This is a genomic window from Arthrobacter glacialis, from assembly GCF_002909445.1.
In the GTDB taxonomy this organism is placed as follows: domain Bacteria; phylum Actinomycetota; class Actinomycetes; order Actinomycetales; family Micrococcaceae; genus Specibacter; species Specibacter glacialis.
The window spans coordinates 345,786-389,590 of sequence record NZ_PPXC01000004.1; the positions used below are offsets into that span (position 1 = coordinate 345,786).

Genomic DNA, 43,805 nt, shown 5'->3' on the forward strand with positions numbered 1-43,805 from the left:
CGTGACCATGGCCTTGCGCCCGGCCTGGGCAATGATCTGCGCCTCCACACTGTCATTGCGGGCGTTGAGGATCTGGGCGTCAACCCCGCGCCCTGCCAAGTTGGCCGCGAACCGCTCCGAGGTGGCAACGTCATGGGTGCCGATGAGGACTGGTTGGCCGGCGGCATGGGCCATTGTTGCGGCCTCGATGACAGCGGCATCGCGCTGGGCCGCCGTGGCGTAGATCTGTTCCGGACGGTCATCGCGAATGCATGGCTTGTGGGACCGAATGCGGCCCGCATCCAACTCGTAGTTGTTGCGCAGGTACTCCGAAACCGCCACGGCCGTGCCGCTCATTCCGGTGACACTGGCAAAACTCTTGATCAAATCCCGCACCAGCAGTTGATCGAGGACCTCGCCCCGTTCGGTTTTGTGCAAGCCTTCCTTTGTCTCCACGGCCGCCTGCAGACCGTCCGGCCAGCGCTGCAGATGCGCCACCCGTCCGCGCGAATCGGAAACAATTTCCGCCTTGCCGTCACGCACAATGTAATCAACGTCGCGCTGCAACAGCACCTGAGCATGCAGCGCCACGTTGATGGATGAAAACAGCGGGGTTCCTGCCGCTGAATAAAGCTCGACGTCGGGCCACCGGCCCTCAACGCGGTGCAGGCCGGCATCGGTCAGGGAAACATTGCGTTTGTCTGCTTCAACCGTGTAATCAACCTCGGGCCGCAGGGCACTGACAAAGCTGGCCACGTCAACGCTTTCCAGTTCCGCCCTGGCCGGTCCGGCCAGAACCAGCGGAACTGTGGCTTCATCGACCAACACGGAATCGATCTCATCAACAATGCAGACATCGAACGGTTGCAGGATTGATTGTTCTCGCTCCGTGCACGTCCGTTCCCTCAGCACGTCGAAACCGAGCTCGTTGACGGAGACATAAACAATGCTTGCCCGGTAGGCCGTTTTGCGGGCGGCTGGCTCCATTGCTGATGTCACAGCTTGGGCAGCAAAGCCCAAAAGGCCAAAGAACGGACCCATCCACGCGGCATCGCGCCGGGCCAGATAGTCGTTGACGGTGAGGACATGGGCGCGGTTCCCCCGCACTGCGTGGGCACCGGCTACCAGGGCTCCGACGAGGGTTTTTCCTTCGCCGGTATCCATCTCCACAACAGTTCCACGCAGCATGTTGGCAGCCGCCAGCAGTTGCGTGTCGAAGAGGGTCATACCCAGCGACTCCTGTACCAACACGCGGGCGCAGAACAAGTAGCCTTCCAGCTCCGGGTCGCTCCATTGGGTGGCCTTCTCGGGCGAGGAATCCCGCAAGGTGGCAAGGACTTCGTGCGCCTCTGTGAGGCTGTTCGAGACTGTTTTCCCCTGCGAAGCGGGCTCGTGGGCCCTGTTCACGACCCGGGCCACAAGCTGCTCCAGCCCCGCCGTGTCCACCACTCCCGGGGTGTTGAGCAGCCAGTTCTTGAACCTGCTGCCGAGCTGGGGACGGCTCTTGGCCGCCTGCGGCTTCCCAGATGCTTCCTTTTTCATACGCATTGCCATTTCAACCCATGGTTGTTAGTGATCTTGCTTCTTACTGCCAGCCACTGTGCGAGCTATGGTTCACGTCACAATTCGAACAATAGTGGCCTCATTCCGCACATTCCATAGTTCGGCACTATTTATCAGCTACCGTAAGCATAGATTAGCGCCCAGCGGCGTTCCCCCTCAAAATGTTATCGATAACTTCGGGCGATTCGTCCCACCGGAAAGGCCCTATGCGCATCATCGACAAGATCATGAACTTAGTGGCTTTGCTGTGGCGGGAAGCCCTAAAATTCGGCGCCGTGGGCGGGCTGGGTTGGATCATAGACAACGGAATTTACACGATTCTGTGGCACGGGCCCATGTCTGAGGGCACCATCAAGGCCCGCGTGATTTCCACCATTGTCGCCACCTTGTTCGCCTGGTTTGCCAATCGCTACTGGACGTTTCGCCACCGCCGTTCGGAACGGGTGTGGAAAGAGTTCGCCTTGTTCCTGGTCATGAATGGACTGGGCCTTGGCATCGTGCTGGCCTGCCAAGTCATTTCCCGTTATGTTCTGGGCTTCACCTCCTTCAGCGCCGACTTCATTGCCGGCGGTGTGATCGGCCTAATCCTGGGCACCATCTTCAGGTTCCTGGCATACCGGTACTTCGTTTTTACCGAAGAGCTCAGCGATCTGCCCGTCGCAGCGCGGGGCGCAGTCTCCGCCGGCCCTGCGTCCACGCAGGCGGCAACCACCAGCGCCCGGGCACTGATCAGCGCCGGATCAGGCAACTAGGCGCCCGCCGCAGGCTCAGCGGCTCCGCGCAATAACGGCGTCGAGCTCGGCAACACTCACGCCATGGGCCAGCAGGAACGCACGAACATTCATGCCGCCCACAAATTCCTGCACAGCCTGGCCGCGACCGTGCACCACCTCTGCCAGCTCAGCCTGGTCCAAATGCCGTTCATAGGGATGTTTAACGGGCGCCACCAAATGCCATTCGTTAATGCCGCGCGCCGCCAGCTCGTCCTCCCGCGCCACCCGTTGCGCCTGCCCCAGCAAGGCCAGCAGCATGGTGGCGATCAACCCGGTCCTGTCCCGCCCGGCCGAACAATGAATCACCACAGCACCCTGCGCCGCCGCCAGCTCCTTGAAGACGGCCGCCACCTGGTGCGGAAAGAGGCGCAGAATGTCTGCGTAGAGCCGGGGATGGTTCATGTATGGATGGAAAAGCTCTTGATACGCCGGATCCGCCGGGTCCTCAGTCGGTGAATGCACGACGGCGAACCTCGCCATGGCCACCCCGCTCACCTCCGGGTCGCTTGGCCTGCGCTGGCGCTCCCCGGGGTTCCGAAGATCGATGACCGTGCGGATGCCGTCGTTGTAAAGCTGTTCCCACCCATGCTCGGTGAGCCATTCGCTGCGGCCCATCCGGAAGATGTCACCCGTGAGGCGACGTGCATTGACGGCACCTTCCCACTGCGGCGTACTCAACGTTTCTTGGACAAGCGGTGGTCAAGGCCGCTGCGGACCTGGGGCCACTCGGCAGCCAGAATGGAGAACACCACGGTGTCGCGCAGGGAACCGTCGGGCATGCGGCGATGGGCCCGCAAAACGCCGTCCTGCTTGGCACCCAGCCGGGTAATGGCCTCGCGGGACTGAAAATTCATCCAGTGCGTATTGAATTCAACCGCCACACAGCCAAGCGCTTCAAAGGCATGGGCCAGCAGAAGCCGCTTGCTGTCCGGATTGGTTCCTGAGCCTTGGCTGCTGGCCGCGTTCCAGGTGTAACCGATTTCCAGGCGCGGCAGTTCTGCATTGATATTGCAATACGTGGTCATGCCAATGATTTTTCCGGCTTCCCCCGTGACAGGGTCGTTGAGCCGGGTGGTGAATGGAACCATTGAGCCGATTTCTTGCGCGGCTAACCGCCGTTCAATCTCGGCCTTCATGGCCTCCGGCCGCGGAACCGAGGTGTACCAAAGGTTCCAGAGCTCGCCGTCAGATGCGGCAACCACCAGGCCGTCATGGTGACTCATACTCAGCGGCTCGAGGGTGACGTATTTTCCGCGCAGGGTCACGGGTGCAATTGCAGTCATGGAAAGACCCTAGCGGACTGTCCTGCGGCACCTGAAAGTGCGCCCAATCGCATCATGCTCCCCGGTCAATAGTTGACGCATCAATTAATAACTGGGATGATTTTATTGAAGCTTCAATAAATTGATGCTCGGCGCTTCTTCCTGAAGGCCTTTCCATGACCCCCACGAAACGTTGAGATTCCCATGAATAACCTTGCACTGAACACCGCTGCCCGTACCGTCCTGCGTATTGTGGTGGGCTTCCTGTTCGCCGCCCACGGCTGGCAGAAGTACAACGAATTCACCATCGCCGGCACCCAGGGCGCTTTTGCCCAGATGGGCGTCCCCGCCGCAGATGTAGTCGCTCCCATCATTGCCACCTTGGAATTGGTCGGCGGCATCGCCTTGATTTTGGGCCTCGCCACCCGGCCCGTCGCAGCCCTGTTGACACTGAACATGCTCGGCGCCATCGTCTTGGTCCACGCCTCCGCAGGCGTCTTCGTTGAGGCTGGCGGCTTTGAACTGGTGCTCCTGCTCGGCGCCTCAGCCCTCGCCTTGGCCCTAGTTGGCCCCGGCAAGTTCTCCTTGGACAACGTCCTCTTTGGCCGCAGCAACTCCAAACTGCGCATCCTGGCTTAAATACTGCTGGACGACCACCGCAAGCATGGGCAGACTCGTCTCATGGCGTATTCATTGCAAATAGTTGTTGACTGCCACGATCCGCACGTGCTTGCCGACTGGTGGGCCGAGACCATGGGTTGGCAGGTGGAACCGTCGGATCCGGACTTCATCCGCTCCATGGTGGAAAAGGGATTCGCCACGGCGGAGCAAACCCTCACCCACAAGGGATCACTGGTCTGGGCGATCGGGGCCGCCATCACCGCTGGAGCGGATGCTGGCCCTGATCAACCCAGGATCCTGTTCCAAAGCAGCCACGAGAACAAGGCGGGCAAGAACCGTGTCCATTGGGATGTGCGGCTGGACGGCGAGGATAGGGCCACCGTCAGATCCCGTCTGGAAGCGCGGGGTGCCACGTTCCTCTGGGCAGCGGGTCAGGGACCGCACTCCTGGTTCACCATGGCTGATCCAGAAGGCAACGAATTCTGCATCAGCTAGGACTCGCCCGGCGGCAATGGCCGCCGCCCAGCATCAACACACCGCCTGCCAGCTAAGATCGTTAGGGTGAGCAGCGCGCAGAATCTTCCAGATCAGGTATCCGACATTTTCGACCCCACCCGCTGGCGCGTGGTTGAGGGCTTTGACTTCACCGACATGACATACCACCGCCAGGTGGAACGCAGCGAAGACGGCACCATCACCAGGGACCTGCCCACTGTGCGCATCGCCTTCAACCGCCCCGAAGTACGCAATGCATTCCGCCCGGGTACCGTTGATGAGCTGTACCGTGCCATGGACCACGCCCGCATGACCCCGGATGTGGCCACCGTGCTACTGACCGGCAACGGCCCCTCCCCCAAGGACGGCGGGCATTCCTTCTGCTCCGGCGGTGACCAGCGCATCCGCGGCCGCGACGGCTACAAGTATGCAGACGGCGAAACCAAGGAAACCATTGACCCCGCCCGCGCCGGCCGCCTCCACATCCTGGAAGTCCAGCGACTCATGCGCACCATGCCCAAGGTAGTCATTGCCGTGGTCAACGGCTGGGCTGCCGGTGGCGGACACTCCCTGCACGTGGTCTCAGACTTGACCATCGCCTCCCGCGAGCACGGCAAGTTCAAGCAGACCGACGCCACGGTGGGATCCTTCGACGCCGGCTATGGCTCGGCCCTGCTGGCCCGCCAGATCGGCCAGAAATCAGCCCGCGAAATCTTCTTCCTGGCCCGCGAATACTCCGCCGATGACATGGTCCGCATGGGTGCCGTCAACGAGGCCGTGGACCACGCCCGCTTGGAAGAAGTAGCGCTGGAATACGCCGCCGACATTGCCCGCCAGTCCCCACAGGCCATCCGCATGCTCAAATTTGCCTTCAACCTGGCCGATGACGGCCTGGCCGGCCAGCAGGTCTTCGCCGGCGAAGCCACCCGCCTGGCCTACATGACGGACGAGGCAGTGGAGGGCAAGGAAGCGTTCCTGGAAAAGCGCGACCCCGACTGGTCCTCCTTCCCGTACTACTTCTAATCCCCCTATATATAGGTACTCATGAACATTGAACCCCTGCTCAAGGCACTCTCGGAAGCTCTCGCCGGCGAAAGTCCCGCAGTCCAAATCGCCCCCGACGGCAGCTTCATCCTCATCCCGCAAAACGAGCTGGGACTGCCAGCTGGGAGCGAAACGGAGATTGCCGCCGTCGTGCTTACCTCAGGGAGCACCGGCACACCCAAGCGCACGCTGCTGAGCGTTGACGCGCTGGCGGCGTCGTCGGTGGGCACGGCGCTGGCGCTGCGCGGTGAGGGCCAGTGGCTGCTGGCACTGCCCACGAACTATGTGGCGGGCCTGCAGGTTTTGGTGCGCAGCTTGTTCGCCGGGACCCGCCCGTGGGCCATGGACCTGAGCGGCGGATTCACCCCCGAGGCGTTCACCGAGGCGGCGCTGGAGCTCACCGACAGGATGCGCTTCACCTCGCTGGTGCCCACCCAGCTCAGCCGCCTGCTGAACAATCCGAGCGCCGAGACGCTCACGGTGCTGCGCCGTTTCAACGCGATCCTGCTGGGCGGCGGCCCCATCAACCCCGTGCTGCTCCAGGCCGCGCGCGGTGCCGGCCTGAACGTGGTCACCACCTACGGAATGAGCGAAACGTGCGGCGGCTGCGTGTACGACGGCGTCCCGCTCGACGGCGTGCAGCTCACCATCCGCGATGGCTTGGTGGTGCTGGGCGGAGACGTGGTTGCCTCCGGCTATCTGGACAACGCCTCCCTCACCGCGGCATCCTTCTTCGAGGAAGAGCACGACGGCGAACTGGTGCGTTGGTATTCCACCGGGGACTTGGGCGAACTGGACGCTGAGGGACGGTTGCGCGTACTGGGCCGCGTGGATGATGTGATCATCAGCGGCGGCCTGAAGGTTTCTGCAAGCACAGTCACTGACGGGCTGCACAAGGTGCAAGGTGTTCGGGAAGCATTTGTGGCCCCTATTCCTTCGGCGGAATGGGGCCAGGCAGTGGCGGCCATGGTGGTTGGCTCGTGCTCGTTGGCTGAGTTGTTGGACGGGGCAGCGGCAGTCATGGAATCCCATGTGGTCCCCAAGACTGTGGTGTTTGTCTCCGAGCTGCCGCTGCTGGCCACGGGAAAGCCCGACAGAACGGCGATTCTGGCCGCACTTGCGGACGCTGCGCTGGCGCCGAATGCGGAAAATGGGACAACTGCCCGAGCATAATTGCCGCCCACGCGGCAGAATTAGCTAGGCAGGCCCGCCGTCCGGGTCCGCCCAACGATTTTTTCACTTTTCTTTAAGCATCTAAGGAGTAACGCCGTGGCCACTGTGGGGCAATGGATAGCTGGGGCTCGATTGCGGACTCTTCCCATGGCAATAGCTCCCGTAATCATCGGTACAGCCGCAGCCTTCGACATGGGCGCCCTGCACTGGGGGCGGGCTGTGTTGGCAGCCTTGGTGGCGTTGTTGCTGCAAATTGGCGTGAACTACGCCAATGACTACTCCGATGGCATTCGTGGCACCGATGAAGTCCGGGTTGGCCCGCTGCGTCTGGTGGGCAGTGGCGTGGCGAAGCCCGCCCACGTAAAAATGGCGGCCTTCGGTGCCCTGGGCTTGGCCATGCTGGCCGGGCTGGCACTGGTGGTCATGTCCCAAGCATGGTGGCTGCTGCTGGTGGGCGCCGGCGCGGTTCTGGCCGCGTGGGGCTACACGGGCGGCAAAAACCCCTATGGATACATGGGTTTGGGCGACATCTTCGTGTTTGTCTTCTTCGGGCCGGTGGCCACCTTGGGCACCACCTTCACCCAGGCCGGGGCGGTGAGCACGGCGGCAGTGTTGGGTTCCATCTCAACGGGGCTGATCGCCGTCGCACTTCTCATGGCCAACAACGTCCGAGACATCCCCACGGACACGGAAGTTGGCAAGCGCACTCTCGCGGTGCGGCTGGGCGACAGGAATGCCCGGCTCAGCTATGTGGCGATGCTGGCACTTTCAGTGGTCCTGATGCTGTTCCTGGCTCCGGCGAAGCCGTGGATTTTGCTGGTCCTGCTGCTGATCCCGTTCATGCTGATGCCCAGCTGGCTCATGCTCAAGGGCAAGAAGCGCAAGAGCCTCATCCCGGTGCTGCAACAGACGGGGTTGATCAACCTTGGCTTCAGCGTACTTTTCGCTGCGGCCATGGTGCTCAGCGCGCTCTAAAGCGTTAGGCCTGTTCGGGTTCGCGGCTTGACTTGCGGTCGGCGTCCACCCAGATGTCGGGGTTCTCATCAACCAGCGCGTCCTCGGCGTCGGCATCTGCCATGGCACCGGATGACTGGGTGGTGGTGGCGTTGGGGGCAAACCTGTCGGCGATGACAGAAGTGGCGCCGTCGCGCTGCTTGCGCAGGAAGAGGAAGCTGACAACAAAAGCGCAGAGGGCGGCAAGAAGCGCCGATGTCATGTCGCTCAGATGCAGCACCAGGTAGGCGATCAGGAAGAACGCCAGGAACAGGACTGCACGGATTAGGGTGTATTTGAAGAAAGCCACCGGCCAAGTTTAGCCGGTGATTCTGGGTGTCCCCCCGGAACTTTTCTACAGCACGTTCCCTTGTGCCGCGGGCTGGTTCTCAACGCTAGAATGAAATATGCGTTATCTCCCAGTCATCTTCGGTGTTGTCCTCTTTATCTACGGGCTCATTGACTGCATCCGTAGTGAACCCGCCCATGTGCGGAGCATTCCCAAGACTGCCTGGATAGTTGTCATTGTGCTCCTGAACGTCATCGGCGTGGGCTTGTGGTTCTGGTTGGGCCGGCCCCGCTACGCTTCCGGTGCCGTGCAGCGGGTGGGCGGCCCATCCGCAGGAAACCGCGGCCCCCACTCAGCCGGCAACGCCGGCCGTTCCACAGCCCCCGACGACGACCCGGAATTCCTGCGCAACCTGGCTCTGAACCGGGCGCAAAAGCTCGAAGCCGAAAAACTGCGCAAGCTCAAGGCCGAGGCGGATGCACGCGAGGCAAAGCTCCAGGAAGAGCACCCGAACGACGAAACCAAAAAGTAGCTTTCTTTACAACTAGCCCGCAGAAAACGGCGAAAAATGGGCGATTCCACCCATTTTTCGCCGTTTTCTGCGGGCTAGTTCTGTTCGTCTCTGCCTATTCGTGGTTCTGTCTAGTGGCAATGGTGACGTCGTTTGTCTTCATGGTGGCGCAAGGGCGCCGTGGCGCTCATCTCGGCGGAGATCTGACACGCTACTTGGCGGTGTCGCAACACCACCCAGGCCACGTTCCTCGAGAAGTAGCTTGCCGCTTTCAGAAGTAGCCCGCAGTAGTGGCTGAAAAACACCGCAAAAACGCGTTTTTCAGGGCCCACGCCCGCGAGGGGCCCCGGTCGAGGGACGAGACCGGGGAGTGGGTGGGGACAACTGCGGGCTAGTTGTTTTCCTGGGCGCCAACCAAAAAGTGCCTAGTTTTTGCCGTGATTGCCCTTGCCGGAGTCCTTCGGGAAAATCTGCACTACTGACGGGCGGGGTGCACGCACCTGGCCACGCTTCGGCGTAGTTCCCTCGGCAACGAAGTCGGGGAAAAATGAGGTGTGCGCCGCATAGGTCCCGTCCTCGCCCGGGTGCTGCACGGCCACGTAGACCATGGATTCGTCGTCGTGAATGATGGGACCACAGGTCTCTGCATTGCGCGGCATGGAGGCAAACTGCTCAACGTTGCCGCGGTTACGCCCTTCCAGACCCACCTTGAACAGACCATCGTTGTAGCCAATAGTCGACGGCGCACCATCAGTTGAGATCCACAGGTTGCCCTGGGTGTCGAACGCCAGGTTGTCCGGGCAGGAGATGGGGCTAACCTTCGACGCCGGGAAGCCGCTGAAGTAGGTTTCCGTGTTCTTGGCCGGGTCACCGCAAAGCATGAGCAGGTTCCAGTTGAATGTGGTGGCCGTGGCGTCATTGCGGCGCTCGGTAATCTCCACGACGTGCCCGTCACGGTTTTCCGTGCGGGGATTCGCCTCGTCGGCAACAGCGCCGCTGCCCACGCCGCGCTTGGTGTTGTTGGTGCAGGCCACGTACACCTTGCCGGTTTTCAGGTTCGGCTCCACGTCCTCGCAACGGTCCATCTTCGTGGCGCCTGCCTTGTCCGCGGCCAGGCGCGTGTAGACCAGAACTTCCTGGATACTCATGCCGGAGATGGCGCTCTTGCCGTTGACCACCAGGGGCAGCCAGACGCCGGATCCGTCGAACGCACCGTCCGCGGGGACCGTGCCGGAGCCGTCGATCTCGGCCGCCGAATTGCCCGCGAACTGGGCAACGTAGAGATCGCCCTCGCTCAACAGGGTCATGTTGTGTGCCTTGTCATTCTTCTTGTACTTGTCCTTGGAGACGAACTTGTACAGGTAGTCGAAGCGCTCGTCATCACCCGAGTAGGCCACCACCTTGCCGTTGTCGGCGATGATGACATTAGCGCCCTCATGCTTGAAGCGGCCCAGGCTGGTGTGCTTTTTCGGGACAGCGTTGGGGTCTTCCGGATCGATCTCCACAATGTAGCCGAAGCGGTTGGGCTCGTTGCGGTAGTCCGCGCCGCGGGCATCAAAGCGCGGATCGTCCAACTCCCAGCCCATGCCCGTGGCGGCGTTACCCAAGCCATAGCGTCGGTCCTCGGCGGAGCTTCCATTGGTTCGGAAGAAGCCGTTGAAGTTTTCCTCGCCGGAGAGAATGGTGCCCCAGGGAGTGGTGCCGCCGGCGCAGTTACCCAAGGTGCCCAACACGAAGCGGCCCTCGCGATCCGCTACTGTCTTCACGAAGTCGGAGCCTGCCAGCGGGCCGGTCAACTCAAACTTGGTGTCCATGGTGATGCGGCGATTCAGCTGGCCACCGCGTACGTAGCCCCAGGGCTGTCCCTTTTTGTCTCGCTCCAGCTCCACCACGCTCATGCCCACGGCGTTGCGGAAGATATTGCGGCGCTGGGCCTTCTCGGCATCGTTGGCAGGGGCTGCGGGGAACATGATCTGCGGGTTGACGTACTCATGGTTGCAGACCAGCAACCCCTTCTTGCCGTTGGGCTGGCGCAGGATCTCCGTGTAGTCGTTGTTGTAACCAAATTGGCCGGCCTGTGCCGCGGGGGTTTGGTTCGCGAAGTCGAAGTCGGGTGCGTCCTTGAAGATCGGATCGCCCCAACGGATGATGGGCTGCCAGCTGTATCCTTTGGGGACATCGAAGGTGTCCACGGCCGCATTCACAGCCTTGATCGGCTCGAAGGCGAGCTTGCCGCCCTGACCCTTGCTCCCGCCGTCGTACTGGCCACCCTTGCCGTCATTGCCGCTGACCATGACTGCGGCGCTGAGCACGCCAGCTAAACCAATGCCCATCGCCGAGCGGCGCGAGAACTCTGTGGAGACGATGTCACGGAAGTAGCTGTTGGTGGAGGTGTTGCAGACGGCTTTGGAGCAGGCGCTGTCGCATTTGAGCATGCAGGTGACGGCGCTGCGCTTGCCGCGGGTGTGGCCGAGCATGGGCAAAAGTTTCTTCAGATCGTTCATGGCGAGCCTTCCTAGCGTGGGTGCAATGAACCCACAGTGGCAGGGCCGGACGACGCGTCGGAGGGGAATAGTTGAACTGCGGGTTAATGGGAAGCGAACCGTGGGATGGGGCGGCCACCCATCATTGACGTGGCGGGCCCACTTCCAGCGCCTGGCGAAGCAGAGCTTGGGCACTCCAACGCATAGACTCGACGACTTCCTCACGGGACAGCCCGCCAATGTCCGTAAGCCAGACCAGGGATTCAATGCCGGTGGCGCTGCGGATGGCCAGGACCAAGCGGTGAATTTGCGCGTCGGACATCTTGCCGCGCAAAGGTTCCAACGCTTCAGCGATCCACGGAATGGCCCTGCCTTGTCGCAGCGGAAGGTTACCGCCCGGCGTCGTAGGTTCCAGCGACAACCGGAGCATTGTTCGTTGCTGATTCTCAGTCTCAACGATCATCGCCGTGAACCTGACCACGACGGCGTCGAGCCGTTCCGTGGGATCGTTGCTCGGGTTGTCAGGCAGCATGGAATGCAGGGCGGTTTCCGGGTGGGCAGCTGCCAGCAGCTCGCGCTGTCCCGGGAAGTAGCGGTACGCCGTGCTTCTGGCCACCCCGGATGCTAGCGCAGCCTCGTCCACAGTGGGCGTCTTGCCCGCTGCAACCATCTCCCGGGCCGCGTCGACCAATGCGTTGAGGGTGCGGCGCTTCTGGCCGCTGCGGCCACGTTCCACATAAGGGGTTGACATGAAGCTTATGATACCGCAGTCTTGTTATGAGACATAAGTCCCATAAACTCATCAGCCCAATAAAGAGGCGAGTCCCATGGACACGACGAAGCAGGCCAAATCATTCATCCGCCAAGCCGGGACGGGTGACCGGCGATGGTTCTACGGGGGCGGCATCCACACGTGGCTGGCCAAGGCCGAGGAGACCGGCGGCGCATCCCTGATCTACAGCGACACCATGGAACGCGGCAAGGTGACGCCCATGCACATCCACCCCGAGACGGATGAGGCTCTCTACATCCTCTCCGGCGAGGTCCTCATGAATCTGGATGGCGTTGAAGAACGGCTGGGTGCAGGCGGCTTGGTCATGGCGCTGCGCGGCCAGCCCCACGCATTCAAAGTGCTGGCTGATGACACCAGCCTGCTCTGCATCCAAACACCCGGCAATGCACAGGCCTTTTACATGGGAGCCAGTGTGCCGCTAGATGCTGGCGACAACGCGTCAGGCACGGTTGATTTCGACCGAATTCGCGAATCGGGCAAGCTCAACGGCGGCATCGTCATCATAGGGCCGCCGCCGTTTGACTAGCTTCATCCCCACGCAGGTGGGAGTTGAAAGCGCTCCCACCATGAACCCACGTTTGCACAAAGCCGCAACAAAATGGTGGGCTGTAGCCATGAAGAAGATTCTGGGGATTCTGGCACTGACATTCTTGACCCTGTTGGGGGTTGCCCCGGCAGCCATGGCATCGCCACCAACGGACATCGTTGTGGAGGACACCGCGGGAGTCCTCTATCAGCCTCAGCTGTTGCCTGCGCTGGAGAAGATCAGCTTCCACTCCCCCACCAAGGTGGTCATCTACACCCGCAATGGCAACACTAGCGAGAACTTCAACGAGGAAGTTCTGCGCTTTGCCCGCGCCAACCACCCCGAGTGGATCAGTGCGGATGGGCAGAAGTGGGCCGACGGCCTGTTCGTCTTGGCAGTAGACCCATCGGCCCGCAAGGTGGGCACCTACATGGGTGAAGACCGCAAGGTGTCGTTGGAAAAGCAGGAAGCCATCCAGGAATCCACCAAAAATCTGTTCCGTGAGGCCCAGTGGACGGATGGCACCATTGCCGGGGTCAAGAAGGCCGCGAAGCTGATCAACCAGCCCTGGTACCAGTCAGCGGGATTCATCGTCACCACCAGCATTGTGGGCGGTTTGGCCGCATTGGGCTTTGGCACCAGGGCTGTGATCAGGTCCAAGAACAGGAAGAAGGCCGCCGAACACCTCAAGCGTGGCGATACTGGCTATTCCAGTGTGAGTTTGGCCCTGGACGTCACAGAACTCAACGCAAACACCATCCCCAGTGAGTCAAGCTACGGCGCCCTGGTGCTGGAGAAGTACCGCAATTTCAGTACCCAGTACCACGAGGCCAGCGATTTGAACCAGGAGTGCCACGCCTTCACCGCGAAGGATCTTTCCAAGGGAGCCAACGTCAAGACTGCGGCCCGCTATGCCGATCTGGCCCAGGAACTGGATAATCTGGATGACGTCATTGCGGACACCAACACTTTGCTCAACAAGTTTGCCGGCTGGGAGGGCGCATGGGACAGGCAGGCCCGCCCCCTGCGCGAGGACTTGGCAGAACTGCCTGCGCTGATCTCCCAGAGCGAGGCCAAAGGCCTGCCCAGCACGGCCGCGCTCGCATCGGTTCACACCCAAAGGACGCATGGACTTCAGCAGCTGGCCGCCGATTTCCGGTCCGGACTCATAACCCCGGAGGCCGCCCTGGACGAGCTGCGATCCATGGGGCAGGAACTGACCACTGTGCTGCAACAACATTCGCAAGCCATGATCGGCAAGTATGCGAAAACCGATTCCGAGAGGACCTCCATGGAAAAGGCCATGGAGAGCAGCCGCATGGACGGCGTCCGCGGCCGCGAATCCACCATTCTGGGGTCCGTGTACCAGTGGTACACCTTTTACCCGGTGCATGCGTTCAGCGTTGGCTACCTGAGTGGTACCAGCACAGTTGACTCCGCTCGGAGCAGCGCCAGTTCCAGCGGGAGCAGCAGTGGTTACGGCTCAAGTGGTGGAAGCTTCTCCGGGTCGGGCAGCTCCTCCAGCTTCTAGGACGACGCCGGGTCCCCGTCAGACGCTCTCGCAGGAATGGTGCCATTTAGGCGAACGCTATCGCCCTCACTGCGATAGCGTCCCCCTGCACCTGGCCATTGCTGCGAGAGCGTTGACGAAAAGTGCACCACTAGTGAGCGGGGGTTCTTCTTTGGGCCGGCTACTCTTTGAGGGCGACTGCATGTTCGGTGGCTGGCGGCGCAAGCGGACCCTCTGCGGAATCCTCAATGTAGCGTTTGGCGTTGATCATGACGGCGCCGGTCATCATCACCAGCAGGCAGATGCCCAGCATCGCGAAGGATGCGCTCCACGAGCCGGTGGCTTCGCGCATGGTGCCGAACAGCAGGGGCGCAATGCCCGCGCCGGCGTAGCCAATGCCCTGGCTGAATCCTGAAAGAACAGCGGAACCGTGGGTGGTCCGCGAGCGCAGGTTCACCATGAGCAGGGCCGTGGCGAAGGTGCCCTGGCCCAGGCCGGCGAACGTGACCCAGAGCCACGTTCCATCCAAGGGTGAGAGATACAGGCCGAGGTGCCCCGTGGCCCAGCACAGAGCAAACAAGGAGACCGCCACGATGGGGTTCTTCATGCGCGGCACCCACAGCGGCACCAGCAGGCTCACGGGCAGGCCCAGAATGGCAAAGTAGGCCAGTGCCGACCCGGCAGTGGCCGCGTCGATCCCCTGGCCCGCCAGGTACGGCGGCAGCCAGGTGAAGTACACATACGTTTGGGCGGAGTTTCCGGCCAGAAAGATGGCCAGTCCCCAGGCAACGGGAGAGCGCCACGGCCGCAGCTTCGGCACTGTGTCCGAACCTCCCGGGGCGGCACCAAGGTGGGCGGCCTGCTCGGCGGGGGACGCGGCGTCGCCCCTTTCCTTGCGGTCACGGCGGAACTGCAGGATCCAGGGCAGGAGCACCAAGAAACTCACCGATGCCCACATCCCAATGGACACCCGCCAATTGCTCAGCCCGGCCACCGGAACGGCCAGCTGCGGGCTGATGGCGGTGCCAACAGCCAGCAGTGTCACGTACCCGGCCGTCACCAGCCCAACCCTGTCGGGGAAGTACTTTTTCACCAGCGGCGGCAGCACCACGTTGCCAATGCCGTAGCCAGCCATGATCACGGCCGTGAACCCCAGGAATGGCCAGACCTGTTCGGTGGTGGTGCGGGCCAGCTGCCCCAGCACGGCAAGGACCACGGCGGCCACCAGCACCTTCTCCAGGCTGAGGCGACGGATCAGCACCGGGGTCAGCAACCCAAACATGGCAAACACCAGCGGCGGCAGCATGGCCAGCAGGCCGATGGTGTTGGCATCGAAACCCAGTTCACCGCGCAACTCGCCCAGCAGCGGTGGCACCACAGACACGGCAGTGCGCAGGCTCAGGGCCATGACCATGATGCCCAGGAGTGCTCCGATGCGGCCGGCCCAGGGTTTCTTCACAACAAAATTACTCACCCGATAACCCTAGCCACCTTCCATGGCGCCAGACGCCCATCTGGCCTTGACCGGGCACAAGAGCGGCCATAGATTGGGGATTGGCCCGCACACCTCTCCCCCCACGGCAAGGACGTCCCATGGATTTAACGCTCCCCATCACCAAGACCGCTTGTTTGGCCGCCGACCAGGACGATCCCCTGCACCGCTTCCGGGACCAGTTCATCCTGCCGGAGGGCGTGAACTACTTGGACGGCAACTCCCTTGGCGCCAGGCCTGCAACGTCCGCCCAGGTGGCCACGCGCGTCATGGAGGATGAGTGGGGCACGGGCCTGATCCGCAGCTGGAACACGGCCGGCTGGTTTGAGCTGCCGGGCCGCCTGGGCAACAAGCTGGCCGGCCTGCTCGGGGCCGGGGACGGAGAAGTGGTTGTCACGGACACCACCTCACTAAACCTCTTCAAGGCCCTGGCTGCTGCCGTCCGCATCCAGAAGGCCGCCGATCCGGCGCGGAAGGTCATTGTCACCGAACGGGACAACTTCCCCACGGACATTTACATGGCCCAGGGCATGGTGGATTTCCTGGACCAGGGCTACTCGGTGCGCCTGATTGACCATTCCCTGTCCCTGCCGGATGCTTTGGGCGCCGATGTGGCCGTGGTGGCGTTGTCGCACGTCAACTACCGCACCGGGGCCATGTGGGACATGGCTGCCACAAGTTCTGCCATTCACGACGCCGGAGCCTTGGCCGTGTGGGATCTGGCGCATTCCGCCGGGGCCGTCCCCGTTGACCTGCGCGGCGCGGGTGCCGACTTCGCGGTGGGCTGCACATACAAGTACCTCAACGGTGGGCCCGGCTCGCCTGCCTTCATTTGGGTCAGCGCCGCTCATCAGGACCGGTTTTGGCAGCCGTTGTCAGGATGGTGGGGACATGCGCGGCCCTTTGCCATGGAGGATTCCTACGAGCCTGTCTCCGGCATTGGCCGGTTCCTGTGCGGCACCCAGCCCATCCTGTCCATGGCCCTGGTGGAGTGCGGGCTGGACATCAGCTTGGCGGCCCCCATGGCGCAGGTCCGGGAAAAGTCGCTTGCGCTGACAGATCTGTTCATCGCCTTGGTAGAGGCTCGCCGCGGTGACCACGAGCTGGAACTCATCACTCCCATGGACCATGCCCAGCGCGGCAGCCACGTCAGCTACGTTCATCCGCAGGGCTACCCCGTGATGGCGGCCCTCATTGCCCGCGGCATCATTGGCGATTACCGTGAACCCGGGGTGCTTCGCTTTGGTATCACACCGCTGTACGTGGGGTATATGGACGTGTGGAACGCCGTGGAGGCCTTGTTCGACATCCTTGACAACAAGCTCTGGGATACCCCCGAGTTCTTGGCCCGGTTGCAGGTGACCTGAAACTGGCCGGGGCGGTCAGGGGCAGGGCCGGTCAGGGGCAGGGCCGGGCCCGTCCCAGCCCGGCGGGCTCAGCCGTACCCGTAATGCTCCCGTTTTTTCAGCACGATCATGCAGATAATCGGCGCTCAGGGCATAGTATGGTGCCACGAAGTCCCTGCGTGGAAAGGTGAGGAGCAATGGATGCTGCCGAACTGGGCGCCACCTTGCGCGCCCGCCGCAAAGCCTTGCACCTGACGCAGAGCGAAACCGCCGATCTGGCCGACATCTCCACCCGTGTGCTCAGTGACCTGGAAAACGGCCGCGAAACCGTGCGCCTGGACATCCTCACGGCGGTGGCCACGGCGCTGGGCATGAACCTGAACTTGACCGTGACGCTGGCGTGAAAAATCTTGAGCAGGCCAAAACTGTCACCCAGGCCGTGATCTTCAAAAGGGGCAGGGCCGCGGCTAGCTTGTCCCGCCACCCCAGCGTTGGCGTGGTTTTTTCCTATCTGCCCACCTATCTCAGCTCTGGCGGCCCGGCAATCGCCTCAACCCTGCCAGCCCTTGACGTCCCGGTGACGTTGGGTCACGGCAGCGTTCCGGCGTTCTTTGCGGGCCTGTTGCCGGAGGGCGAACGCCTGTCCAAGCTGCGCTGGGCGGTAAAAACCACCATTAATGACGAGTTTTCCCTCCTAGTCGCCGCGGGCGAGAACCCCGTGGGTGACGTCCAGATTCTGCCGGCAGGGCACGAACCCCAAAAAGTTCCTGCCCTGTTGACTGTCACCAAGAACATGGCCGCCATGAACTTTGGTGATTTTGCTTCCGTCCCCGGCCCCGTTGACCACTCTGCGTTGCCTGGCATGCAGGACAAGGTCACGGCCTCCTACCTGCATGACAAGGACCCGAGCCGCGCCTACATTCTCAAGTTCAACGACGGCAGCCACGCCCGCCAAGTTGAAACGGAATTCATGCTGCTGCGCAAGGCCAGGCAGCTGTCCATACCCGTTGCGGACGCCCGTTTGGTGTACGACGGCGTTGGGCAGGCCGCGCTGCTGGTCTCGCGTTTCGACAGGTCCCCCAGCGGGTCGCTGGCGGTAGAGGATTGTTCCCAGCTGATGGGTTTGTTGCCGGGCCGCAAGCATTCGGTCCCTTCCGAGGCCGTGGCCGCGGCCGCCGTGAACATGTGTTCCGCCCAGTCCCTGGCCGCCCGCAACATTTTCCTGCAGTTCCTCTTTGCCTGGCTTACGGGCAACGGCAATCTGCATGCCAAAAACATTTCCGTGGTGCAGCAACACAATGGCGAATGGTTGGTGGCGCCCGCCTACGATCTCCAATGCACCCTTGCCGCCGAGATTGAGCAGGGCTTTGCCGCGGGCGTTCCCGGCGGCATTTTGACTGATCTGACTGACGGCGACCCCTCCCGCGACCCTGGCATGGCACTGCCCGTGGGTGGCAGCGCCGGTAGCCGGACAGGACTGAACCGCAACGACTGGCTCCGCTTTGGCCGTTCCCTGCACATCCCCGAACGACTCGTGGCCAAATGCATCGACAAAGCCCTTGCGGCCTCCGTCATGACCACGGCGGAACTGCCCTTTGAGCGTGGGGTCAGTGCCGCCGTCGTCCGTGTTCTAGGGATTCGGCGCGCAGCCATCCAACGCTAGAACCACCCCAAATACTTTTACTGACGAATTGCCGCTAAAATGTCTCTATGCCACGAATAGCCGCCCCCACGAACGCGGCGCAGCGCGAGCAGACGCAGCGCAAGATCCTCGACGCCTTTGGCGAACTTCTGTTTACGCACGGCCTTCCCGGCCTCACCATGACAGATGTTGCCCGCACGGCAGGGGTGGGACGAACAGCCGTTTACAACTATTTTGCCGACCTGGAACAACTTCTGGTGGCCTACGCGCTGGATGAAACAGGCAAGTTCGTTGCCGAGTTGCGGGCCAAATTGGATGGCCTGGAGAATCCTGTGGACAGGCTGGCCGTGTACGTTCGCGCGCAGCTAGAGGACCTCACCCGGCGCCACCTCCCGCCTGGACCGGCCATGCGATCGGTGCTTTCCAGTGAATCGTTCGCAAAGCTGGGCGTTCACGTGGGTGAGCTCAACACCTTGTTGGAAGACATTTTGCGCACCGGAATGGAGCAGCGGTACTTGCCTGCCTCCGACGTGGATGGCTTGGTGCAGCTCATCCACGGGTCGCTGACAGCCAGCGCCTCCCGCCGCAACTCGGACACACCCGATGAGGACCGCATTGCCGCAGCCGTGAAGTTCATCCAGGCCGGTGTGGGCGCGGCCTTTGACGAGCAGGGCCGCCCCGTCACCGTGGAGCAATAAAGCAGAGCTAGGGCTTGGTTACGGCAGCCGCTGCAGCAGGGCTTGCGGGCTCGCTCGGCGGCGGGCTGAGGCGTGGGCAGGAGAGCGCACCCGGAGTTTGGTCCACCTTGGGCGCGGCCACAAGATCATTGAATTGGCTGGTCAAGATGATGTCCACGCTGGCATCTTCGCGATTATCCTGCACATACTCAGAACCGCCCTGTGTTGCGGCAAAATTGCGCTGCATATTGAAGGCGGAAGCATGCCCCTTGGCGCCTGAAACAATCACCACTGGCGTTAAATACTCGGATCTTGCATTGCCAATAACGCCCACTGCGAAGCCTCGCTGCACGAGTTCCTGCGCCACGGCCCCGGCCCTGCCCTCGGCGGCACCTCCGTTGTAAACATTGACCCTGACGTCCTTGTTGGCAGGGTAGTCCAAAGTCTCACCCGGACATGTGACGGGTGTGGGAGTGGGTTTGCCCGCACCAAATTTCAGCTCCATTTCACCGCGCTGAACCATCCCGGCCAGGACCAGCCCGGTAGCCACCAGAGCCAGCAGCAGGACCAAAATCACGCCGTGGGCAATGCGGCGGCGAACCGTACTGCTGGGAAATTCCGGGGTTTCCGGCTCGGGGAAGGCCTCGGCCAAACCCTTGGAGTCCACAATATGGTGCCCGTGCCAGGAATTGATGTCTTTTTCTTTTTTGCGTTTCTGGCGAAGTTCATAGGCAGCGTCCTTGGCCTGGCGCTTCTCTTCGCGGGCAGCCTTGCGCCGCTGTCTGGCCGTCATCAACACATCATCGTGGAGGGCCTTACCTGGGAAGTGCCGGGGCGGGGGCGGAATGCGGTCAGCGGATTCACCTGGTGGCGGCTCCGCAGGGAGCCTAGTCATCTATCACCAACACTCGGGCGTGCAGTATGGTCCGCTGGTGCAGGGCCGTGCGGACAGCCCGGTGCAGGCCATCCTCCAAATACAAGGTGTCACGCCATTGCACCACGTGCGGGAACAGGTCGCCGAAGAACGTTGAGTCCTCGGCCAGGAGAGCCTCAAGGTCCAGTTGTGCCTTGGTCGTGACGAGTTCGGCCAGCCTGACTTGGCGCGGCGGAACGCTGGCCCAGTCCTTGGGCGTGATGTGGCCATGGTCCGGATACGGGCGTTTGTCGCCAACAGCTTTGAAGATCACTCCTTCAGACTAGGGACTGTGAGGCCCTAAAGGAACTGACCGCGCTGTGGGCGTAACGTCGTGTTGCCAAAAGGTTACGCAAAGTGGCTCTTCCACGGCTTGTCCTGGGACTATGGGGCATGACACTTTTGCAACCCCCACTTGCCCTGCTCCTCGATGTTGACGGCCCCCTGGCCAGCCCCGTGACACGGCAAGTGACCCCCGGCATTATTGCGGACTTGATTGATCTGGTGCGCCGCAACATTCCCGTGGTATTCAATACCGGCCGCTCGGATGCCTTTATTACGGAGCAGCTCATGCGGCCCATGCTGGAAGCCGGGCTGCCGGATGGTTCTGTGGTTCACGCCATTTGTGAGAAGGGGGCTGTCTGGTTTAGTTTCACCCCGAGCGGGCCCGGGCCCATCCACGTGGACAGGGAACTTGCCATGCCCACGGCTTTTGGCGACGACATACGTGAGCTCGTGGCGCGTTCCTACGCCGATCACATGTTCTTCGACGAGACCAAGCGGGCCATGGTCTCGGTGGAGCAGCACATTGAGGTTGAGAGCGGAAGCTATTTGGCGGAGCAGGTAAAGTTCGACGACGATGCCCTGGCTTTGCTGGCAACCCACGACTTGGGTGCCACCCGCCTTGAGCACCGGGCACCGGCGTCGTCCGGGAGCGTGGACTACCGGGTTGACCCGTCCATCATCTCCACTGACATTGAATCAGTTCGCCTGGGCAAGGACCTGGGCGCCAGCCGGGCGGTGGAACTGCTGGCCGTCCAAGGCATTGTTCCGCAGTCGTGGCGCACAGTGGGAGATTCCCGCACCGACTACGCCATGGCCGATTGGCTGCACCACCACGATCACCACGTCATCCACGTTGACGTTCGCCCGGCCGACGGCGTGCCCAGCAAGCCGTACACGATCCAGACCGCCGCTGACCTCAACTTGGGCGAGGGAGTAGTCAACGACTTCTCCGGGGCGGCATTCCTGCAGCACTGGCTGGACGAGCTGGCCCGGTAGCTTTTTCGGCAGCGATGGGTCTAGCTCAGTGCCGCTTCCACGGCAGCACGCAGCTCGGGTGAGTCAGGCGTGACTGAAGATGAGAAGCGCTCCAGCACGGCGCCGTCGTGCGCGATCAGGAATTTTTCAAAATTCCAGGCGATGGGTTCGTCACCAAGGCTGGTCAACACGGCGTAGAGCGGGTGCGCTTGGGGGCCGTTGACATCGGTTTTGGTGGCGAGCGGGAAGGTCACGCCAAAGTTCTTGCGGCAGAACTCCACGATTTCCTCCTGCGTGCCCGGTTCCTGTCCACCAAATTGGTTGCACGGCACACCCACCACAGTCAGGCCCTGCGAGCGGTACTTCTCATGGAGGGACTCGAGGGCGTCGTATTGGCTGGTGAAGCCGCATTCTGAGGCCACGTTGACCAGCAAAACGGCTTTCGCGGCCAGCTGTGACAATGACTTTTCGGTCCCGTCGCTCAAGGCGAGGGGGATGCTGTTCAGGGTTTCTGTAATCACAGGCCGAGTCTATCCGGCGCAGCTGAAGGCTTGGGCGGGCATTGACTTAAACTACAAAAGGCCCGGAATCATCATGATTCCGGGCCTTTCATTGGCGGAGGATGGGGGATTTGAACCCCCGAGGGCGTTAACCCAACACGCGTTCCAGGCGTGCGCCATAGGCCGCTAGGCGAATCCTCCAGCTTGCCGTGCAGAACACGGCAGGTTCAAGAGTACCTGACAAAGTGCCCAACTCGCGAATCGAGTGTCCGGGGCCTGAGAATACGCGGCAAATAGGGCAATTCCGGGCAAGAAATAAGGGCAGTTCGGCCCCGTTCAAGCCTCACCACCCTTACTCCCCCATGCGGTCATTGCGGAAGGCAGACCACTTGCAAAGGATTGGGCACTCAAAGCACCCCCCCATACAGCCATCGTCGGCGCTCTATTCCGCGACGGCGGTACATTTCAAACTTTACAACATTGTCACACGCACGTGACATTCCTCACGTCTTCTTTACGTCATGAAGCCCGTTGCCGTTAGTGCCCCGCACGCATGGCCAGAACCGCGGTGACGAAACCCGCCAACGCAAAGCCGGCCGCAAGCATCCACAGCAGAAACGTCTGGCCGGCATGATGTCGGGTGCGTTGGGTTGAGTTAGTGGAGAACACTTCGATGCGGGTCAGGGCAAGAATCCCCGCACCGAAGGCCAGCACCCAAAAAAACCATTCAAAGAATCCAAATCCCAACATGGTGACTCGCTCCTTCATGGGCCAGGCCGCGCAAGGGCAAAAGCGCGCCGGGACCAGCTTGGCTTTAGCGTCATTGCCCCTTCTGGCGAACGTATCACCGTGGCCGCAAAATTGAAATGGTCCACAGGGTGCCGCGCGGATTCGCCCGTGCCGCCACAGTCAGGTAAGCTAATTCCCGGCCCCTCATGTGGCGTCACCCTGTGAACTCCCCCAGGACCGGAAGGTAGCAAGGGTAAGCGGGCTCTGGCGGGTGCATGGGGGGTCTTTATTTATCCCCAGATGCGCCCCAAACGCCGCATCCATGCGGCAATTTGTCAGGCGGATTAGATAGGGTTTCAACTGTGAGCGCACCAACAGCCCTGTATCGCCGGTACCGTCCCGATTCCTTTGCGACCGTCATTGGCCAAGAGCATGTCACTTCCCCCTTGATGACTGCCCTGGATAAGAACCGCGTCAACCACGCGTACCTGTTTTCCGGCCCTCGCGGCTGCGGTAAGACCACCTCCGCGCGCATCCTTGCCCGCTGCCTCAATTGCGCCCAGGGCCCCACCTCACATCCCTGCGGGACCTGCGAAAGCTGCGTGGAATTGGCCCGCGGCGGCACCGGCTCCCTGGATGTCATTGAAATTGACGCAGCCAGCCACGGTGGCGTTGACGACGCCCGCGACCTTCGCGAACGCGCCACTTTTGCCCCCATCAGGGACCGCTACAAAATTTTCATCATTGATGAGGCCCATATGGTCACCTCGGCGGGTTTTAACGCGCTGTTGAAGATTGTTGAAGAGCCGCCGGAGCACATCAAGTTCATCTTTGCCACCACGGAACCTGACAAGGTCATTGGCACCATCCGCTCGCGCACCCACCATTACCCCTTCCGACTGGTGCCGCCCGAGCCTCTCATGGCGTATTTGGCGCAGTTGTGCGAACAAGAGAATGTGCCCGTGGCCCCCGGTGTTCTCTCACTGGTGGTGCGTGCCGGCGGCGGATCAGTGCGTGACTCACTGTCAGTTCTTGACCAGTTGATGGCCGGCGCTGGCGCTTCCGGGTTGGACTATGACCTGGCTGTTGACCTGCTGGGATACACCCACGCCTCACTCCTTGACGACGTGGTGGAAGCGCTGGCCGCCTCCGACTCGGCAACCGTTTTCAAATCGGTGGACAGGGTCATCCAGACCGGCCACGACCCCCGCCGTTTTGTGGAAGACCTCCTGGAGCGTTTCCGCGACCTCATCATTGTTCAGGCAATGCCCGAGAGCGCCCACGCAATCCTGCGCGGCACCCCCGAAGAGCTGATTGCTCGCATGCAGTCGCAGGCCGCCCAGCTTGGTGCCGCCGAGCTCTCCCGTGCCGCAGACGTCACCAATGCTGCGTTCAACGAAATGACCGGCGCCACCTCGCCGCGGCTGCACCTGGAATTGCTGGGCGCACGCCTGCTCCTGCCGGGCGCCGATTCCTCCACACGCGGCATGGCCACCCGGCTTGAGCAGCTGGAACGGCGCCTGAACTATGCTGGCACCGCCGCTGCAGCCCCCGCTTCTGCCGCCCCCATGGCTGCCGCTCCGGAGCGAGATGCTCCTTCCCAACGTTCGACGCCGGCCCCCACCTACGCTGACCCGTCCCACTCCGACCCCGCCGCCTCAAGCGGTGGCTTGGCCGCCGTACGGGCACAATTGGCGCGTGCCAAGGAAGCAGCTGGCGCCGAAGTGGCCGCCCGCCAAACTCCGGTGCAGTCTCCTACGCCGGCCCCTGCGGAAACTCCCGCGGTGGAGGCACCCCCCGCGGCAGCTGCCCCGACGGTAGAGCAGATTCCGCAGCCAATGGTGGCGCAGCACCAGGCACCCCCCGCTGCAGTTACTGAGCCCGTTCGGTCAGCTCAAAGCGCCGCTGCGGCGCAGTCCTGGGACAGCGCCCCCACACCTGCTGCCAAGGTTGCGGCTGCCGCACAGCAGCCGCAACCTGCCGCATCCAGTGAGCCGCAATCCGATGCGCCCCCCAGCGGCGCATCCGGCGGAGGTACCTCCAACATTGAGATCATCCGCCGCGCCTGGCCGGAGATCCTTGGTGCACTGCGCAACATCCGCATGGCGTCCTGGGTCATCGTCAATCAGAACGTGGTGCCGCAAACCTTTGACGGCCAAGAACTCCGTGTGGGGCTTCCATCCGCCGGCCTGATCAGCACTTTCACCAACAGTGGCCACCTGGAGAATCTGCAGCAGGCCATCAATCAGGTGCTGGGCATGACCATTGCGATCATGCCTGCCGCCGGCGATGCGCCGAAGGCGAGCGCTGAGCCAAACCCAAAAGTTCAAACTGGTAATCAGCCTGCAGCACCCCGGAGTGGTCGCGGCACAAACACTGGCGCCACGGCTCCGCTATGCGACGCCCCAGCACCGGCACCGTCTGCTCCGCCTCAGACGCTCCCTGCCCCAGCAGCGTCCGCCCCGGCACCCTTGGATGCGTGGGGTCTTCCGGCTGCACCCGTGGCAGCGCCGCAGATTCCGGCAACCGCTGCGCCTGTGCCTGCCCAGACCGCACCAACATCGCAGCCACAGCCAGCTCAGGCTCCATTGGCTGACTCTGTGCCGACCACTGTTGCGTCAGCACCAGCGCAGTCGGCGCCCACAGAGGAGCCGGCGTACTGGGACGGTCCCAGTGAACCCAGTGACCCCTGGGATGAGCCGCACCCGGATTCGTATCCACCGGCCGATCCCTATCCGGATCAGTTCACGGAAACAGCTCAATCGTCGGCCTCGCTGCCGGAACACCAGGCACCGTCGGCGCAGCCAGCGGCTGCAGCACCGCAAGCCCACACTGTGCCACGGGTTTCACCCATTGCTGCCTGGACCACCGGCTGGGATGCGCCGGCTGCCGCCGAAGAGCCCGCCACCCAGGCGCCGGCGCAAGTCGAGGCCCCCAAACGAAGCGCTCTCTTGGCTGCGCAAATGTCACAAGCGGCCCCGCAGGACTGGGGCGTATCGCTGGGAGCGCCCGCACGAACCGACGTGGCAGACCCGGGGTGGGGCAGCATGTCCAACGCCCCTGACTGGGCGCAGACCGAATCGTCCGCCGCGCCAACAGATACGCCAACAGATACGCCAGCAGAGACTCCAGCGGCGGCGCCTGCAGACACAGCAACTTCGGCGCCTGCCGACCCTGCTGAACCCGCAATTGCTGTGCCGATCGCACCCGCGCCAGCTGCACCCCCTGCAACCGCCGCCCCCGAAACCCCCGCGCAAGCAAGCGTCCCAGCTCAGGAGGCTCCGGCGTCGAACATTGACAATGGTGGGGCCAAAATGAGCAGGTACCAGCGCCTGGCCACGAGCCCCGAAGCCCAGGCGGCCCGCGCCCAGGCACCCGCGGTGATGGCGCAGACTCCCTATGTGGAGGACGTCCCCAGCCCGGATGACGTCACCATTGAGGAATCCGGTGTAGTGGGCCAAGCCGCGGTGGAGCGTATTCTGGGCGGAGTGCTCATTGAGGAACGCCCGCTCAACGCGTCGCACTAAACGAGCTCGGCGCCACCACCATTTTTGAACCAATAGACAAGAGGCATTGTGTACGAGGGAGCAGTTCAGGAGCTCATCGATGAGTTGGGGCGCCTGCCGGGAATTGGGCCCAAATCAGCCCAGCGGCTCGCCTTCCACATTCTGGAAGCGGATACCGAGGACATGCAGCGGCTGGTCCGGGCCATTGTCACGGTCAAGGAGCGCGTGAAGTTCTGCACAGTGTGCGGCAATGTCACCGAGGCGGAGTTGTGCAACATTTGTCGGGACCCGCGCCGCGACCCCAGCATCATCTGCGTGGTGGAGGAATCCAAGGACGTGCTCGCGGTGGAGCGGACCCGTGCCTTCCGCGGCCGCTATCACGTGCTGGGCGGCTCCATCAACCCCATCGCGGGTATTGGCCCGGACCAGTTGCGCATCCGTGAACTGCTGACCCGCCTGAACGACAGCCAAATCCAGGAGGTCATCATCGCCACCGACCCCAACTTGGAAGGCGAGGCCACGGCAACGTACCTCTCCCGCATGCTCAAAACCATTGGGATCGCCGTGACCCGGCTGGCTTCAGGCCTCCCCGTGGGCGGCGACTTGGAGTACGCCGATGAAGTCACCCTGGGCCGCGCCTTTGAGGGCCGCCGCAACGCCCTGACGTAACCCTCACATTGCCTCGCGAACGGGCAGTAGTTGTTGATGTTGCGCGCAAACATCAACAACTACTGCCCGCTCGGCAGGCGCAGTCGACTGCCGCCTGAATCGACCCCTATCCTGTTCCCGTCGTCAGCTGGGCAAGCCGTTCGCGTGTGGGCGTGCCGGGTGTGGGTGTGTAGAGCACAAAGTGCAGGTCCGGGGCGTCTGAGGGCACCAGCCTGTGGTGCTCAAAGGTCAGCTCACCCACCTCCGGATGGACAAAGATGCGCTGCCGGGAGGCAAAGCCGGCCACCCCGTGATCGGACCAAATCCGGGCAAACTCGTCGCTGGCCGCGGCCAGCCTGGCCACCAACGCCGTATGCGCCGCCGAACCGAGCCGGGGGCCTGCCTCGGCCCGGAATTCGGCCACAAAATTCCTTGACGTTTCTTCCCAGTCAGGCAGCATCCGGCGCAGCGCCGGATCGGTAAAGATCAGCCACAACAGGTTCCGCTGCTCCGGTACAACCTCAGCAATGCGTGAATACAGGCCGGCGTAGGCACTGTTCCACCCCGCAATCCCCCAATCCGGGGCCACGGCAAAGGCCGGGAAATCCAGGGCGTCCAGCAACGCCTGCAAATGCGGCGGTGCGGCTTCGATGGCTGTAACTTCAGCCAGGGGCAGGGCCGCGTAACCGCCCATGGCCAGCAGATACGCCTGCTCGGCGGCGCTCAGGCGCAGCACCCGCCCAATGGACTCGAGTACCTGGCGGGACGCGTTGATGTCCCGGCCCTGTTCCAGCCAGGTGTACCAGGTGACGCTGACGGCTGCGAAGGCCGCAATTTCCTCACGCCGCAAACCCAAGGTGCGGCTGCGGCCAATGGGAGGCAGCCCATGTTCGGCGCGGACTAGATTGGCGCGGCGGTCACGCAGAAACTGACCCAGCTCCCGCCGTCGTTCTTCATCCATGCCACCAAATCTAGCACTGCCACTACTAGTATTAGCGCCGTCTTCCTGTCAGGGCCAAAATGCTGGTTAACTGTCCCTATGCCTCCATTACGTTCACGCACAGTCACCCACGGCCGCAACATGGCAGGCGCACGCGCCCTCATGATGGCCTCCGGCGTCGCCAAGTCAGACATCGGCAAGCCCATTGTTGCCGTGGCCAACTCCTTCACCGAGTTCGTCCCCGGCCACACCCACCTCGCACCCGTGGGCCGCATTGTCTCCGACGCCATTCACAAGGCTGGTGCCATCGCCCGCGAATTCAACACCATCGCCGTGGATGACGGCATCGCCATGGGCCACGGCGGCATGCTGTACTCCCTGCCCTCCCGCGACCTCATTGCCGACTCCGTCGAGTACATGGTCAACGCCCACTGCGCCGACGTGCTGGTCTGCATCTCCAACTGCGACAAGATCACCCCCGGCATGCTCATGGCAGCCCTGCGCTTGAACATCCCCACCGTGTTTGTCTCCGGCGGCCCCATGGAAGCCGGCCGGGTGACCCTGACTGACGGCTCCATCCGCTCACTCGACCTGGTCAACGCCATCTCCGACGCCGTGGACGCCACCGTCTCCGACGAAGACATCGAGCTCATCGAAGACAACGCCTGCCCCACCTGCGGTTCCTGCTCCGGCATGTTCACCGCCAACTCGATGAACTGCCTCACCGAAGCCATCGGCCTGTCCCTGCCGGGCAACGGCTCGCTGCTGGCCACGCACACCGCGCGCAAGGAGCTGTACGAGCGCGCAGGCGCCACCGCCGTCGAGATCGCCAAGCGCTACTACGAGGACGACGACGAATCGGTCCTGCCGCGCTCGATCGCCAGCTTCGAGGCGTTCGATAACGCCATGGCCCTGGACATCGCCATGGGCGGCTCCACCAACACGATCCTGCACCTCCTCGCAGCAGCGCAGGAAGCGGGCCTGAAGTACGATCTGGAGGACATCGACGCCAAGTCACGCCAGGTGCCGTGCCTTGCCAAGGTGGCTCCGAACGTTGCCGGCAAGAAGACGTTTTACATGGAGGACGTGCACCGCGCCGGCGGCATCCCCGCCCTCTTGGGGGAGCTGAACCGTGGCGGACTGCTCCACACGAACGTCAAGTCAGTCCACTCCGAGGGCCTCACCGACTGGCTGGACGACTGGGACATCCGCGGAGGCAAGGCCACCGATGAAGCTCAAGCACTGTGGACCGCTGCCCCGGGTGGCCAGCGCTCCTCCACCGCCTTCTCACAGTCGGCCGAGTGGACCTCATTGGACACCGACGCGGCCGAAGGCTGCCTGCGCGATGTGGAGCATGCCTTCTCCAAGGACGGCGGCTTGGGCGTGCTGCGCGGCAACATCGCCCTCGACGGCGCCGTCGTGAAGACTGCCGGCGTGGACGAGTCCATCTGGACGTTTGAAGGACCCGCCGTGGTCTGCGAATCTCAGGACGAAGCCGTTGAAAAGATCCTGTCGAAGACTGTCAAGGCCGGCGACGTGGTGGTTATCCGCTACGAAGGCCCCCGCGGCGGCCCCGGCATGCAGGAAATGCTGTACCCCACCTCATTCCTGAAGGGCCTGGGCCTGGGCAAGGTCTGCGCCTTGATCACCGACGGCCGCTTCTCCGGCGGCACCTCCGGCCTGTCCATTGGCCATGTCTCCCCCGAGGCGGCCGCCGGCGGCACCATCGCGCTGGTTCAGGATGGGGACCGCATCCGCATCGACATCCCCAACCGCTCCATGGAGCTCCTGGTGAGTGAATCCGAGCTGGATGAGCGCCGCGAGCTGCTCGAGACCACCACCGGTTACCGTCCGGTGGGCCGTGTACGCGAAGTATCCGCAGCCTTGCGGGCTTACGCCTCCATGGCCACCAGCGCCGACAAGGGTGCCATTCGCCAGGTCCCTGCCGACGAGGTCCTGATGCGCGCGCCGCGGGCTGAAGTGTCCGTCTCCTAGCTAGTCCACGCCCCCGTCTATGACGCAGTAGATGCGGCGGAAAGCGCTTTCTTCGGCCTTTTTCGCGCAACTAGTGCGTCACAGATCCTGACCGCTGGCATGTTCGACGGCGTTCGACCCACCCAGGTGGGTTGAACGCCGTCGTGCGTTTTACGCTAGGCCACGCGCGTGCCCTTGGGCAGTTTCCCTGCAGGTGTGCGCAGGGCCCGCCAACCCAGTGCCACCACTCCACCGGCCACCAACAGTTGCAAACCCAGGCCCTGCGGCCACAGTGGCGTCTTCTGGTCCATGTAGTCGGCCGTGAGCTTGCCATTGGCACAAGGGTAGGTGCCTTCAGGACCGGCCTGCGCATACCTGGCCCCTTGGCTGATCGTCTCAAAAATGCCGGTAGTAGTCCTGTCCTCCGTCACCGATTTTTGGTAGGGGATGGAATCGGCAATCACCACAAACGGGTTCATGCTCAGCATCCAGGCAACCCGTTCCGTGCGCACGGTTTCCATCTCCTGGATGATCCCAAAGCAGTACCTGTTGCCATCACTGTCGGTGACATTGTTCGGCAGCGGCGGAATATAGTCCGGCGGCACCGGCTCCTTGATGTCGCCGCTGTCATAGCCGTACATGCCTGTGTACCCCATTTGATTGGCATTCACCTTTCCTTGGCTGACCATGGACCCGAGCCCAAAGGCGATGAGGGTTCCAAAGACCAGCAGTGAGACCACCAAGTAGGTGACAACTATGGAGAACAAGGGCCGGTTGGCGAGCGCAGAGATGCCAACACCCAACGCGCACACCACGGCAATTTCCACGGCGAGCATCAGCAGCGCAATGGCTATGTGCCCGAATCCCAGGCCGCCTTGGGCAATGCCAAAGACCAGGAACGGGACGCTGGCTGCCAGGAACGCAATCCCCGCAATCCATGAGGCAAGAAATTTCCCCCACAGGATCTGCCCGGAACTGAGCAACGTCACCTGCAGAATCGCCAAGGTGCCGCCGGCCCTGTCACCATTGATGGCATTGGCGGAAAATGCCGGGGCCACCAGCAGGCCAAACAACAGCACAAAGGCCAGCACAATTTCAAAGATCAGCGGGCCCGGGCCTCTGCTAGCGGCGCTTGTATCCCACGCCATATTGGCCTGCTGGGCATTCCAGCTCCACCACGTCAGCCACGTGACTATTCCGATGATGACAAACCACAATGCCAACATGATGTACCAGCCACGGGAGCGCAGCCTTTGGCGCATCTCCATGCCCACTACGGCAAAGACACCCTCACAGTAGGCGCGCAAGCCGGCGTGCCGCCCCGCGTTGCCGGCCACCGGCTGCGGGCCTGCATCATTTTGAGTCTGTGTCATGGCTGTTCCACCTTCATGCTCATGTAGGTCTCTTCCAAAGCACCCGTGGCCGGGGCGAACGCGCACACGTCAACACCGGCCATCACCAGATCCCGCAACAGCGCGGAGGCGTACTCCTGAGTGGGCCCTGTGATGATGACGGAGTCCCTGCGCCCATTCCCTGACTCAAAGGCCACTCCCAACGCTGTCAGGGCAGCAACCAACGCGGCGGGATCCAGGGCCGAAATGGAATACTTGCGCCCCTGCCCGGCCGCCTGGTCCACTGTCTGCGTCAGCACGGTGCGGCCCTGATTCACAAACACTGCACCGTCTGCTATCTCATCCAGTTCAGCCAAAACATGGGAGGAAACCACTATGGCTTTCCCTTCGGCGGCAAGCTGGCGCAGGATTCCCCGCAGAGCAACCCGCGAACCCGGGTCCAGTCCTGACGCCGGCTCATCAAGCAGCAACACCTGCGGATCATGAATCAAGGCGCGGGCCAGGCTGAGCCGCTGTTGCTGGCCACGCGAAAGCACCCGCGCCTTCTGATCCGCCAAGGGCGTCAGGTTCACCAGGGTCAACAGATCCTGGACCCTGGTGGGAATTTTTTCCTTGGGCAAACGGTAAAACTTGCCCATGGTGTTGAGGATTTCGCGTGCTGTCAGCGCCTCCCACACTCCGAGAGTGTCCGGCATCCACCCTATCTTTGCCCTGGCCGCGGCTGGGTCCTTGATGGGGTCAATGCCCATGACCCTGACAGTGCCGGAATCCGGCGCCAGCAACGAGGCAAGCATGAGCAGCAACGTGGTTTTTCCGGCGCCGTTGGGGCCAATAAGTGCCGTCACCTGCCCTGCGGGTGCCTGCAGATCCATATTGACGACGGCGTGAACCGCACCAAAGCTGCGGGACAGCCCCGTGGCGGACAAGCCATCGAAGGCCTCCAGCAACGCTGGCGGGTCCTGTTCCTGTTCCTGTGGTATGTGCTGGGTCATGGTGTCCCTCCCCGATGGTCCGCAATAGCGGATATGCAATCAGCATAGGCTCAGCTGGGCACCTGAGTCATCATCCCGGCGTCGGATATTCATCAGCTTTCAGCTGGCTGGCCCCACCCCTTTATCAAGACCACATAATGACCTTCAAGTATCATCATGTGGACATCATAATTCCGTGTTAACGCGCCACCGCGCTAAACTGACTTAAAACTGCCTTCCGCGCTGATGATGCCGCACTGGCCCAGCGCGCAGGCGCGGCTCTGGCGTGAGCGGCAGCAAATTTCCTTCTCCTAGTGTTGCGTTAGGTAAGCCAATGAGTGTGCATCCATGAGTCTGATAGTTCAAAAGTACGGCGGCTCGTCCGTGTCCGACGCCGAAGGCATTCTGCGCGTAGCCCGCAGGGTTGTCAGCACCCAAGCAGCAGGCCATGAAGTAGTGGTAGTTGTCTCCGCAATGGGCGACACCACGGATGAACTGTTGGATCTGGCCGCGCAAGTTTCCGAGCACCCCCCGGCCCGCGAGCTGGACATGCTCATGACGGCCGGAGAACGCATTTCCATGGCCCTGCTCGCCATGGCCATCAGCTCACTGGGTGGTGTGGCGCAGTCCTTCACGGGCAGCCAGGCTGGCATGATCACCGACGGCATCCACGGCAAGGCCCGCATCATCGATGTGGATCCGCACCGTGTGCGCACGGCCCTGGACAAGGGCAAGGTGGCCATTGTGGCCGGGTTCCAGGGCATGAGCCGCCAGACCAATGAGATCACCACCATGGGCCGCGGCGGCTCGGACACCACAGCTGTTGCCCTTGCCGCGGCATTGAACGCCGATGTGTGCGAAATTTACACTGACGTTGACGGCGTTTACACGGCCGATCCGCGCGTTGTTTCCAGCGCCCAGAAGATCAGCAAGATCTCCAGCGAAGAGATGTTGGAAATGGCCGCCTCGGGTGCCAAGATCCTCCACCTTCGCTGCGTGGAATACGCTAGGCGTTTTGGACTGCCCATCCATGTGCGGTCCTCTTTTAGTGACAATGAGGGAACCTGGGTTTTGCCCAGCCCTGACGACAAAATCAAGATCTCAGAGGGAGTTGCCTTGGAGCAGCCAATCATCTCCGGCGTGGCTCACGACCGGTCAGAAGCTAAAGTCACAGTTGTTGGCGTGCCGGACATTCCCGGCAAGGCTGCCATGATCTTTGGCATCATTGCCGGTGCGCATTCAAACATTGACATGATTGTGCAGAACATTTCCACGAAGGGCTCCGGAAAGACGGACATCTCCTTCACACTGCCCATGGTGGAAGGCGAGGACGCCCTGAGCGCCCTGCGCGCCAAGCAGGACGAGGTCGGCTTCGAGGACCTGATCTACGACGACCAGATCGGCAAGCTTTCCCTGATCGGCGCCGGCATGCGCTCCAACCCGGGCGTTTCCTACCGTTTCTTCCAGGCCCTGTCCGACGCCGGTGTGAACATTGATTTGATCTCCACCTCCGAGATCCGCATCTCTGTTGTGACCCGCGCAGACTTGCTCGATGTTGCAGTGCGCGCCGTCCACCAGGCCTTTGGCTTGGATGGCGACGACGAGGCGACAGTTTACGGCGGCACGGGCCGCTAGCCCACACACACACACACACACACACAAACAAACTGACCCGCAGAAAACGTCGAAATTCACGGTAAAACCGTGATTTTTCGGCGTTTTCTGCGGGTCAGTTGTTTAAGGGGCTACTCCGCAGATTCTTCCTTGCGGACGGCGTAGTGGTGGCCCTGTGAATCAGTCTCCTGCTCAAAGTGGGAGAGCTGCTCCTCACTGCTGTCTTCAGAGGCATCATGACGATGCACCACAGGGGCATCCATGTCTCCGTGGTCTGCCGGCCCAAAAACCTTCTTGAGCTTCTCGGTGCCATGCATCAATTTGTCCACGAACTTTTCACCGCTCGCCATCATCAACACCCACTCTCAGCAGAGGAAAATCGTGCCACCGGAACGCCTTCAGTTTACTCCTGCTGCCCACCAATGGCACTGGCGGGTTGCTCCACTGGTGAGCTGCGCAAGTGCTAGCGCAAGGACTTGTCAGTGGGGTCTTTGGGCACCAAATAGGTGCTGCCGTCGGCCCGGGTGACAGTAGTCCACTGCACCGTGGCCTCTTGTTGACTCTTCAACAGTGCCTTGTTCTCCGGCGTCATCTCATGATCCAGGGGGCTGCTGCTGGCGGGGCCCAGAATGTAGCGCAGGCGGCCTGTAAAGCGCATCAGTTTTTGTACTGGACTCATCTTGGACATGGGCGAAATTCCTTGTGGCGCTCGGGCCGGTGATGGAATCCCCGGCTGACTCAGAAAGGCGATACTATACATAGTACCCTGATAGTTAGGGCACTAACTAAAATGAGGGAGCAAGGCAATGGGTACCACAGAGAACGATCTGCTCTTGGAGCGGCAGCTTTGTTTTGGTCTCAGTGTGGCCTCCCGCAGTGTCATTGCAGCCTACAAACCAGTGCTCTCCGCCCTGGGACTCACCCACCCGCAGTATCTGGTCATGCTGGCCCTGTGGGAGCAGGCACCACGGAAAGTCAAGGACATTGGCAGCGCCCTGCTGCTGGAATCGGCCACTCTCTCCCCGCTACTGAAGCGTCTTGAGGCGCTGGGCCTCATTACCCGCGGCCGGGACGCCAGCGATGAGCGCGCCCTGGCCATTGACCTCACACCCGCCGGCCGAGCACTGCGGGACCAAGCCCTTTCCGTGCCGGGGACCATGATGGCGCGACTGGGTCTGGACCGCGACGGCGCCATGGCGCTGCACAGCAGCATGATGGCACTGATCGAGGCGGCCACGCACAACCTGGAAATTGCGGACACCAGCACCGCGGCCGTGGCGGATAATTGAAAGCATGACTTCTGCCCCACTCCCCCTCGCCGAGGATGCCTGGCAGGCCCGCGCCGCAGCTCACCACGACCGCGTCAACCGCTACGCAGCCCCTTATCTGGCCCGCCGCTCGGCTAATCAAAAGCACCCGGTGGAAGACTTCCTGTTCACCTATTACAACCAAAAGCCTGGCCAGCTGCAGCGCTGGCACCCGGGCGCCGGAGTAGTCCTCACGGGCGAGTCCGCCGCTGAGCGCTTGAAGTGGAAGTTTTACCGAGCTGTGCACGACGGCGACCCCCAGGCAGGCGGGGCAGCTCAGGGAAGGTCCGGCGTCGTCTTTGACAGGGAAAAGTTTCTGGTTGAACGCAAGGACGCGCTTGATTTTGCCCAGATAATTCTGGGCCGCACGGCCGCCCGTCCGGCGCAGTTTGGCTGCTTTGGACTCCACGAGTGGGCCATGGTGTACAAGCAGGAAGCCAACCAGGTCCGGCACGAATACCTTGAACTGCGCCTGGGTTCCAGCGGCACGGACCAAGTGGTTGAAGAGAGCAAGATCCGCTGCACGCACTTTGATGCGTACCGCTTTTACACCCCGCAGGCAACGGGCCTCAACGAGCTGACGCCGACCCGCGAGAACCAGCGTGACATGGAACAACCCGGCTGCCTGCACGCCAACATGGACCTTTACAAGTGGGCCTACAAGCTCTCACCCGCCCTCCCCAGCGAGCTGGTGATGGACTGCTTTGAGCTGTCCTGGCGCATTCGCGCCATGGACATGCGGGCATCACCCTATGACCTGGCTCAATGGGGCTACCCCGCCATCACCATTGAAACGGTCGCCGGAAAAGCTGACTACGTGGCGGCACAGCGTGCGTTTAGCGCCGAGTCGGCCGTGCTGCGTGAGAGGTTGCGCGCCGCCGTGGACGCATTGGTTTCTGATCGCCACCTTTGACCTCACCCTACATGAGACCTACTCTTATTTCACCCAACAATAATTAGATTTCATATTGCGAAATTTAGGAGACTCATGTCAACCGCACTCACCACAGGCCAAGCAGCGCCCGGATTCATCCTCCCTGATGCCAGTGGCCAGAATATTTCACTGTCCGACTACTCCGGACGCCAAGTGGTCGTCTACTTCTACCCCAAGGCGGCCACCCCAGGTTGCACCACCGAAGCTTGCGATTTTCGCGACAGCCTGGCCGCATTGCAGGCGGCAGGGGTGGACGTAGTGGGAATTTCCACTGACGCGACGGACACCCTGGCCAGCTTTGCCAACGAATTTGAGCTGAATTTCCCACTCCTCTCCGACGTGGACCACAAGATCGCCGAGGCATGGGGCGCCTGGGGCGAGAAGCTCGTCAACAACAAAACAGTCACGGGAACTTTGCGGTCCACAGTGGTGGTCAATGTTGATGGAACCGTGCGATCCGCCGAATACAACGTCAGCGCTGAAGGCCACGTGGCCCGCCTCCGTGGCGAACTGGGACTCTAGCGACCCCGCTGCATGGCATAGTCGAGGCACCCCGGCACCCCCTCATGGGATCAGCGCGCCGGGGTGTCTTTATGTGCGCCCACTGTTGTCCCGATATGGTGCCCCGATGGCTCATTGTGAACCGCACCGCCAGCACCGCTGTTGACATTTCGAGTGTGATGCGATTCACTATTCATACGCTGAAATAACAGTTCCACGATGCGAAATTTAGTTTTTATTCGCATAGCCTACGCCGTGGATGCCAGCATAAATCGCAAGGATCAACTTGCCATGCTGTTGAACGAATTCAACGAAACGCCAGAAATTAACCTAGCGGCAGCGCTGCGCCCCTGCATCGACGTCGAACGGTGGATCCAGGAGATCATCGACGCCCGGCCCTATGCCGCGGTGGAAGAAATCTTCAAGACCGCCAACGACGCTGCCGCACCATTCACTGCAGAGGAAGTCAACTCAGCGCTGGCACACCACCCCCGCATTGGGGAACGATTGTCCGGTGCCAGCACGGAAGCCGCGTTATCCTCCGCCGAACAGTCCACCATTGACCCCGCCGACACCATGACGGCCGCCGCTCTCCGGAGCGGCAACGTGGCCTACGAGGAAAAATTCGGCCAGGTCTTCCTCATTCGGGCACTGGGGCGCTCACCGGAGGAGATCCTGTCCGCCCTGCACGAGCGGCTGGAGAACCCACCCCACACCGAACGACTCATCATCGCAGAACAGTTGCGGGAAATCGCACTGCTTCGACTCAAGGCGGTGGTCAACGCATGAGCACCTCCCACATCACCACCCACGTGCTGGACACCGCACTGGGGAGACCTGCTGAGGGTGTCGCCGTCGAACTTGACGGGCACACCGGCGGGCAATGGGTTCTCCTCGCCTCAGGAATCACCGATGCCCAGGGGCGGGTCAAAGACTTGGGCCCCGAGAGATTAGAGAGCGGGAACTACCGCTTGCGCTTCAACACCGGCGCCTATTTCGGCGGCCTCAACACTGAATCTTTCTTTCCGGAAGTATCACTTACCTTCACACTCGACCACGCCGAAGAGCACTATCACGTGCCGTTGCTGCTGAGTCCTTTCGCCTTTTCAACGTACCGAGGGAGCTAGACATGAACGCGAACAGTAACAACATCATTTTGGGTGCCAATCAGTACGGCAAGGCTGAGGTCCGGCTGGTCAAAATTACTAGGCACACGGACCGCCACGAGATTGAGGACCTCAACGTCACCTCGCAGTTGCGCGGCGACTTCGCCGATGCCCACCTCCTGGGTGACAATGCCCATGTGGTGGCCACGGACACCCAGAAGAACACCATCTACTCGCTAGCCCGCGACGGCGTCGGCTCCCCCGAAGCGTTCCTGTTGCGCCTGGCGGATCATTTCACCGGTTCCTTCAACTGGGTTAGTGGCGGGCGCTGGGCAGCCGAATCTTACGCGTGGGACCGCATCCAGGCCCACGGAACGGGCCACGACCATTCGTTCGTCCGCAACGGCCAAGAGGTGCGCACCGCCGTCGTGGTCAAGGACGGTCCGGCCACGCATGTGGTGGGCGGACTCGAGGACCTGACAGTGCTCAAGTCCACCGAGTCCGGCTTCGTCGGCTACCCGAAAGACAAGTACACAACCCTTGCCGAGACCACGGACCGTGTCCTGGCCACCGACATTGCCGCCCGATGGCGCTACAACCCCAGCGCCTTGGGAGCACTTGACTTCAACAAGGCGTACGACGACGTCAAGGCCCTGCTGCTGGAAGGCTTTACGGAGAGCTACTCACACGCACTCCAGCAAACGCTTTTTGAAATGGGCAAGAAAGTCATGGCCGCCCATGAGGAGATTGACGAGATCAAGTTCTCCATGCCGAACAAGCACCACTTTGTAGTGGATTTGTCCCCGTTTGGCCAAAACAACCCGGGAGAAGTGTTCTTCGCAGCCGACCGCCCCTACGGACTCATCGAAGCCACCGTTTTGCGCGAGCACGGCAGCGACGCCGGAAACGCCTGGGACGGAATCGCCGGTTTTTGCTAGCACAGCTTTTTTCTAGCAAAGCTTTTTTCTAGCACAGCCGGGCCATAACGGCCCGGCTAAGAGGTAGGCGGGGGCTGTATCCCCCGCCTACCCGCAGCGGCAACTCCCAAAGCGGGTTGACGCTTAATAAGGGTAAGCAGACAAGGAGGTCCGCTATGACCAAAAGATCATCATCCACAGCCGTAGTCCCCACCCGGCCAGAGGATAAAAAACTAGGAATTGGGGCAAATTTTGCCTACGGATTCCAGCACGTATTGACCATGTACGGTGGCATAGTTGCCGTCCCACTGATCGTTGGCCAGGCTGCAGGCTTGGCAGCGGCGGACACCGGCCTACTCATTGCTGCGTGTCTTTTCATGGGTGGTCTTGCCACCCTCCTACAAACTCTGGGTGTGCCGTTCTTCGGATCTCAGCTCCCCTTGGTCCAAGGTGTCTCGTTTGCCGGCGTGGCAACCATGGTGGCGATTGTAAACGGCGGCGGTGGACTCCAGAGTGTCTTTGGCGCCGTCATTGTTTCCTCCGCGATCGGCTTGCTGATCACACCAATTTTTTCCAAGATCATTCGATTCTTCCCGCCCGTGGTCACCGGCACAGTCATTACCGTCATCGGCCTGTCGCTGATGCCCGTGGCAGCAAACTGGGCCATGGGGGGAAACAGGACTGCTGAGAACTACGGCAGCGTCGCCAACATCGGTCTTGCCGCCGCTACTTTGGTGGTCGTTCTACTCCTGAGCAAGCTCGGAAGCAGCACCATCTCTCGTCTTTCAATCCTGCTGGCCATGGTCATCGGCACGCTCATTGCCTTGGCTGTCGGCATGGCGGACTTCTCCAAGGTTGGCCAAGGATCGATTGTCGCCTTCCCCACCCCCTTCCACTTGGGCATGCCAACATTCCACCTCGCCGCCATCATCTCGATGTTCATCGTTGTGCTGGTGATCATGGTGGAAACTTCTGCCGACATCCTGGCCGTTGGGGAGATCGTGGGTACGAAGATTGACTCCCGCCGCCTTGGTGATGGTCTGCGCGCCGACATGGCCGCCAGCGTTGTTGCCCCTGTCTTTGGTTCGTTCACCCAGAGCGCCTTCGCCCAGAACGTGGGTTTGGTGGCCGTCACGGGGATCAAGAGCCGCTTTGTGGTGGCTGCCGGCGGTGTCATCCTCGTGGTGTTGGGCGTTCTGCCCATCATGGGTCGTGTCGTGGCCGCAGTGCCGACCCCCGTGCTCGGCGGAGCGGGAATCGTCTTGTTCGGCACGGTTGCCGCCAGCGGCATCCGCTCGCTGTCCACCGTCAGCTACAAAAACAACATGAACATGATCATCGTCGCCACCGCCATCGGCGCCGGGATCATCCCCATCGCCGCACCGACGTTCTATGACCAGTTCCCGAGCTGGTTCGCAACGATCTTCCACTCCGGCATCAGCTCCGCCGCCGTCGTGGCAATCTTGCTAAACCTCCTGTTCAACCACTTGAAGGTCGGCAACCCTGAGAATCCTTCCGTGTTCGCTGCCGGCACGGATCGTCTGGTCGCTGCCGAAGTCCTTGAGTGCCTCCAAGATGGCGACCGCTGCGAAAACGGCAAACTCATCGACGCCGACGGCAACGAAATACCCATCACCGGAGAGATCCCGCTGCAATCCAAGGATTCTCCCTCCCATTAAATCCAAGTACGACGGCGGTGAGTCACCCTATGAGGGAGGCTCACCGCCGTCGCCCGGGGCAGGAAGCGGCAGATTACGGGTCAGCCCCGCCCTATAAAGGGCATGCCCGCGGCGGTGATGACCAGCTGGCCAATGGTTGCGGAGGCCGGCAGGTCAGCCATGAACAGGACGGTCCGGGCGGCGTCGGCCACCGGGAATGTTGGCTCCACCAGGAGCTCGCCGTTGGCCTGCAATGCACCTGTGGCCACATCGAGGGTGGACATGATGGAGGTGGCGGTATTGCCGATGTCGATCTGGCCGCAACTGATTCCAAACGCCCGGCCATCGAGTTCGATTGACTTGGTCAGACCGGTGATGGCGTGTTTGGTGATGGTGTAGGCGGCCGAATTTGGCCGGGGCGAGTGGGCAGAAATGGAGCCGTTGTTGATGATCCGACCACCCTGGGGATGCTGTTTTTTCATGGTTCGAATGGCTGCCGCGGCACACAGCATTGACCCCGTGAGGTTGACGGCCACGGTGGCGTTCCAATCAGCGAGAGAAATCTGGTCCACGGATTGGGCGGGACCAAACGTTCCGGCATTGTTGAATAGCACATCCACCCGGCCAAAGCGTTCCACGGCCCTGTGGAACAATGCCTCCACCTGGGCTTCATCGGTAACATCCGTGGGCACCACCATGGAAAGCGGGTGTCCGTCCGCCGCGGCGAGAAGCTCAGCTTCCCGCCGGCCCGCCAGAACCACTGCGTATCCGGCAGCAAGGGCTGCTTGCGCCACGGCTTGGCCAATTCCGGATCCAGCACCTGTCACCACCATGACCTTGGCCCCAGCGGAGGAGGCGGCGCCGGCAGCAGTCTCATCAAATTCCTTGTTCACATCTACTCCTTTGAGGTGGCTTTCATTGTTTACTGTATTGACTGTGAACGCACAAAAAGGCGGGACCGGCGGAAAGTGCTCCGCTGGTCCCGCCCCTTGCAGTTCTAGTGTGCTATCAATGCCGTCGCATTCGCCGGAACAGGCCAGCCCGTGAAGGACTTGGGACGGGGTGTTGCATAGGTGCGCACCTTGGAGGTGGACAGCCCCATCCGGACCAAGGACTCGGCAATGGTTACCGCCGCCGCCACGCCGTCGACCACGGGAACACCTGTGCGCTCCCGGACCTTGTCATTGAGGCCCGCCATGCCGCCGCAGCCCAGGACGATGACTTCCGCCTTGTCTACGGAGACAGCCAGTTCAGCCTCGCGGACGATGGCTTCGACGGCGCGCTCCGGCTCCTCTTCGAGCTCCAGCACAGCCATCCCACTGGCCCGTACGGATGCGCAACGGTCCGTCAGCCCAGCCAACTTGAGCCGGTCCTCGATCAACGGCACTGCACGGTCCAAAGTGGTGACGACCGAGTACTTGTGGCCAAGGAACATGGCCGTGCTGGCTGCCGCTTCGGTAATGTCCACCACGGGAACATTCAACAATTCCTGCAGGCCTTCCCGGCCATGCTCGCCATATCCGGCCTGGACCACGGCGTCGAACGGTTCGGGATAGGACTGCACCGCGTCCATGACAGCAACCGCTGCGAGGTAGCTTTCAAAGTTGCCCTCACACGATTCGGCCCCAAAGCGAGGGGTGAGAGCCACAATCTCGGTGCCGGGCGCCGCCACTGCACGGGCCTGCTCCGCAATTGATTCGGTCATTGATGCCGTGGTGTTCACGTTGACTACAAGAATGCGCATGTTCTGCCTTTCATGAGAAGGGAATGGTTAGTGGACACTGTCTACGGCAATGGGTTCACCGGACACGTCATGGAACTCACGCTTGCGATCGGCCACAAAGTAGTAGGTGACCGCTGCGAGTCCGGCTGCAAAGAACCAGGAGAAGGCTGAGAGCTCATGCAGTGCCGGGATGAAGGCGATGGCCAGGGCCACCACGGAGGCGGGAACCAGGGCAAGCACGGCGCGGGAGTTGACTCCCCGCTTGTAGTGGTAGTCCGCACCCTCAGCCGTTGTGTACAGATGCGGGACGTTGACCTTGCCGCGGCGAATGAGCCAGTAGTCGGCCATGATGACGCCGAACAGCGGGCCCAAGAGCGCGCCCAGTCCGCCCAGGAAGTACACGATGACAACGGGGTTGTTGTAGAGGTTCCACGGCAGGATGACCAGGCCGAGGACTGCACTGACAATGGCTGCCTTGCGGAAGTTCAAGTGACGCGGGAACAGGTTTGTCAACGCGTAGACGGGTGCCACGAAGTTGGCCATCAGGTTAACCGCAATGGTGAGAATCAGCAGGGCAAGGCAGGCGATCACGAGCAAGAAGGTGTTCGGTATGGTCTGGACAATGTCCGCCGGGCTTTCAATGATGGTGCCGTCGATCTTGAACTGGGCGCCGGAGATGACAACAACAATGGCACCGAAAAGGAGCATGTTGATCGGGATGCCCCAGAAGTTTCCGCGCACAATGGATTTGGCTGATTTGGCCGAGCGGGTGAAGTCACAGAAGTTCAGAACGAAGGTGCCATAGATGGCAACCCACAGGGCGCCGCCGGCAAAGATGGTGCGCCACATTTCAGCGCCTTGCAGGCCGTTGTCTGTTTGCCAGGCAATGGATCCGCCGGCCTCTGCGAACATCCAGATGGCAATGGCTGCCATGGTGACAAGAATGACCGGGCCGGCAAAGGCCTCATACTTGCGGATCATGTCCATGCCGAAGCTGACAATGATGACCTGCACTATCCACAGTGCAATGAAAGAAAGCCAGCCCAAGGTGGAGAGTCCAAGGATGTTGTTGGTGTCCATTCCCGCCAAGGACGGGAACAGCGCCGTAAGCATCACCCTCAACACCACCGAGGCCAGGAAGGTTTGGATGCCAAACCAAACGATGGCGACACCGCCTCGCAGAAGGGACGCAATGTGCGCACCCTTGATGCCAAAGCTGATGCGGCTCATGACAGGGAATGGAACGCCCGTCTTAAACCCCATGAATCCGGAGAAGTTCAGCAGGCCAAAGAGGAGGATTGCGCCGACGCCCAGGGCCAGCAAGATCTGCCAACCACCCAAGCCCAAGGCAAACAAGCCGATGGCGAAGGCGTAGTTACCCAAACTGTGCACATCGTTGGCCCACAGCGTGAAAATGCTGTAGCTGGACCACTTGCGACCCTTCATCTTGGTGGGTGCCAGATCTTGATTGAACAGGGTGGCACTGAGGGTGTAACCCTCCGGTGTTTTAAAGGGAGGTTCAGACAAAGTAGTTCGCGTGCTGTGTTCAGACAAGGCGTTTCCTCTTCTTTGTTCAGGAGGCGTGGCCCCTCGTCCTTGAGGATCCCCACCTGCCTCAACCGCGTGGATATTCTTTGTGGAAGTAGCGTCCATGATAGCTCCGCAGCAAATAGTTTTTCGTATGGTGGAATATAACTTTTGAATAATGAAAACTAGTCTATGAGCCAGCTCACACCAAGTCAAAGGTTTTTTTGCGAAAATCTCCCGTAAGACCAAAATTTTGCATCCACTGGCTGTAGGCAGTACTCTCGGCATACAATATTTTGTTTCCATCTAGCGAAAATCGTGTCTTCGAGTTTCGCGCTTGGACCACCCAACGCCCGCGCCACGTTCGACGGCGAACGCGCAGCCAGCGGGTACGCGCCGCCTCACCACCAGGGAGGCCGCGAATGCACCACTGAAAGAGGACAGATGTTCTTGCGAGACGATAATTCCCACATCCGTAGCGGGTTGACAAACCAGCTGCCTGATCGCGATCCGGAAGAGACTGCCGAATGGTTGGAGTCCTTGGATACGCTGA

Annotated in this window: 44 protein-coding genes, 1 tRNA gene and 1 other RNA gene (1 of these 46 only partly in view); 26 read left to right on the forward strand and 20 right to left on the reverse strand. The window is 61.7% G+C overall.

What is annotated here, in order from left to right:
* Positions 1-1,521, reverse strand: the 5' portion of a protein-coding gene (gene secA2 / locus CVS27_RS07145; protein ID WP_165788270.1) for an accessory Sec system translocase SecA2. 918 nt of this gene lie to the left of the window's left edge; only the first 1,521 of its 2,439 coding nucleotides appear in the window; its start codon is at positions 1,519-1,521; the stop codon falls past the left edge of the window.
* Between the two features lie 248 nt (positions 1,522-1,769).
* On the opposite strand from secA2, the gene CVS27_RS07150 reads away from it, so the two are divergent.
* Positions 1,770-2,294, forward strand: coding sequence for a GtrA family protein (locus CVS27_RS07150; protein WP_165788271.1), 525 nt, complete (start codon positions 1,770-1,772; stop codon positions 2,292-2,294).
* A 15-nt stretch (positions 2,295-2,309) separates the two neighbouring features.
* On the opposite strand, the gene CVS27_RS07155 is transcribed toward CVS27_RS07150, so the two are convergent.
* Both CVS27_RS07155 and CVS27_RS07160 read right to left on the reverse strand, forming a co-directional pair.
* Positions 2,310-2,993 (reverse strand): tyrosine-protein phosphatase, encoded by a 684-nt coding sequence (locus tag CVS27_RS07155; RefSeq protein ID WP_243400082.1) that lies wholly within the window; start codon positions 2,991-2,993, stop codon positions 2,310-2,312.
* On the reverse strand, positions 2,990-3,598 hold the full coding sequence (locus CVS27_RS07160; protein WP_103465040.1) for a GNAT family N-acetyltransferase: 609 nt from the start codon (positions 3,596-3,598) through the stop codon (positions 2,990-2,992). Before CVS27_RS07160 ends, CVS27_RS07155 begins: the two co-directional genes overlap by 4 nt.
* A gap of 183 nt (positions 3,599-3,781) precedes the next feature.
* Between CVS27_RS07160 and CVS27_RS07165 the strand changes: the two genes are divergently transcribed.
* The 5 genes from CVS27_RS07165 to CVS27_RS07185 all read left to right on the forward strand — a co-directional run bounded on the left by CVS27_RS07165 (position 3,782) and on the right by CVS27_RS07185 (position 7,885).
* On the forward strand, positions 3,782-4,216 hold the full coding sequence (locus CVS27_RS07165; protein ID WP_103465041.1) for a DoxX family protein: 435 nt from the start codon (positions 3,782-3,784) through the stop codon (positions 4,214-4,216).
* Positions 4,217-4,258: 42 nt separating this feature from the next.
* Positions 4,259-4,693, forward strand: a complete 435-nt coding sequence (locus tag CVS27_RS07170) for a VOC family protein (protein WP_103465042.1) — start codon at positions 4,259-4,261, stop codon at positions 4,691-4,693.
* Positions 4,694-4,759: 66 nt separating this feature from the next.
* Positions 4,760-5,716, forward strand: a complete 957-nt coding sequence (locus tag CVS27_RS07175) for a 1,4-dihydroxy-2-naphthoyl-CoA synthase (RefSeq protein ID WP_103465043.1) — start codon at positions 4,760-4,762, stop codon at positions 5,714-5,716.
* A 21-nt stretch (positions 5,717-5,737) separates the two neighbouring features.
* Positions 5,738-6,910, forward strand: coding sequence for an AMP-binding protein (locus CVS27_RS07180; protein WP_103465044.1), 1,173 nt, complete (start codon positions 5,738-5,740; stop codon positions 6,908-6,910).
* A gap of 96 nt (positions 6,911-7,006) precedes the next feature.
* On the forward strand, positions 7,007-7,885 hold the full coding sequence (locus CVS27_RS07185; RefSeq protein ID WP_103465045.1) for a 1,4-dihydroxy-2-naphthoate polyprenyltransferase: 879 nt from the start codon (positions 7,007-7,009) through the stop codon (positions 7,883-7,885).
* 4 nt (positions 7,886-7,889) lie between these two features.
* On the opposite strand, the gene CVS27_RS07190 is transcribed toward CVS27_RS07185, so the two are convergent.
* Positions 7,890-8,213: a DUF4229 domain-containing protein gene (locus CVS27_RS07190; RefSeq protein ID WP_103465046.1), complete on the reverse strand. Its 324-nt coding sequence runs from the start codon at positions 8,211-8,213 to the stop codon at positions 7,890-7,892.
* A gap of 97 nt (positions 8,214-8,310) precedes the next feature.
* Here CVS27_RS07190 and CVS27_RS07195 point away from each other — a divergent pair, with 97 nt between their 5' ends.
* On the forward strand, positions 8,311-8,724 hold the full coding sequence (locus CVS27_RS07195; RefSeq protein ID WP_103465047.1) for a PLD nuclease N-terminal domain-containing protein: 414 nt from the start codon (positions 8,311-8,313) through the stop codon (positions 8,722-8,724).
* 404 nt (positions 8,725-9,128) lie between these two features.
* On the opposite strand, the gene CVS27_RS07200 is transcribed toward CVS27_RS07195, so the two are convergent.
* Together CVS27_RS07200 and CVS27_RS07205 are read right to left on the reverse strand one after the other, a co-directional pair.
* Positions 9,129-11,207: a PhoX family protein gene (locus CVS27_RS07200; RefSeq protein WP_103465048.1), complete on the reverse strand. Its 2,079-nt coding sequence runs from the start codon at positions 11,205-11,207 to the stop codon at positions 9,129-9,131.
* Between the two features lie 121 nt (positions 11,208-11,328).
* Entirely contained in the window at positions 11,329-11,937 is a 609-nt protein-coding gene (locus tag CVS27_RS07205; protein ID WP_103465049.1) for a TetR/AcrR family transcriptional regulator, read from the reverse strand.
* Between the two features lie 76 nt (positions 11,938-12,013).
* Here CVS27_RS07205 and CVS27_RS07210 point away from each other — a divergent pair, with 76 nt between their 5' ends.
* Together CVS27_RS07210 and CVS27_RS07215 are read left to right on the forward strand one after the other, a co-directional pair.
* Entirely contained in the window at positions 12,014-12,505 is a 492-nt protein-coding gene (locus CVS27_RS07210) for a cupin domain-containing protein (RefSeq protein ID WP_103465050.1), read from the forward strand.
* Positions 12,506-12,593: 88 nt separating this feature from the next.
* Complete coding sequence (locus tag CVS27_RS07215) at positions 12,594-14,036, forward strand: DUF5129 domain-containing protein (RefSeq protein WP_103465098.1); 1,443 nt, start codon at positions 12,594-12,596, stop codon at positions 14,034-14,036.
* A 160-nt stretch (positions 14,037-14,196) separates the two neighbouring features.
* On the opposite strand, the gene CVS27_RS07220 is transcribed toward CVS27_RS07215, so the two are convergent.
* The gene (locus CVS27_RS07220) at positions 14,197-15,489 is read right to left on the reverse strand and encodes an MFS transporter (protein WP_243399935.1); all 1,293 of its coding nucleotides are present in this window, start codon (positions 15,487-15,489) and stop codon (positions 14,197-14,199) included.
* Positions 15,490-15,608: 119 nt separating this feature from the next.
* On the opposite strand from CVS27_RS07220, the gene kynU reads away from it, so the two are divergent.
* The 4 genes from kynU to CVS27_RS07240 all read left to right on the forward strand — a co-directional run bounded on the left by kynU (position 15,609) and on the right by CVS27_RS07240 (position 19,193).
* On the forward strand, positions 15,609-16,874 hold the full coding sequence (gene kynU, locus CVS27_RS07225) for a kynureninase (protein WP_103465051.1): 1,266 nt from the start codon (positions 15,609-15,611) through the stop codon (positions 16,872-16,874).
* A gap of 176 nt (positions 16,875-17,050) precedes the next feature.
* A complete protein-coding gene (locus CVS27_RS07230; RefSeq protein ID WP_103465052.1) occupies positions 17,051-17,257 on the forward strand; it encodes a helix-turn-helix domain-containing protein in 207 nt (68 codons plus the stop codon).
* Positions 17,254-18,516: a type II toxin-antitoxin system HipA family toxin gene (locus tag CVS27_RS07235; protein WP_103465053.1), complete on the forward strand. Its 1,263-nt coding sequence runs from the start codon at positions 17,254-17,256 to the stop codon at positions 18,514-18,516. The genes CVS27_RS07230 and CVS27_RS07235 overlap by 4 nt, the downstream gene beginning before the upstream one ends.
* Positions 18,517-18,563: 47 nt before the next feature.
* Positions 18,564-19,193, forward strand: a complete 630-nt coding sequence (locus CVS27_RS07240) for a TetR/AcrR family transcriptional regulator (protein ID WP_103465054.1) — start codon at positions 18,564-18,566, stop codon at positions 19,191-19,193.
* 7 nt (positions 19,194-19,200) lie between these two features.
* Here CVS27_RS07240 and CVS27_RS07245 read toward each other — a convergent pair whose 3' ends face one another.
* Complete coding sequence (locus CVS27_RS07245; RefSeq protein WP_165788186.1) at positions 19,201-19,965, reverse strand: LytR C-terminal domain-containing protein; 765 nt, start codon at positions 19,963-19,965, stop codon at positions 19,201-19,203.
* A gap of 94 nt (positions 19,966-20,059) precedes the next feature.
* Positions 20,060-20,359: a type II toxin-antitoxin system VapB family antitoxin gene (locus CVS27_RS07250; protein WP_103465056.1), complete on the reverse strand. Its 300-nt coding sequence runs from the start codon at positions 20,357-20,359 to the stop codon at positions 20,060-20,062.
* A 119-nt stretch (positions 20,360-20,478) separates the two neighbouring features.
* On the opposite strand from CVS27_RS07250, the gene CVS27_RS07255 reads away from it, so the two are divergent.
* Positions 20,479-21,366, forward strand: a complete 888-nt coding sequence (locus tag CVS27_RS07255) for a Cof-type HAD-IIB family hydrolase (RefSeq protein ID WP_103465057.1) — start codon at positions 20,479-20,481, stop codon at positions 21,364-21,366.
* A 20-nt stretch (positions 21,367-21,386) separates the two neighbouring features.
* On the opposite strand, the gene CVS27_RS07260 is transcribed toward CVS27_RS07255, so the two are convergent.
* From CVS27_RS07260 to CVS27_RS07270, 3 genes are all read right to left on the reverse strand, one after another.
* On the reverse strand, positions 21,387-21,866 hold the full coding sequence (locus tag CVS27_RS07260) for a glutathione peroxidase (protein ID WP_243400083.1): 480 nt from the start codon (positions 21,864-21,866) through the stop codon (positions 21,387-21,389).
* Positions 21,867-21,958: 92 nt separating this feature from the next.
* A tRNA-Ser gene (locus CVS27_RS07265) sits at positions 21,959-22,046 on the reverse strand.
* Positions 22,047-22,382: 336 nt separating this feature from the next.
* Positions 22,383-22,595 (reverse strand): hypothetical protein, encoded by a 213-nt coding sequence (locus tag CVS27_RS07270; protein ID WP_103465058.1) that lies wholly within the window; start codon positions 22,593-22,595, stop codon positions 22,383-22,385.
* A gap of 174 nt (positions 22,596-22,769) precedes the next feature.
* On the opposite strand from CVS27_RS07270, the gene ffs reads away from it, so the two are divergent.
* From ffs to recR, 3 genes are all read left to right on the forward strand, one after another.
* An RNA gene (ffs, locus tag CVS27_RS07275) (signal recognition particle sRNA small type) lies at positions 22,770-22,865 on the forward strand.
* A gap of 71 nt (positions 22,866-22,936) precedes the next feature.
* On the forward strand, positions 22,937-26,101 hold the full coding sequence (locus tag CVS27_RS07280) for a DNA polymerase III subunit gamma and tau (RefSeq protein WP_103465059.1): 3,165 nt from the start codon (positions 22,937-22,939) through the stop codon (positions 26,099-26,101).
* A 48-nt stretch (positions 26,102-26,149) separates the two neighbouring features.
* A complete protein-coding gene (gene recR, locus CVS27_RS07285; RefSeq protein WP_103465060.1) occupies positions 26,150-26,749 on the forward strand; it encodes a recombination mediator RecR in 600 nt (199 codons plus the stop codon).
* 106 nt (positions 26,750-26,855) lie between these two features.
* Here recR and CVS27_RS07290 read toward each other — a convergent pair whose 3' ends face one another.
* Positions 26,856-27,689 carry a helix-turn-helix transcriptional regulator gene (locus CVS27_RS07290; protein WP_103465061.1) on the reverse strand — a complete coding sequence of 278 codons (834 nt, stop codon included), beginning with the start codon at positions 27,687-27,689 and terminating at the stop codon, positions 26,856-26,858.
* A gap of 78 nt (positions 27,690-27,767) precedes the next feature.
* Here CVS27_RS07290 and ilvD point away from each other — a divergent pair, with 78 nt between their 5' ends.
* Positions 27,768-29,663: a dihydroxy-acid dehydratase gene (ilvD, locus tag CVS27_RS07295; RefSeq protein ID WP_103465062.1), complete on the forward strand. Its 1,896-nt coding sequence runs from the start codon at positions 27,768-27,770 to the stop codon at positions 29,661-29,663.
* 155 nt (positions 29,664-29,818) lie between these two features.
* On the opposite strand, the gene CVS27_RS07300 is transcribed toward ilvD, so the two are convergent.
* Positions 29,819-31,015 carry an ABC transporter permease gene (locus CVS27_RS07300; RefSeq protein WP_103465063.1) on the reverse strand — a complete coding sequence of 399 codons (1,197 nt, stop codon included), beginning with the start codon at positions 31,013-31,015 and terminating at the stop codon, positions 29,819-29,821.
* Positions 31,012-31,986: an ABC transporter ATP-binding protein gene (locus tag CVS27_RS07305; protein ID WP_103465064.1), complete on the reverse strand. Its 975-nt coding sequence runs from the start codon at positions 31,984-31,986 to the stop codon at positions 31,012-31,014. Before CVS27_RS07305 ends, CVS27_RS07300 begins: the two co-directional genes overlap by 4 nt.
* Before the next feature lie 327 nt (positions 31,987-32,313).
* Between CVS27_RS07305 and CVS27_RS07310 the strand changes: the two genes are divergently transcribed.
* A complete protein-coding gene (locus CVS27_RS07310; protein ID WP_103465065.1) occupies positions 32,314-33,600 on the forward strand; it encodes an aspartate kinase in 1,287 nt (428 codons plus the stop codon).
* A gap of 110 nt (positions 33,601-33,710) precedes the next feature.
* Here the strand turns inward: CVS27_RS07310 and CVS27_RS07315 are convergent, their stop codons facing one another.
* A complete protein-coding gene (locus tag CVS27_RS07315) occupies positions 33,711-33,929 on the reverse strand; it encodes a hypothetical protein (protein ID WP_103465101.1) in 219 nt (72 codons plus the stop codon).
* Between the two features lie 113 nt (positions 33,930-34,042).
* A complete protein-coding gene (locus CVS27_RS07320; RefSeq protein ID WP_103465066.1) occupies positions 34,043-34,267 on the reverse strand; it encodes a hypothetical protein in 225 nt (74 codons plus the stop codon).
* Between the two features lie 118 nt (positions 34,268-34,385).
* On the opposite strand from CVS27_RS07320, the gene CVS27_RS07325 reads away from it, so the two are divergent.
* The 7 genes from CVS27_RS07325 to CVS27_RS07355 all read left to right on the forward strand — a co-directional run bounded on the left by CVS27_RS07325 (position 34,386) and on the right by CVS27_RS07355 (position 40,023).
* Complete coding sequence (locus CVS27_RS07325) at positions 34,386-34,868, forward strand: MarR family winged helix-turn-helix transcriptional regulator (RefSeq protein WP_103465067.1); 483 nt, start codon at positions 34,386-34,388, stop codon at positions 34,866-34,868.
* A 4-nt stretch (positions 34,869-34,872) separates the two neighbouring features.
* Positions 34,873-35,799, forward strand: a complete 927-nt coding sequence (locus tag CVS27_RS07330) for a 3-methyladenine DNA glycosylase (RefSeq protein WP_103465068.1) — start codon at positions 34,873-34,875, stop codon at positions 35,797-35,799.
* A gap of 75 nt (positions 35,800-35,874) precedes the next feature.
* Positions 35,875-36,342 carry a thioredoxin-dependent thiol peroxidase gene (gene bcp, locus CVS27_RS07335; protein ID WP_103465069.1) on the forward strand — a complete coding sequence of 156 codons (468 nt, stop codon included), beginning with the start codon at positions 35,875-35,877 and terminating at the stop codon, positions 36,340-36,342.
* Positions 36,343-36,540: 198 nt separating this feature from the next.
* A complete protein-coding gene (gene uraD / locus CVS27_RS07340; protein ID WP_306418481.1) occupies positions 36,541-37,110 on the forward strand; it encodes a 2-oxo-4-hydroxy-4-carboxy-5-ureidoimidazoline decarboxylase in 570 nt (189 codons plus the stop codon).
* Entirely contained in the window at positions 37,107-37,448 is a 342-nt protein-coding gene (uraH, locus tag CVS27_RS07345; protein ID WP_103465070.1) for a hydroxyisourate hydrolase, read from the forward strand. The genes uraD and uraH overlap by 4 nt, the downstream gene beginning before the upstream one ends.
* Positions 37,449-37,450: 2 nt before the next feature.
* Positions 37,451-38,365, forward strand: a complete 915-nt coding sequence (pucL, locus tag CVS27_RS07350; protein ID WP_103465071.1) for a factor-independent urate hydroxylase — start codon at positions 37,451-37,453, stop codon at positions 38,363-38,365.
* A gap of 155 nt (positions 38,366-38,520) precedes the next feature.
* A complete protein-coding gene (locus CVS27_RS07355; RefSeq protein WP_103465072.1) occupies positions 38,521-40,023 on the forward strand; it encodes a nucleobase:cation symporter-2 family protein in 1,503 nt (500 codons plus the stop codon).
* An 80-nt stretch (positions 40,024-40,103) separates the two neighbouring features.
* Here the strand turns inward: CVS27_RS07355 and CVS27_RS07360 are convergent, their stop codons facing one another.
* The 3 genes from CVS27_RS07360 to CVS27_RS07370 all read right to left on the reverse strand — a co-directional run bounded on the left by CVS27_RS07360 (position 40,104) and on the right by CVS27_RS07370 (position 43,279).
* The gene (locus tag CVS27_RS07360) at positions 40,104-40,835 is read right to left on the reverse strand and encodes an SDR family oxidoreductase (protein ID WP_103465103.1); all 732 of its coding nucleotides are present in this window, start codon (positions 40,833-40,835) and stop codon (positions 40,104-40,106) included.
* Positions 40,836-40,999: 164 nt separating this feature from the next.
* Positions 41,000-41,746 carry an aspartate/glutamate racemase family protein gene (locus CVS27_RS07365; protein WP_103465073.1) on the reverse strand — a complete coding sequence of 249 codons (747 nt, stop codon included), beginning with the start codon at positions 41,744-41,746 and terminating at the stop codon, positions 41,000-41,002.
* A gap of 27 nt (positions 41,747-41,773) precedes the next feature.
* Positions 41,774-43,279, reverse strand: a complete 1,506-nt coding sequence (locus tag CVS27_RS07370; protein WP_370739477.1) for an NCS1 family nucleobase:cation symporter-1 — start codon at positions 43,277-43,279, stop codon at positions 41,774-41,776.
* Positions 43,280-43,805 lie beyond the last annotated feature (526 nt).

Coding starts and splice junctions, on each gene's coding strand:
- CVS27_RS07310 (WP_103465065.1), top strand. CDS start 32,314: ATGAGTCTGATAGTTCAAAAGTACGGCGGCTCGTCCGTGTCCGACGCC.
- CVS27_RS07205 (WP_103465049.1), bottom strand. CDS start 11,937: ATGTCAACCCCTTATGTGGAACGTGGCCGCAGCGGCCAGAAGCGCCGC.
- bcp (WP_103465069.1), top strand. CDS start 35,875: ATGTCAACCGCACTCACCACAGGCCAAGCAGCGCCCGGATTCATCCTC.
- CVS27_RS07215 (WP_103465098.1), top strand. CDS start 12,594: ATGAAGAAGATTCTGGGGATTCTGGCACTGACATTCTTGACCCTGTTG.
- CVS27_RS07200 (WP_103465048.1), bottom strand. CDS start 11,207: ATGAACGATCTGAAGAAACTTTTGCCCATGCTCGGCCACACCCGCGGC.
- CVS27_RS07305 (WP_103465064.1), bottom strand. CDS start 31,986: ATGACCCAGCACATACCACAGGAACAGGAACAGGACCCGCCAGCGTTG.
- CVS27_RS07330 (WP_103465068.1), top strand. CDS start 34,873: ATGACTTCTGCCCCACTCCCCCTCGCCGAGGATGCCTGGCAGGCCCGC.
- CVS27_RS07355 (WP_103465072.1), top strand. CDS start 38,521: ATGACCAAAAGATCATCATCCACAGCCGTAGTCCCCACCCGGCCAGAG.
- CVS27_RS07170 (WP_103465042.1), top strand. CDS start 4,259: ATGGCGTATTCATTGCAAATAGTTGTTGACTGCCACGATCCGCACGTG.
- CVS27_RS07180 (WP_103465044.1), top strand. CDS start 5,738: ATGAACATTGAACCCCTGCTCAAGGCACTCTCGGAAGCTCTCGCCGGC.
- ilvD (WP_103465062.1), top strand. CDS start 27,768: ATGCCTCCATTACGTTCACGCACAGTCACCCACGGCCGCAACATGGCA.
- kynU (WP_103465051.1), top strand. CDS start 15,609: ATGGATTTAACGCTCCCCATCACCAAGACCGCTTGTTTGGCCGCCGAC.
- CVS27_RS07320 (WP_103465066.1), bottom strand. CDS start 34,267: ATGTCCAAGATGAGTCCAGTACAAAAACTGATGCGCTTTACAGGCCGC.
- CVS27_RS07315 (WP_103465101.1), bottom strand. CDS start 33,929: ATGGCGAGCGGTGAAAAGTTCGTGGACAAATTGATGCATGGCACCGAG.
- uraH (WP_103465070.1), top strand. CDS start 37,107: ATGAGCACCTCCCACATCACCACCCACGTGCTGGACACCGCACTGGGG.
- CVS27_RS07150 (WP_165788271.1), top strand. CDS start 1,770: ATGAACTTAGTGGCTTTGCTGTGGCGGGAAGCCCTAAAATTCGGCGCC.
- CVS27_RS07365 (WP_103465073.1), bottom strand. CDS start 41,746: ATGCGCATTCTTGTAGTCAACGTGAACACCACGGCATCAATGACCGAA.
- CVS27_RS07270 (WP_103465058.1), bottom strand. CDS start 22,595: ATGTTGGGATTTGGATTCTTTGAATGGTTTTTTTGGGTGCTGGCCTTC.
- CVS27_RS07210 (WP_103465050.1), top strand. CDS start 12,014: ATGGACACGACGAAGCAGGCCAAATCATTCATCCGCCAAGCCGGGACG.
- CVS27_RS07165 (WP_103465041.1), top strand. CDS start 3,782: ATGAATAACCTTGCACTGAACACCGCTGCCCGTACCGTCCTGCGTATT.
- uraD (WP_306418481.1), top strand. CDS start 36,541: ATGCGAAATTTAGTTTTTATTCGCATAGCCTACGCCGTGGATGCCAGC.
- CVS27_RS07360 (WP_103465103.1), bottom strand. CDS start 40,835: ATGGTGGTGACAGGTGCTGGATCCGGAATTGGCCAAGCCGTGGCGCAA.
- CVS27_RS07300 (WP_103465063.1), bottom strand. CDS start 31,015: ATGACACAGACTCAAAATGATGCAGGCCCGCAGCCGGTGGCCGGCAAC.
- CVS27_RS07290 (WP_103465061.1), bottom strand. CDS start 27,689: ATGGATGAAGAACGACGGCGGGAGCTGGGTCAGTTTCTGCGTGACCGC.
- pucL (WP_103465071.1), top strand. CDS start 37,451: ATGAACGCGAACAGTAACAACATCATTTTGGGTGCCAATCAGTACGGC.
- CVS27_RS07195 (WP_103465047.1), top strand. CDS start 8,311: ATGCGTTATCTCCCAGTCATCTTCGGTGTTGTCCTCTTTATCTACGGG.
- CVS27_RS07255 (WP_103465057.1), top strand. CDS start 20,479: ATGACACTTTTGCAACCCCCACTTGCCCTGCTCCTCGATGTTGACGGC.
- CVS27_RS07240 (WP_103465054.1), top strand. CDS start 18,564: ATGCCACGAATAGCCGCCCCCACGAACGCGGCGCAGCGCGAGCAGACG.
- CVS27_RS07325 (WP_103465067.1), top strand. CDS start 34,386: ATGGGTACCACAGAGAACGATCTGCTCTTGGAGCGGCAGCTTTGTTTT.
- CVS27_RS07160 (WP_103465040.1), bottom strand. CDS start 3,598: ATGACTGCAATTGCACCCGTGACCCTGCGCGGAAAATACGTCACCCTC.
- CVS27_RS07230 (WP_103465052.1), top strand. CDS start 17,051: ATGGATGCTGCCGAACTGGGCGCCACCTTGCGCGCCCGCCGCAAAGCC.
- CVS27_RS07245 (WP_165788186.1), bottom strand. CDS start 19,965: ATGACGGCCAGACAGCGGCGCAAGGCTGCCCGCGAAGAGAAGCGCCAG.